Source organism: Rhizobium sp. X9 (assembly GCF_018873185.1).
Classification (GTDB): Bacteria; Pseudomonadota; Alphaproteobacteria; order Rhizobiales; family Rhizobiaceae; genus Agrobacterium; species Agrobacterium oryzihabitans.
Genome location: NZ_CP071311.1, coordinates 169,189 through 226,053, shown reverse-complemented (window position 1 = coordinate 226,053; position 56,865 = coordinate 169,189). Strand labels below are relative to the sequence as shown.

At 60.0% G+C, this 56,865-nt stretch carries 54 protein-coding genes and 1 tRNA gene (2 of these 55 cut by a window edge); 20 read left to right on the top strand and 35 right to left on the bottom strand.

Annotation, left to right across the window (positions count from 1 at the left end):
- Both JZY08_RS01130 and mscL read right to left on the bottom strand, forming a co-directional pair.
- On the bottom strand, positions 1-150 hold the start of the coding sequence (locus JZY08_RS01130) for a pyridoxal phosphate-dependent aminotransferase (RefSeq protein WP_216330695.1). 1,017 nt of this gene lie to the left of the window's left edge; only the first 150 of its 1,167 coding nucleotides appear in the window; its start codon is at positions 148-150; the stop codon falls past the left edge of the window.
- A 153-nt stretch (positions 151-303) separates the two neighbouring features.
- Positions 304-732: a large conductance mechanosensitive channel protein MscL gene (gene mscL, locus JZY08_RS01125; RefSeq protein WP_003493799.1), complete on the bottom strand. Its 429-nt coding sequence runs from the start codon at positions 730-732 to the stop codon at positions 304-306.
- 283 nt (positions 733-1,015) lie between these two features.
- Here mscL and JZY08_RS01120 point away from each other — a divergent pair, with 283 nt between their 5' ends.
- Positions 1,016-4,525: a hybrid sensor histidine kinase/response regulator gene (locus JZY08_RS01120; RefSeq protein WP_216330694.1), complete on the top strand. Its 3,510-nt coding sequence runs from the start codon at positions 1,016-1,018 to the stop codon at positions 4,523-4,525.
- Positions 4,526-4,820: 295 nt separating this feature from the next.
- Here JZY08_RS01120 and JZY08_RS01115 read toward each other — a convergent pair whose 3' ends face one another.
- The 13 genes from JZY08_RS01115 to JZY08_RS01055 all read right to left on the bottom strand — a co-directional run bounded on the left by JZY08_RS01115 (position 4,821) and on the right by JZY08_RS01055 (position 18,337).
- A complete protein-coding gene (locus tag JZY08_RS01115; RefSeq protein ID WP_216330693.1) occupies positions 4,821-6,668 on the bottom strand; it encodes a methyl-accepting chemotaxis protein in 1,848 nt (615 codons plus the stop codon).
- A 157-nt stretch (positions 6,669-6,825) separates the two neighbouring features.
- Positions 6,826-7,527 (bottom strand): helix-turn-helix transcriptional regulator, encoded by a 702-nt coding sequence (locus JZY08_RS01110; protein ID WP_003493793.1) that lies wholly within the window; start codon positions 7,525-7,527, stop codon positions 6,826-6,828.
- Between the two features lie 52 nt (positions 7,528-7,579).
- Positions 7,580-8,311: a helix-turn-helix transcriptional regulator gene (locus tag JZY08_RS01105; RefSeq protein WP_035241582.1), complete on the bottom strand. Its 732-nt coding sequence runs from the start codon at positions 8,309-8,311 to the stop codon at positions 7,580-7,582.
- Between the two features lie 370 nt (positions 8,312-8,681).
- Positions 8,682-10,364: a flagellar basal-body MS-ring/collar protein FliF gene (gene fliF, locus JZY08_RS01100; protein WP_216330692.1), complete on the bottom strand. Its 1,683-nt coding sequence runs from the start codon at positions 10,362-10,364 to the stop codon at positions 8,682-8,684.
- A gap of 129 nt (positions 10,365-10,493) precedes the next feature.
- On the bottom strand, positions 10,494-10,877 hold the full coding sequence (locus JZY08_RS01095) for a hypothetical protein (RefSeq protein ID WP_082183700.1): 384 nt from the start codon (positions 10,875-10,877) through the stop codon (positions 10,494-10,496).
- Between the two features lie 14 nt (positions 10,878-10,891).
- On the bottom strand, positions 10,892-11,437 hold the full coding sequence (gene cheD, locus JZY08_RS01090; RefSeq protein WP_082183698.1) for a chemoreceptor glutamine deamidase CheD: 546 nt from the start codon (positions 11,435-11,437) through the stop codon (positions 10,892-10,894).
- Complete coding sequence (gene cheY2, locus JZY08_RS01085; protein ID WP_003493781.1) at positions 11,434-11,823, bottom strand: chemotaxis response regulator CheY2; 390 nt, start codon at positions 11,821-11,823, stop codon at positions 11,434-11,436. Before cheY2 ends, cheD begins: the two co-directional genes overlap by 4 nt.
- Complete coding sequence (gene cheB, locus JZY08_RS01080) at positions 11,823-12,878, bottom strand: protein-glutamate O-methylesterase CheB (protein ID WP_082183696.1); 1,056 nt, start codon at positions 12,876-12,878, stop codon at positions 11,823-11,825. The genes cheY2 and cheB overlap by 1 nt, the downstream gene beginning before the upstream one ends.
- On the bottom strand, positions 12,875-13,783 hold the full coding sequence (gene cheR, locus JZY08_RS01075) for a protein-glutamate O-methyltransferase CheR (RefSeq protein ID WP_082183695.1): 909 nt from the start codon (positions 13,781-13,783) through the stop codon (positions 12,875-12,877). Before cheR ends, cheB begins: the two co-directional genes overlap by 4 nt.
- Before the next feature lie 13 nt (positions 13,784-13,796).
- On the bottom strand, positions 13,797-16,064 hold the full coding sequence (locus JZY08_RS01070) for a chemotaxis protein CheA (RefSeq protein ID WP_216330691.1): 2,268 nt from the start codon (positions 16,062-16,064) through the stop codon (positions 13,797-13,799).
- A 16-nt stretch (positions 16,065-16,080) separates the two neighbouring features.
- Entirely contained in the window at positions 16,081-16,446 is a 366-nt protein-coding gene (gene cheY1, locus JZY08_RS01065; RefSeq protein ID WP_003493773.1) for a chemotaxis response regulator CheY1, read from the bottom strand.
- Positions 16,443-16,742 carry an STAS domain-containing protein gene (locus JZY08_RS01060; RefSeq protein WP_216330690.1) on the bottom strand — a complete coding sequence of 100 codons (300 nt, stop codon included), beginning with the start codon at positions 16,740-16,742 and terminating at the stop codon, positions 16,443-16,445. The genes cheY1 and JZY08_RS01060 overlap by 4 nt, the downstream gene beginning before the upstream one ends.
- Positions 16,742-18,337, bottom strand: a complete 1,596-nt coding sequence (locus JZY08_RS01055; RefSeq protein WP_253204034.1) for a globin-coupled sensor protein — start codon at positions 18,335-18,337, stop codon at positions 16,742-16,744. Before JZY08_RS01055 ends, JZY08_RS01060 begins: the two co-directional genes overlap by 1 nt.
- A 516-nt stretch (positions 18,338-18,853) precedes the next feature.
- Here JZY08_RS01055 and JZY08_RS01050 point away from each other — a divergent pair.
- From JZY08_RS01050 to mnhG, 7 genes are all read left to right on the top strand, one after another.
- Positions 18,854-19,231 carry a hypothetical protein gene (locus JZY08_RS01050; protein WP_216331480.1) on the top strand — a complete coding sequence of 126 codons (378 nt, stop codon included), beginning with the start codon at positions 18,854-18,856 and terminating at the stop codon, positions 19,229-19,231.
- 106 nt (positions 19,232-19,337) lie between these two features.
- Positions 19,338-22,256, top strand: coding sequence for a monovalent cation/H+ antiporter subunit A (locus JZY08_RS01045; protein ID WP_137037071.1), 2,919 nt, complete (start codon positions 19,338-19,340; stop codon positions 22,254-22,256).
- Entirely contained in the window at positions 22,256-22,591 is a 336-nt protein-coding gene (locus JZY08_RS01040; RefSeq protein ID WP_216330689.1) for a Na+/H+ antiporter subunit C, read from the top strand. Before JZY08_RS01045 ends, JZY08_RS01040 begins: the two co-directional genes overlap by 1 nt.
- Complete coding sequence (locus JZY08_RS01035) at positions 22,588-24,234, top strand: monovalent cation/H+ antiporter subunit D (RefSeq protein ID WP_216330688.1); 1,647 nt, start codon at positions 22,588-22,590, stop codon at positions 24,232-24,234. The genes JZY08_RS01040 and JZY08_RS01035 overlap by 4 nt, the downstream gene beginning before the upstream one ends.
- Positions 24,231-24,719, top strand: a complete 489-nt coding sequence (locus JZY08_RS01030) for a Na+/H+ antiporter subunit E (protein WP_216330687.1) — start codon at positions 24,231-24,233, stop codon at positions 24,717-24,719. The genes JZY08_RS01035 and JZY08_RS01030 overlap by 4 nt, the downstream gene beginning before the upstream one ends.
- Positions 24,716-24,997, top strand: coding sequence for a K+/H+ antiporter subunit F (locus JZY08_RS01025; protein WP_003493758.1), 282 nt, complete (start codon positions 24,716-24,718; stop codon positions 24,995-24,997). The genes JZY08_RS01030 and JZY08_RS01025 overlap by 4 nt, the downstream gene beginning before the upstream one ends.
- On the top strand, positions 24,994-25,338 hold the full coding sequence (mnhG, locus tag JZY08_RS01020; RefSeq protein WP_003493757.1) for a monovalent cation/H(+) antiporter subunit G: 345 nt from the start codon (positions 24,994-24,996) through the stop codon (positions 25,336-25,338). Before JZY08_RS01025 ends, mnhG begins: the two co-directional genes overlap by 4 nt.
- A gap of 10 nt (positions 25,339-25,348) precedes the next feature.
- Here mnhG and JZY08_RS27500 read toward each other — a convergent pair whose 3' ends face one another.
- From JZY08_RS27500 to JZY08_RS00980, 9 genes are all read right to left on the bottom strand, one after another.
- Complete coding sequence (locus JZY08_RS27500) at positions 25,349-25,723, bottom strand: alpha-ketoglutarate-dependent dioxygenase AlkB (protein ID WP_301183733.1); 375 nt, start codon at positions 25,721-25,723, stop codon at positions 25,349-25,351.
- Complete coding sequence (locus tag JZY08_RS27495; RefSeq protein WP_253204032.1) at positions 25,660-25,935, bottom strand: hypothetical protein; 276 nt, start codon at positions 25,933-25,935, stop codon at positions 25,660-25,662. Before JZY08_RS27495 ends, JZY08_RS27500 begins: the two co-directional genes overlap by 64 nt.
- A 339-nt stretch (positions 25,936-26,274) precedes the next feature.
- Positions 26,275-26,350: transfer RNA gene (locus JZY08_RS01010), tRNA-Phe, on the bottom strand.
- Complete coding sequence (locus JZY08_RS01005) at positions 26,316-26,552, bottom strand: hypothetical protein (RefSeq protein ID WP_216330686.1); 237 nt, start codon at positions 26,550-26,552, stop codon at positions 26,316-26,318. The genes JZY08_RS01010 and JZY08_RS01005 overlap by 35 nt, the downstream gene beginning before the upstream one ends.
- An 89-nt stretch (positions 26,553-26,641) precedes the next feature.
- Positions 26,642-27,064, bottom strand: coding sequence for a hypothetical protein (locus JZY08_RS01000; protein ID WP_216330685.1), 423 nt, complete (start codon positions 27,062-27,064; stop codon positions 26,642-26,644).
- A gap of 315 nt (positions 27,065-27,379) precedes the next feature.
- Positions 27,380-29,596 (bottom strand): 3-hydroxyacyl-CoA dehydrogenase NAD-binding domain-containing protein, encoded by a 2,217-nt coding sequence (locus JZY08_RS00995; protein ID WP_216330684.1) that lies wholly within the window; start codon positions 29,594-29,596, stop codon positions 27,380-27,382.
- Positions 29,597-29,743: 147 nt separating this feature from the next.
- A complete protein-coding gene (locus JZY08_RS00990; protein ID WP_174056039.1) occupies positions 29,744-30,952 on the bottom strand; it encodes an acetyl-CoA C-acetyltransferase in 1,209 nt (402 codons plus the stop codon).
- Positions 30,953-30,988: 36 nt separating this feature from the next.
- Positions 30,989-32,785, bottom strand: coding sequence for an acyl-CoA dehydrogenase C-terminal domain-containing protein (locus tag JZY08_RS00985; protein WP_216330683.1), 1,797 nt, complete (start codon positions 32,783-32,785; stop codon positions 30,989-30,991).
- An 80-nt stretch (positions 32,786-32,865) separates the two neighbouring features.
- Positions 32,866-33,039, bottom strand: coding sequence for a hypothetical protein (locus JZY08_RS00980; protein WP_216330682.1), 174 nt, complete (start codon positions 33,037-33,039; stop codon positions 32,866-32,868).
- 124 nt (positions 33,040-33,163) lie between these two features.
- Between JZY08_RS00980 and podJ the strand changes: the two genes are divergently transcribed.
- The 4 genes from podJ to JZY08_RS00960 all read left to right on the top strand — a co-directional run bounded on the left by podJ (position 33,164) and on the right by JZY08_RS00960 (position 39,525).
- Positions 33,164-36,913 carry a cell division protein PodJ gene (podJ, locus tag JZY08_RS00975; RefSeq protein ID WP_216331479.1) on the top strand — a complete coding sequence of 1,250 codons (3,750 nt, stop codon included), beginning with the start codon at positions 33,164-33,166 and terminating at the stop codon, positions 36,911-36,913.
- 264 nt (positions 36,914-37,177) lie between these two features.
- Positions 37,178-38,104 (top strand): sulfite exporter TauE/SafE family protein, encoded by a 927-nt coding sequence (locus JZY08_RS00970; protein WP_003522786.1) that lies wholly within the window; start codon positions 37,178-37,180, stop codon positions 38,102-38,104.
- Positions 38,101-38,928, top strand: coding sequence for a TIGR02186 family protein (locus JZY08_RS00965; RefSeq protein ID WP_216330681.1), 828 nt, complete (start codon positions 38,101-38,103; stop codon positions 38,926-38,928). The genes JZY08_RS00970 and JZY08_RS00965 overlap by 4 nt, the downstream gene beginning before the upstream one ends.
- 159 nt (positions 38,929-39,087) lie before the next feature.
- Positions 39,088-39,525 (top strand): universal stress protein, encoded by a 438-nt coding sequence (locus JZY08_RS00960; protein WP_006313302.1) that lies wholly within the window; start codon positions 39,088-39,090, stop codon positions 39,523-39,525.
- A gap of 24 nt (positions 39,526-39,549) precedes the next feature.
- Here JZY08_RS00960 and pdeM read toward each other — a convergent pair whose 3' ends face one another.
- A complete protein-coding gene (gene pdeM / locus JZY08_RS00955; RefSeq protein ID WP_216330680.1) occupies positions 39,550-40,278 on the bottom strand; it encodes a ligase-associated DNA damage response endonuclease PdeM in 729 nt (242 codons plus the stop codon).
- Between the two features lie 70 nt (positions 40,279-40,348).
- Complete coding sequence (locus tag JZY08_RS00950) at positions 40,349-42,868, bottom strand: ligase-associated DNA damage response DEXH box helicase (protein WP_216330679.1); 2,520 nt, start codon at positions 42,866-42,868, stop codon at positions 40,349-40,351.
- 121 nt (positions 42,869-42,989) lie between these two features.
- Here JZY08_RS00950 and JZY08_RS00945 point away from each other — a divergent pair, with 121 nt between their 5' ends.
- On the top strand, positions 42,990-43,493 hold the full coding sequence (locus tag JZY08_RS00945) for an Rrf2 family transcriptional regulator (protein WP_216330678.1): 504 nt from the start codon (positions 42,990-42,992) through the stop codon (positions 43,491-43,493).
- A gap of 109 nt (positions 43,494-43,602) precedes the next feature.
- Positions 43,603-44,064: a carboxymuconolactone decarboxylase family protein gene (locus JZY08_RS00940; RefSeq protein WP_216330677.1), complete on the top strand. Its 462-nt coding sequence runs from the start codon at positions 43,603-43,605 to the stop codon at positions 44,062-44,064.
- Between the two features lie 26 nt (positions 44,065-44,090).
- Here JZY08_RS00940 and JZY08_RS00935 read toward each other — a convergent pair whose 3' ends face one another.
- The 3 genes from JZY08_RS00935 to JZY08_RS00925 form a co-directional block, all read right to left on the bottom strand.
- On the bottom strand, positions 44,091-44,732 hold the full coding sequence (locus JZY08_RS00935; protein WP_080833370.1) for a YitT family protein: 642 nt from the start codon (positions 44,730-44,732) through the stop codon (positions 44,091-44,093).
- A 73-nt stretch (positions 44,733-44,805) separates the two neighbouring features.
- Positions 44,806-45,417 (bottom strand): YitT family protein, encoded by a 612-nt coding sequence (locus JZY08_RS00930; protein ID WP_003493741.1) that lies wholly within the window; start codon positions 45,415-45,417, stop codon positions 44,806-44,808.
- 135 nt (positions 45,418-45,552) lie between these two features.
- Positions 45,553-46,494, bottom strand: coding sequence for a class I SAM-dependent methyltransferase (locus tag JZY08_RS00925; RefSeq protein ID WP_216330676.1), 942 nt, complete (start codon positions 46,492-46,494; stop codon positions 45,553-45,555).
- Positions 46,495-46,662: 168 nt separating this feature from the next.
- On the opposite strand from JZY08_RS00925, the gene JZY08_RS00920 reads away from it, so the two are divergent.
- Positions 46,663-46,929, top strand: coding sequence for a DUF6460 domain-containing protein (locus JZY08_RS00920; protein ID WP_003493739.1), 267 nt, complete (start codon positions 46,663-46,665; stop codon positions 46,927-46,929).
- A gap of 1 nt (position 46,930) precedes the next feature.
- Positions 46,931-47,428, top strand: a complete 498-nt coding sequence (locus JZY08_RS00915) for a CAP domain-containing protein (protein WP_082183681.1) — start codon at positions 46,931-46,933, stop codon at positions 47,426-47,428.
- A 132-nt stretch (positions 47,429-47,560) separates the two neighbouring features.
- Here JZY08_RS00915 and JZY08_RS00910 read toward each other — a convergent pair whose 3' ends face one another.
- From JZY08_RS00910 to JZY08_RS00900, 3 genes are all read right to left on the bottom strand, one after another.
- Positions 47,561-48,490: an IS110 family transposase gene (locus JZY08_RS00910; RefSeq protein WP_216330675.1), complete on the bottom strand. Its 930-nt coding sequence runs from the start codon at positions 48,488-48,490 to the stop codon at positions 47,561-47,563.
- Positions 48,491-48,732: 242 nt separating this feature from the next.
- A complete protein-coding gene (locus JZY08_RS00905; protein WP_216330674.1) occupies positions 48,733-49,824 on the bottom strand; it encodes a quinone-dependent dihydroorotate dehydrogenase in 1,092 nt (363 codons plus the stop codon).
- Positions 49,824-50,177 (bottom strand): DUF952 domain-containing protein, encoded by a 354-nt coding sequence (locus JZY08_RS00900; protein ID WP_137037056.1) that lies wholly within the window; start codon positions 50,175-50,177, stop codon positions 49,824-49,826. Before JZY08_RS00900 ends, JZY08_RS00905 begins: the two co-directional genes overlap by 1 nt.
- A gap of 254 nt (positions 50,178-50,431) precedes the next feature.
- Between JZY08_RS00900 and JZY08_RS00895 the strand changes: the two genes are divergently transcribed.
- Positions 50,432-51,082 (top strand): response regulator transcription factor, encoded by a 651-nt coding sequence (locus tag JZY08_RS00895; RefSeq protein ID WP_003493733.1) that lies wholly within the window; start codon positions 50,432-50,434, stop codon positions 51,080-51,082.
- Positions 51,083-51,195: 113 nt separating this feature from the next.
- Entirely contained in the window at positions 51,196-51,849 is a 654-nt protein-coding gene (locus JZY08_RS00890) for a helix-turn-helix transcriptional regulator (RefSeq protein ID WP_003493732.1), read from the top strand.
- A 65-nt stretch (positions 51,850-51,914) separates the two neighbouring features.
- Here JZY08_RS00890 and JZY08_RS00885 read toward each other — a convergent pair whose 3' ends face one another.
- Both JZY08_RS00885 and uppY read right to left on the bottom strand, forming a co-directional pair.
- The gene (locus JZY08_RS00885) at positions 51,915-52,667 is read right to left on the bottom strand and encodes a polysaccharide deacetylase family protein (protein WP_216330673.1); all 753 of its coding nucleotides are present in this window, start codon (positions 52,665-52,667) and stop codon (positions 51,915-51,917) included.
- 26 nt (positions 52,668-52,693) lie between these two features.
- On the bottom strand, positions 52,694-53,989 hold the full coding sequence (uppY, locus tag JZY08_RS27725; protein WP_003493729.1) for a Wzy-type polysaccharide biosynthesis protein UppY: 1,296 nt from the start codon (positions 53,987-53,989) through the stop codon (positions 52,694-52,696).
- A 292-nt stretch (positions 53,990-54,281) separates the two neighbouring features.
- On the opposite strand from uppY, the gene uppX reads away from it, so the two are divergent.
- Complete coding sequence (uppX, locus tag JZY08_RS00875) at positions 54,282-55,574, top strand: Wzx-type polysaccharide biosynthesis protein UppX (RefSeq protein WP_003493725.1); 1,293 nt, start codon at positions 54,282-54,284, stop codon at positions 55,572-55,574.
- A gap of 12 nt (positions 55,575-55,586) precedes the next feature.
- Here uppX and JZY08_RS00870 read toward each other — a convergent pair whose 3' ends face one another.
- Entirely contained in the window at positions 55,587-56,348 is a 762-nt protein-coding gene (locus tag JZY08_RS00870; protein WP_216331478.1) for a transporter substrate-binding domain-containing protein, read from the bottom strand.
- 170 nt (positions 56,349-56,518) lie between these two features.
- On the opposite strand from JZY08_RS00870, the gene JZY08_RS00865 reads away from it, so the two are divergent.
- On the top strand, positions 56,519-56,865 hold the 5' end (the start) of the coding sequence (locus JZY08_RS00865; RefSeq protein ID WP_216330672.1) for a glycosyltransferase family 2 protein. The gene runs 1,591 nt beyond the window's last position; 347 of the gene's 1,938 nt are visible here — the first part of the coding sequence; the start codon lies at positions 56,519-56,521; the stop codon falls past the right edge of the window.

The window sequence follows — 56,865 nt, the reverse complement described above, 5'->3', positions numbered from 1 at the left end:
CTTGTTGATGAAGTCGGGGCTCGGTAGATCACCTTCCCCGACCCAAAGGGGCAGAAGATTGTCCCGTCCCCGGGCATAATTCACGACCTCGACAATGCCGCTCTCGGGAGCCGCGAGAGAGCGTGCACTCAGACTGTTCAAAATGGACATTAAAGACACTCCGTTTGGTGTCTTCTTATCCCATGGAGCCGCCGATATGCATGATATTCCGTGAGGCGGTCATGGATTTTCTTTATGGATCGATCCCCGGCCGGAGATCGCCGCCCAAACGGGCCGGCAATCAGGCCGGAGATACTTCCGATTTTAACGCGTCTTGAGCAGATCGCGGATTTCGGTGAGGAGCTTGACGTCTTCTGGCGGCGGTGCTGCTTCCGCCTTTTCCTCAGCCTTCTGACGATCAACGGAAGCGCGGAGCTTGTTGACGCCCTTGACCATCAGGAAAATGATCCAGGCCAGAATGAGGAAGTTGATGACAACCGTCAGGAAGTTACCATAAGCGAAAACGGCGCCCTGATCGCGGGCGGCGGCGAGCGAGGGGGCGGTGACGCTGGAACTCAGCGGCAGGAAGTAGTTCGAGAAGTCGAAGCCGCCGAAAATCGCGCCGACGATCGGCATGATGAGATCGTTGACGACGGAATCGACGATCTTGCTGAAAGCCGCTCCGATGATCACACCCACGGCCAGATCCATGACATTGCCGCGGGCAATGAAGGTTTTAAATTCATTAAGCATTCAGTTGTCCCTCTCTCCTGCTTCGCGAGCTGAAGCTATGTGACTGTCCCTACACGCTCAACCATATAGCTTCCTTACCCCATTTGGAATTCGTCAAGATTGCATTTATTAGCTTTTTTGTACGCCAGCACCCTGTTTCTGCGCATTTTCCGGGCATAAAACCGCTACACGCTTTTAGTGGGAAATGCTCTCATCTTGAACTTTATGATCAGACCGCACTCATTCTCAACGGCCCGGAATTCGCCTATGCTCCTCTTCGGGAATTCTGGCATGGGGAGGATGCGTGCTTCCTGGGTGGATCATATTCGGTTCGGCCTTCGCTTATGTCCTGCTGCTGTTTGCGGTTGCAAGCTACGGGGACAGGAACAGCCGCAAAAGAAACGCCCCGAAAAAAGGGCGACCGTTCGTCTATGCGCTTAGCCTGGCGATCTACTGTACCTCATGGACCTATTTCGGCGGCGTCGGGCTTGCCGCCGACAGGGGGCTGGAATTCCTTGGCATCTATACCGGGCCGATCCTCGCCTTCACCATCGGCATGCCGATCATTCGCCGTATCGTTGAGCTGGCCAAAACGGAAAAGCTGACATCGGTTGCGGATTTCATCGCCGCCCGCTACGGCAAAAACTCCACCGTGGCGATGATCGTCGCCATCATCGCGCTCGTCGGCGCCATTCCCTATATCGCCCTGCAATTGAAAGCCGTTTCCAACTCGGTGGCGACGATGGTCGATCCCGGCGATTACGGCATTGGCAGCGGCAATCTCTATTTCCTCGATCTGCCGCTGGTCGTCACCATCGTCATGGCGGGCTTCGCCGTCATGTTCGGCACCCGCCACACCGATGCCACCGAACATCAGGACGGCCTCATTCTGGCGATTTCGATGGAATCGCTCGTCAAGCTGGTCGCCATGTGCACGGTCGGCTTTTACGTCCTGTTCGTTCTCTTCGACGGTCCCTCGCATCTGTGGCAGCTCGCCTCCGGCAATGAACAGGCCATGAAGGCCATATCCTACCATACGCCCATCAGCCGCTGGATCGTGATGACGCTGCTTTCCGGCTTCGCCATCATTCTTCTGCCGCGCCAGTTCCACGTCACCGTGGTGGAAAACCGCACGCCGGAAGAGCTGCGCATGGCGGGCTTCCTGCTGCCGCTCTACCTCATTGCCATCAACATCTTCGTTCTGCCGATCGCGCTGGCCGGCATTCTGACGCTCGGCGCAAATGGCGATGCCGATCTTTACGTCTTGCAGCTGCCGCTCGCCCACCAGATGCCGGTCGTGTCGCTGATCACCTTCATCGGCGGATTTTCGGCGGCGACCGCGATGGTGATCGTCGCCTCGGTTGCGCTGTCGATCATGATCTCCAACGACATCGTCATGCCGATCTTCCTGCGGCAGAAACTGTTGAACCGTTCACCGCACCGGGACAACTTCGCCAAAACGCTTTTGAACATCCGCAGGACGGCGATCTTTGCGGTGATGCTTCTCGGATACGGTTATTACCGCGCCGCCGACAGCGCCACGGGACTCGCCTCCATCGGCCTTCTGGCCTTCGCCGCCATCGCCCAGATGGCCCCTGCCCTCTTCGGCGGCCTGTTCTGGCGGCGGGCCAATGCGCGCGGCGCGATTGCGGGTCTCAGCTCGGGCTTTTTTGTATGGGCCTATCTGCTGTTTTTGCCAAGCTTCGGCGGGCCTGACAATTCCGAGGTCGCGGCGAACATTCTCGGCTTCCTGTTTTCCGGAAGTACGGTCTTCAACGGTCCGGAGGCAGACCCATTCGTGAATGCGGTCATTCTCAGCCTGCTCGTCAACAGTCTGGCCTTTGTGCTGGGCTCGCTCTCGCGCAATCCACGGCCGGTGGAGCGCATCCAGTCCGGCATCTTCGTCAAGCGCCATTCGAAATCGCAATTTGCCACGCGCGGCTGGAAAACCCGCGTCAGCGTCGGCGATCTCAAAAGCGCGATCGCCCGTTATCTCGGCGAAGAGCGCATGCTGCGCTCCCTGGCGACCTATGAAAAGACGGCGGGCAGGAAGCTCAATGACGACCAACCGGCGGATATGGCGCTCATCCATTTTTCCGAACAATTGCTCGGCAGCGCCATCGGCTCCTCCTCCGCCCGTCTTGTGCTGTCCATCATTCTCCAGAAGGCGGAGGATACCAGCGCAGACACGGCCTGGCTGCTGGATCAGGCAAGCGAAGCCCTGCAATATAATCAGGACATGCTGCAGACCGCTCTTGCGCAGATGGATCAGGGCATCGCCGTCTTCGACAGTTCGCAGCAGCTGACGATCTGGAACCGGCGCTTCCGCACCCTTCTGGATTTGCCCGAGCAGTTCGGTCAGGTGGGCGTGCCGCTCACGGATATCGTCGCCATGCTGCAGGAACGCGGTGACATGCCGGCCGGCGATACGAATGAGCTTATTACCAGCTTCCTCACCATGGACCTGCCCTTCTCGCTGGTGCTTGGCGGCGGCGAGCGCATCATCGAGGTGCGCTCCAACACCATGCCTGACAAGGGCATCGTCGCCACCTTCACCGACATCACGCAGAGGGTGGCGAGCGACCAGGCGCTGAAACAGGCCAATGAAACGCTGGAGCAGCGCGTGGCGGAACGCACCGTGGAGCTTACCCGCGTCAACCGCGAACTGGCGGAGGCGAGAGCATCTGCCGATGAGGCAAATATCGGCAAGACACGCTTTTTTGCCGCCGCCGGTCACGATATCCTCCAGCCGCTGAATGCAGCGCGCCTCTATTCCTCCTCGCTTGTCGAACGACTTGGTGCATCGGGGGAAAGCGATCTCGTGCAGAATATCGATTCAGCGCTGGAATCGGTCGAGACCATTCTCGGCGCGGTGCTCGATATTTCCCGCCTCGACACGGGTTCGATGAAGGCGCGCATGACCTCGGTGCCGCTGAATGAGCTGCTGAAACGCATCGAGACCGACTTCGCGCCCATGGCGCAGGAGAAGAACCTCGATCTGGTGGTCATGCCCACGTCGCTGACGGTGCGCTCGGATCCCAATCTTCTGCGCCGGCTGATACAGAACCTGGTCTCCAACGCCATCAAATATACGTTGAAGGGCAAAGTTATTGTCGGCGCGCGCCGCAGGGGCGGCGAGGTTGTCATTCAGGTCACCGATTCCGGCATCGGCATTCCAGCATCGAAATTCCGTACGGTCTTCAAGGAATTCGCCCGTCTGGACGAAGGTGCGAAAACGGCGTCCGGTCTCGGGCTCGGCCTTTCCATCGTCGATCGGCTGTCGCGCATGCTGCACCATCCGGTGCAGCTCATTTCAACGCCCGGAAAGGGCACGACATTCCGCATCCATCTGCCGCGCGAGGCGGACCGGATCGCACCCGCGAAAGCCGGTGGTGCAATCGTCAATCCGGCGGCGAGCGATCGCCTTCACGGTATCAGGGTCCTGTGCATCGACAACGAGCCGAAAATCCTTGAGGGCATGACCCTCCTGCTCTCGGGCTGGGGCTGCGAGGTGTTACCCGCAGGCTCCGTTGCGGCACTGGAGGAACCCTTCCTGAGCCTGACCGCAGCACCTGACGTTATCGTCGCCGACTACCATCTGGACGATGGCGACGGCATCAGCGCCATCCGCTTCATCAGGACTTTTTACGGCAAGGCGATCCCTGCCCTGCTTTTGACGGCAGACCGCAGCCCGGAAGTGCGAAGCGATGCGGAGAAATACGGGATTTCCGTCCAGCACAAGCCGGTCAAGCCGGCGGCCCTGCGCGCCTATATCAACCAGATATCCAGCACGGCCCGCGCTGCGGCGGAATGAAAAACTCCCGGACCTTGCGATCCGGGAGGTGTCGGTTTTCTAGAGTACGTCCAGTTTAAACGGAATCCACGGTACACGACACAAAGGTTTGTCTGTCGCAGCCCCACCCTCCTCATTCCTGTGCCTGTCACAGGAATCCAGTCAACGCGCGTCTGCGCGTTGGGAAAAGTCTTTTTATCCCAAGGACTTGGGCTGGCTGGATCCCTGTGACAAGCACAGGGATGAGGGGCGAAGAGAACGCCGCGGACGGAAGCGAGCTTCGAGCCTGCCGCACTGTATGCTCCGAATGCACCCGTCAGGCCGCGCGGCTCAATCGATCCCTGCCAGTCGCAGAGCCCTGCTCCATCTGGAACCGCTGAACCAGATCGAGCAGCGCCTCCACCTCGCCGGACAGTACCCTGCTCGCTGCGCTTGACTGTTCGGCAAGGGCTGCGTTCTGCTGGGTCATCTGATCCATCTGGTTGACGGAGCTGTTGACGTTGTGGAGTGCCGAGGACTGATCCTGCGTTGCCGTCGCAATGGTTTCAACGTGCTGGCTGACGGTGACGATCTGCCGGCTGATGGCGGAAAGTACGGTGCCTGCCTCCTGAACCAGCTTCGATCCCGAGTTGACCTCCTGTGTCGACTGGTTGATGAGCTGCTTGATCTCACGCGCCGCATCCGCAGAGCGCTGTGCAAGCTCGCGCACCTCCTGCGCCACGACCGCAAAACCCTTGCCCGCTTCACCCGCACGCGCCGCCTCGATGCCGGCATTCAGCGCGAGAAGGTTGGTCTGGAAGGCGATGTCGTCAATGACCTCGATAATCTGCTCGATCTTGCGTGAGGCGTCTTCAATGCGGCCCATGGCGTCAACGGCATTGCTGACGACCGAACCGGAACTGTCGGCGCTCTGCTTGGTAACGCGAACGGCCTCATTGGCCTCCCGCGCACGCTCGGCCGAGGATCTGACAGTCACCGTGATCTCGTCAACGGCGGCGGCGGTCTCTTCCAGCGAGGCGGCCTGGTTTTCAGTGCGCTTCGACAGATCGACCGACGATTGCTCGATTTCAAAGCCGCTGTGCTGGATGATGAGCGTGCGCTCGCGGATTTGGCCCAGCGCATCGCGCAGGTTGAGAAGGGATTCGTTGAAATCCGTGCGCAGCCGGTCCAGACGGCCGGCAAACGGCGTTTCGATCGTGCGGCTCAGATCACCGCGCGAAAGCCTGCCAAGGCCGGAGGCGATCTCCCCGACCGCAAATTCGATCTGGCCGTCCAGCTCCTGCTTCTCGGTATCGTTGCGGTGACGTTCCGATTCCGCCATAGAGCGTTCCTCGGCACTTTTCCCCTCGATCGCGAGCTTCTCAAGCGCATTCTCGCGGAATATCACAAGAGCACGGGCAATGTTGCCGAACTCGTTGCTGTTCGTCGCATAGGGGATCGGCGTATCGAGATTGCCATCCGAAAGAGACTTCACCGCATCGGCAAGCCTGCTCAACGGCTGCAGGGTGCGCCTGATAACGAAATAAGCGAGCAGCCCCACACCGACCATGGCGAGGCCACCGCAGATCAGCATCAAGTCGCGCAGCCCGTATATCTGGGCTTCATAGACTTCCATCGGAACGCCGACGAAAAGGATGCCGACGGTTGCTCCGGTCTTGTTAACGACCGGCATGTAACCGGTCATGTAATTGACGCCGAAAAGCGTGGCCGGGCCGAAATAGGCTTCACCCTTGGTGACTTTTTCGAAAGCAGGATGATCGGTAGCGAGCTTCGTGCCTGCTGCCCTTTCACCTTTTTCATTTTTCAGATTGGTGGTGACACGGACGTATTCGCCGGCCTTGGTTTCAAAGACGGTGGCGATGCCGCCGTTTCCAGCCGCCGTGCGGTCGACAAGGTCGTTATCGCGCAAGGTTCCGATGCTGGCGCGGCCGACGCTCTTCAGCTCGCCGTCGCCCATGTCGAGGGCGACGCCGCCGACCTTCATCTCGTAGAGGATAGCCATGCCGCGCATTGCACTCTGCGTATCGCGCAATGCGGTCGCGATAATATTGTCTTTCAACCGCATATAGGTGGAAACACCGACTGCTGCGACACTCAGCATGATCAGACCAAGCGTGAGCGCGACGACTTTACCCGTAACGGACCTAAAGAGCCGGTTGTGCATGAAACAGTTCCCCAAAGCCAAACCTGTGACAGTTCTAGTTGGCAACTGTTAAAAAACGCGAAATGACCGGGGAAATAAGGCGTTCCGCAGCAGGGATCCTACCCTCGGCCTGCGCGAGGCGAGCCGGACAAGGAGGACGGGGGAGGCCCGTCCGCGATCAATGGATGTAACCGAGACGGATCGCCTTTGCGATCGCCTGAATGCGGTTGACGGAATCGAGCTTGATCGTCGCCGAACCGAGATAGGCATTGACGGTGTGAACGGAAAGCCCGAGCTTGACCGCGATCTCTTCGCTGATACGACCATCACCGGCCAGTTGCAGGCAGGCGATTTCCCTCTCGCTCAAGGCTTCCGAAGGTGCCGCCTTGCGCTCGTCCAGCGCCAGCATGTCGACCATGATCTCGCAGCATTTAATGTGCTGCTCGATGACGACTTCATTGTCGAGAACGAGATTGCTGCCGCAGAAAACGATGTAGCCGTTGCCGATGGTTCCGAGCCGCACCGGCAGGGCCAGGCCCGCATAGGGCAATGTGTCATTCTCGATCCGGCGCAGCAGCGCCGGCACGTCGGGAAGATCGGCAAAGCCGCCGGCGTTCTTGTTGCGCCAGATGACCGGCAGCAATGAGGTCTCGATATGATCGAGAAGAATGTCGCCGACAGCGCGGATGAACTGCGTGCTCTGTTCTGCGGCATTCATGCCCCAGTTTTCCAGCTCGCAGGTCATCTTCTTCTTGTTGGGGAAACCGGAAGCGGCGGCCTTCGTCACCACGAAATTTCGTGCGCCGACCACCTTCTGCATGGCGACGAGTTTCGGAAACAGGTCCGACCGGGTTGTCACGACCGGGCTGCGGTGAAACATCCCCGTTTGACCAAAGCCCTCATTGTCCTTCGTCTGTACCATCGTTCGATGCCTATACAAGGTTGTTGCGCACGGCGTAGGCGATTGCCTCCGAGCGGGTTTTCGTCGCTGTTTTACGCATCACGCTTGTAATGTAATTATTGATCGTATTGCGAGAAATGCCAAGGATCATCGCAATTTCGTCACTGGTCTTGCCTTCGGCGATCCAGAACAGGCACTCAAGCTCACGTTCGGTAAGATCGATATCCCGCACCGCTTTTGCTTCGCTGGCGATGCCGAAACTGACGCAATACCCTGTCAGCAGGGCGATTTCGCGCAAACGTTCAGGTAACGGTACCGCATTTTCAGGAAACAGCAATAGCAGCGAAAGCCGGATACGGCCCACGCAGAAGGACAGGGCCGAATATTGCCGGTCGATGCCGTAGGGAACGGAAACGTCGTCGGGAAGGAAAAGCAATTTCGGTCGCAGAAGCGAAAGGCATTTTTCCATTTCGCTTGATCTGTTCTGGCTGTTCGTCAGTTCAACACCGAGCCTGCGCACCAGATCGAAGGGCCAGTCGGACGTGACGATAAATTTCAGCCCGGTTTCTTCGAGAAGATCATCCCGCGCCAGCAGATAATGCGAGGCGCCGGCGTAGGTTACGAGCAGATCCAGCGCGCCTGAAACGTTACCGGCAGCGGCCGTAGCAGCGACGTTTTTGGCAAGCTGGTCGCGCGGCAAGGGCTTACCCATGCCCTCCATAGGCTTGGCAGACAGCCTGCGGATATCAACATCGACTTTCAATCGCCTACGCCCTCTTGCTCCCAGCGGGAGATTATACATCGGGATGGAATCATTCCATTCGAGAAGCTTACCAAAACGGGATGGCGCACCCCCGGAGACCGAATCACTTCATTTTATGGAACCGACCGGAATTTGCCATTACCTGACAACAGCCTTTCCACGTATTTCCCTGCTCGTCTATTGCTAAAAAAACATACTGAAAAGCTGGCCAATCCATAAACGGCATTCTCAACCTATTCCCAGCAAACTGTATCGTTGCTGAATTTTTTGTAAACAGTGTCCTGAAACGAGAATGCAATCGCGCGCCTGGCAGCATATCAAAAAGCCCCTAAATGCGCAAAAGGCCGGGTAAACCCGGCCTTTCCCAATATCACGCGGCTTTTTCCACCGCCCATTTGCGAAGAATCTTGGCTGCTCTTTCCTCGCTGATTTCCACCATGCGGGAGAGCCTGCGCTCGGGTCCTTCGCGAACGCGGCGGTTGAAGGTGCCTTCGCTGTCGCCGCCAGCCAGAAGGTCGTCGGTGCTGTCGAAGCCGAAATCCGCCCCGAAACCTTCCATGAGACCACCTGCGCCGGCATCCATGCCCGGGGAGAAATCAGGCAGTTCGAGACCTGCGGCCTCCTGGCTGAGCTGGCCTGCCGCTGCACCGTTGCCGGCAACCGAGCGGACCAGGGGACGTACACCGAGCCAGATGACGAGGAAGGCGACGGCGACGAAGGCGAGCGAGTTGATGATGCCTGCCGAATTGCGGCTCAGCACTTCCATGATGCCCGGTCCGCTTGCGGCTTCATCGAGCAGCTGCGTTTCGAGGAAGTCCATGGCCGTCAGCGTGACCATATCGCCGCGATCGGAAGAAATGCCCGCAGCCGAGGTTACGATCTTCTGCATTTCCGCAAGATAGGCATCGATCTTGGCCTGATCGGCGGGTTCACCGACCATCTTGGCAATGCGACCCTTGTTGACGACCACGGCGACCGAAAGCTTCTCGACGGTATAACCGTTCTTGACGGTGGCGACCGTCTTGGAATTGATCTCGTAGTTGGTCTGTTCTTCTTTCTTCGCGGACTGGTCGGAAGACTGTGGACCACCGGCACCGCCCTGCGGCGCTGCCTGCGGCACGTTCTGCTCCACGGTCGCTGCCGTGTCGGGCTGCGTTTCCTGGGACTTCTGGTCTTCCTTCACCGTGCGGACGGAGCGCTCGACGCGCGATTCCGGATCGTAGACGGTTTCCTGAATCTGGCGGCTGTCGGTATTGAGCTGCGCAGTCACGCTCGAGCGGAAATTGTCCATGCCGAGGAAAGGCGCCAGCGCCTTGTCGATATTGGTGGTGATTTCCTGCTGAACATTCTGCGCCAGTGTCAGCGAACGATTCATGGCGGCATTGGTGACATCGTCGCCGGAAGCCAGAAGCTGGCCGGTCGAATCGAGCAGCGTCACGTCATCGACTTCAAGGCCGGGAACGGCCGAGGCGACGAGGTGACGGATGGAGGCAGACGCCTTGCGCCCGGCTGTGGCACTGGCGCGGATCATGACCGATGCGGTGGGCTTCTGTTCGCCACGGCGGAAATTGCCGACATCCGGCATGACGATATGGACGCGTGCGGCCGCAATCCCGTCAATCTGTTGGATGGAGCGGCTGATCTCACCTTCAAGGGCGCGAACCCGCGTCACTTCCTGCATGAAGGAGGTCAGGCCGAGAGAACCGACATTGTCGAAAAGCTCATAACCGGCATTGGCGCTGTCGGGCAGGCCGCGCTCGGCCAGCAGCAGACGTGCCTTGCTGGTAAGCCCGACGGGAACCTGAAGGCTCGAACCTTCGGTTCCGACCTGAAAGTCCAGCCCCGATTCGGCAAGCGCAATGCTGATCTTGTTGAGGTCGCTCTTTTCAAGTCCCACATAGAGAGTCTCGTAGGTGGGACGGTTCACATAGAGTGCCGCTGCAAGGATAACGGCCATGGACAGAACGCCCACGCCGCCCAGCATCAGAAGCCGTGTCTGACCGAGAGCCGCGACATTCTTCAAGACCTGAGGGATTTGATTTAACAGATTCATTCTGTTCCGCACCGTCATTCATAGAGTCCGAGACCTTTTGGCCCCGTGGTGACAATAGGGTGCGAAGCTTGCGCGAGCGTTGCCTTTCTCCGTTATCCGCGAAGGAGGGATGAGTGGCTGCTGGAGCGTCTAGAACAGATCGAAGTCGCCGGAGGCCTTGTCGAGCGGCTGGGAATGGCCGTGGCGGAAGGCCGCGCCCAGCGCCTTCTGCATCTCAGCAAGCTTGACGAGGCTGAGTGCGGTCGAGACGTCCACGATCCACTCACCGGGGATAGAGCCCGTGATGGTATCGATGAACTCGGCAAGGCCGCGGGTCTTTTGAACGGCAAGGTCGATGCCCTGCAGCAGTTTGACGCCGTCACCGGACAACTGGCCGCTGGTCGCTTCCAGCAATTGCGGCTCGATGCGTTCGATGAGATAGGCGACGTCGTGCAGCTCCGATACCACGCGCATGAGAACATCCGGCAGGGCTTCTTCGAACGGAGTGGTGCCGGTGTGGTCTGCAATCTGCATTGGAAACTCCGTGACTAGAAAAATTCGATGTCGTTGGCGACGGGTTTGGGCGCCGGCACCGGACGCGTTTCCATCGCAACCGTCTTCTGGGTTTCCGCGCCGCTCAGCGGATGCTGTCGCGCACGACCGGAGACCGGCCAGAACTCGATCTTGCGGCCATGCTCCCCGCCCGTGGAGGAGCTTATGACCGGAATGCCTTCATCCTTCAGAAACTGCATGGCGAAGATGGCATTCTGCTCGCCGACGTTGGAGAAGCTGGCGATCGTCTTTGCGCCGCCGAAAACCTTCGCCTCCAGCCGGTCGCGGCGGGCGCCCTTCTTCAGAAGGCCGTTGATCAGCAATTCCATGAGATGCACGCCATAACGCGTCGCATCTCCACCGGTCACATTGCCCGTTCCCGGCAGCAGGAAGTGGTTCATGCCTCCGAGGCCGGCAACGGGGTCTCTCAGACAGGCGGCCACGCACGAACCAAGTATCGTCGTCAGAACCACGTCGGGATCGCTGACAACCTTATACTCGCCCTGAATGATATGTACGCGCTTGGCCGCAGTTTCAATCATTTCAGCGATCCGAAAACCGCCTCGATGGCTGCACGCATCTTGTCGATGGTGAAGGGCTTGGCGAGCACGTTGTTGGCGCCGAGCTGGGCTGCCTTCTGCACCAGCGCGCGGTCACCCTGCGCGGTGAGGATGATGAAGGCGGCCTTCTTGGTGGTCGGGTTGGCCCGCACGGCGTGCAGGAAACCAAGACCGTCCATCTTCGGCATGTTGAAGTCGGAGATGACGAGATGATGGGGCTGCTGCTCCATGATCTTCAATCCCTGCTCGCCATCGCCAGCGGCAGTGATCTGCTTGAAGCCAAGCTGTGTCAGCGCATCGCTGAGGAGCAGCCGGCTGGTCACCTGATCGTCAACGATCAGAACTTTGATCTTTTCTGCGAGAGACATTAGTCAGCACCTTCTTTACGGGCAGTGGTTAGTTTCAGGATTTCTTCGCCGATGGAGGCCAACGGCAATTGCTGTTCCACGGCGCCAAGCTCATAGGCCACACGCGGCATGCCGTAGACGACACATGTTTTTTCGTTCTGGCCGACCGTGCGTGCGCCGGCATGGCGCATTTTCAGCAGCCCGGCCGCACCATCGCGGCCCATGCCGGTGAGAATGACGCCGACGGCGTTGCGGCCGGCAAGCTCGGCCACCGAATCGAACAGCACATCGACGGAGGGGCGATGGCCATTGACCGGATCGCGCTCGACCAGGCGGCAGCAGGGGGCGGCGCGATTGGCGATCTGCAGATGACGTTCGCCGCCCGGCGCAAGGTAGATCTTGCCGGTCTGGAGGCGTGCACCGTCCGTCGCCTCTTCCACGACGGGTGCGCAGATGCGGTTCAGCCTTTCCGCGAAACTCTTCGTGAAGGTCGGCGGCATGTGCTGGGTGATGACGGTCGGCGGGCAATTGGCCGGAAACTTCTGGAGCACGGCGATCAACGCCTCGACACCGCCCGTGGAGGAGCCGATGGCCACGACCTTGCGGCCGGCGCGGTAATCGCTGACCGGGGTCGGCTGCGGGGCGGCAACGGTTTCGGGGCGCGCCGCGCGATAGGCCGCGTGCTGCGAGCGGGCAGCCGCCTTTACCTTGTCGGCAAGGTCACCGAAGGGGCGGGCATCGCCCGGAGCCGGCTTGCCGACGCAGTCAAAGGCGCCGATTTCAAGGGCTGCGAGCGAGGCATCCGCGCCGCGATGCGTCAAGGACGAGACCATGATGACCGGCATTGGCCGCAGTCGCATGATCTTTTCGAGAAACTCGAGACCGTTCATCTCCGGCATCTCGATATCGAGCGTCACAACATCGGGATTGAGCTGCTTGATGGCGGCGCGCGCCTCCATGGCGTTGCCGGCCTGGCCCACCACCTCGACCTCCGGATCAGCCTTGAGGACGGCCGAAATCAGGCCGCGCATTGTTGGGGAATCATCGACGACGAGTACCCGTGCGAGTGCGCTCATGCCTTCCTCCCGGATGCGTGACCAATGAAGCGGTAGGTGGTGATGCCCGTATTATCGAACAGGTTCTTGGCATCACCGGACACGCGTTCGGAATGCCCGATATAAAGATGGCCGCCTTCCGGCAGCAGCCCGGCGAAGCGTGACCAGATTCGCATCTGGGTCGGCTCGTCGAAATAGATGACGACGTTGCGGCAGAAGATAACGTCGAAATTGCCCTTGAAGGGCCATTGCGTCATCAGGTTCAGTTCGTTGAACGTGATGAGGCGCTTGACCTTGTCGTCGATGCGGAACTTGCGGCGACCGCCGGCATCGACTTCCGTGAACCATTGCTTGCGCATGGCGGGGGAGACGGTTTCCAGCGCATTGTCGTCGTAAATGCCGGCGCGGGCCTGCGCCAGTATCTTCGGATCGATATCCGTCGCCAGGATCTTGAAATCGTAATCCGCCGCATTCGGAAACATGGCGAGCACGGTGAGCGCGATCGAATAGGGCTCCTGCCCGTCGGAACAGGCCGCAGACCAGATACGGACGCGCCCGCCGGATTTCGCCCGCGCGATGAGGCCCGGCAGGACCTCGTCGCGCAGATGTTCGAAATGGTGGTTCTCCCGGAAGAAGCGGGTGAAATTCGTCGTCAGGTGAGACAGCATTTCACGCCGCGCCTGCGCGCCCTCGGGCGAGGACACCAAAGCGCAATATTCGCGGAAGCCCGACAGGCCGAGATTGCGGATGTGCTTGGACAGGCGGGAATAGACCAGCGACGCCTTGGTGTCGTTGAGATAAATGCCCGCATCCGCGTAGATCATCGCAGCGATCTCCGACAGATCGCGCCTCGACAGCGGATATTCGCCGCTGGCAAGGACGTCGTCGGGAGACTGGCGCTGGTCGCTGAGATTAAGTGCTGCCATGGATGTTCCGCTTTCAACCTGTCGCCGCAAGCGACATTTCCTGCTTCAGGGGCTGTCCGCGCGAGGCGCTGACGATGGCATCGACATCCAGGATGAGCGCAACGCGTCCGTCACCCAGAATGGTGGCGGCGGCAATGCCCGGAACATGGGTATAGTTGGCTTCCAACGACTTGATGACAACCTGGCGCTGACCCTGGATCGCATCAACCATCAGGGCACGCTGGCCGCCGCCTTCCGATTCCACCAGAAGGGCGACGCCTTCGACCGGATCGGCCTGGGTCGGGCGGAAGTTCAAAACGCGTCCGACATCGACCAGCGGGCAGAAGGAGTTGCGGATGGAGATCAGCCGCTGGTTGGCGCCGAAGGAGTGAATGTTCTTCGCTTCCGGCTGCAGGGTTTCCACGATTGCCGTCAACGGAACGACAAGTGTCTGCCCGGCCACCGTCACCACCATGCCGTCGAGAACGGCAAGCGTCAGCGGCAGGCTCATGGTGAAGGTTGAACCATGGCCGGGGCGCGAGGAAATGTTGATGCGGCCGCCAAGCGCCTGAATGGAACGCTTGACCACATCCATGCCGACGCCACGGCCGGAAATGTCGGAAATCTTGTCCGCCGTGGAGAAGCCCGGAGCGAAGATCAGATTGTCGATTTCTTCATCGGTCAGGTTCGCATCGGCGGCGATGAGATCGTTGTCGATCGCCTTCTGGCGAACGCGCTCACGGTTGATGCCCGCGCCATCGTCCTGAAGCTCGATCAGGATACGGCCCGACCGGTGCTTGGCCGAAAGCTTGATGGTGCCTTCCGGGTTCTTGCCCGCCGCTTCGCGTTTTTCCGGCGTCTCGATGCCGTGATCGACGGCGTTGCGGATCATATGCGTCAGGGGTTCGGCCAGCTTGTCGATGACCGTCTTGTCGACTTCCGTGTTCTCGCCTTCGGTAACGAGGCGGATTTGCTTGCCGATCATGTCGGCGACTTCGCGGACGATACGCGACATGCGCTGGAAGACCGGCTTCACCGGCTGCGCGCGGATCGCCATGACGCTGTCCTGGATTTCGCGCGTCAGTTGCTGGAGTTCGTCGAGACCCATATTGACGGCGGACGTGCCGCTGGCATCGTTTTCGATGACGCTCTGCGACAGCATCGCCTGATTGATGACAAGCTCACCGACGAGGTTGATGAGGCGATCGACACGGTCGAGATCGACACGGATGGTCTGGCCGGCACTTGCATTGGCCGCTGCATTGGCGTTCGCCTGCACGGCGGCGGGGGCTGCTGCCGCCTCGCGCTTTTCGATGGCGGCGTTGACGCTCTGGGCGATCTGGGTGGTTGCGACGGCCGCCTCGACGGCTGCGGCAACGAAAGGTTCTTCCACCGCGACGGCTTCGACGGCAGGTTCTTCGTCCGGCCCGCTATCGAGAGCCGAGAGATCGAACGGAACCGGGATCATCGGAAGCTCTTCCTCATCCGCGGCAGCATCCGACACAACGGGGGTGATTTCGAGGTCGCAATCCCATTCGGCGAATTCGAAGACGCTGCGGATACCTTCCTCGCCCTTGTCGGTCGTGATCGAAACCGTCCAGGAGAGATAGGAGGCTTCCGGATCGAGCTTGTCGAGCGAAGGCAGCGCTGACATGTCGCAATTGATGCTCATCTCGCCGATGCGCGAAAGATCGCGCAGGAGAAGGGCAGCCTCGTTGCCTTTCGAATAAAGCGATGCATGCGGCTTGAACGCGATCTGGAAGGACGGTGCTTCCATCAACGGCGTGGTTTCGTCGGCAAAGTCCGAGAAGGAGAATGGGATTGGCTCGAAACCGCTCTCGTCCGTCGGCTTGGGCGCGACGGGTTCAGGCATCTTCGCAGCAGCTGGCGCTGCTACTGCTGCGGAAACCTGGATGGTTTCCCCGTTTGCCAGCGCTTCCAGTTCCTTGACGAGGCCACGGGTGCGGCTTTCATCGACGCTGCCGCCGTCTCTCGCTGCATTGGTCAGGTCCGCCAGCACGTCGGCGGAGCGCAGCATGACTTTCAGGACGTCCTGTGTCGGCTCCAGCTTGTTGGAACGGACGCAGTCGAGGGTCGTTTCAAAAACGTGGGCGAAGGCCACGAGATCATCGAGACCGAAGGCACCCGCCCCGCCCTTGATGGAATGAACGGCACGGAAAACGGCATTGACGGTTTCCGGATCACGGTCGCCGTCATTCAATTTAAGAAGCCCCGATTCCAGTTCAGCGAGCTGCTCCTCGCATTCCTGGAAAAAGATTTCCTTGATTTCGTTCATATCCATCGTGAAATGTCCCGTATCAGGCGGTTACGCGTTCAATGGCATCTATGAGTTTTGCAGGGTCGAACGGCTTGACGATCCAGCCTGTCGCACCGGCCTGACGGGCGCGGTTCTTCTTCTCTGCATCGCTTTCGGTCGTCAGGACGAGGATCGGTATGGCGCGGTATTTTTCATTGCGCCGCACACCCTCGATGAAGCCGAAACCGTCGAGACGGGGCATGTTGATATCAGTCACGATGACATCGGGGTTACTCTGCTCGAGTACTTCGAGACCTTCGATGCCGTCTTCGGCCTGAATGGTTTCAAAACCGGCATTGTTGAGCGTGACCAGGAGCATGTTCCTGATCGTCCGGGAATCATCCACGGTCAGAACTTTTTTCTTCACTTTTGCATCTCCTTCAGGAGCAAATGATCGATATCGACGCCTATCAGTTTCATGGTCTTGTCGAATGCATCGGACACCTTGGCAAAACCGAACCGCTTGCCATCCTCTTCCCAGGATTTCGCGCCGGCCATGAGGACCTGGACGCAAAGTGCTCCGATACGCTCAACCTCCGACGCATCGACCGACAACGGTGCTCCCCTCAGCGTCATCAGCTTGCCGTGCAGCGCCGATGCCTCGTTGAGATCCAGCACCGGTGACAGTTTCAGCGTCGCCTCAGCTGCTTTTCTGGCTGCCATTACATGACTCCTTGGCGTCTGAATTGTTGGTAATCCTGGCCGTAATCCGTGCGGTTATCCTCACGGGCCATAAATGATGTGTCCTGCCGCGCCGCGCCGGGCGTCGCGCTTGGCTGTCCCTGGCGGGCAATGCGGAATTCGCGAATGGTGCGGCCGAGTTCCAGAATGACGGTCTGAAGCGTGTCGGCCTCGGATGCACTTGCGCCGATATCGGCGACGATCCGGCTCGCATGCCTTTCCTGCTCGCCGATGTCGGCGGCGACCGATTGCAGTTCGCCGGCCTGCTGAGCGGTATGCCGGGAGACTTCGGCGATCATCTCGTTGATACCCGACACCTGCCGGACGACCCCGCCGATTGCTTCCTGCGTGCGGTTCACCATGCGCACGCCGCCCTCGACCTGTGTCTTCGTGGTGCCGACAAGGCTCTTGATCTCTCTTGCCGCATCGGCGGAACGCTGGGCGAGCGCCCGGACTTCCTGCGCGACGACGGCAAAACCGCGTCCGCTGTCCCCGGCGCGCGCCGCCTCGATGCCTGCATTGAGGGCGAGAAGGTTCGTCTGAAAAGCAATCTCGTCGATCGTGCCGATGATCCTGCCGATCTGTTCGGCGGATTGCTCGATATCGGACATGGCGTCGATTGCTTCGCCGATCGCCTTGCCGCTTTCGACTGCCGACTCACGGGCACGGGTAACGGCCGTTTCCGCCGCCGATATGCGCGCGCCGTTTTCAGCCACGGTCCCGATCATCGCCTGGATGGCGCGGGAGGTTTCGGCAAGGGCTGCGGCCTGCTGGCTGGAACGTTCCGCCATGGCACGACCAATCTCGGCAAAGCGTGCGCTCAGCGCCTCGGCCTCGCCGATGCTGGTTTGCGCCGATATCAGCGAGGTGCCGATCGTTTCGAGCGCCGCATTAAAGGAGACAGCAACATCCGCGTAAGCCTCAGGCACGTTGCCACCGATGCGGGCCTGCAAGTTCCCTGCGGCAAAGGCTGTCAGCGCCTCGCCCAGCAGGCTTGCCGCTTCGGAGCGGTCGCTGTCGCGCTGTTCCGCCAGTTCCCGGCCATGGCGCAGGCGCAATTCATTAAAGCGCAGCGACACGGCGATCTCGGTATCGACCATCACCAGACGGACGACGTTCTTCACGACTTCCGCCAGCTCGCGGCTTTTCCTGCGATTGCCGGGAAGGATGGAACGCGGCGCGTGCTCGGTCACCAGCCCGCCGAGCAGATGTTCCAGAACGATCGCGTGGCTGGCAATCTGCCAGCGCGGGTCGAGGCCCATGCGGCTGGCATTGTCGGAAAGAACCTTTACCCGCTCGGCATAAAGCGCATCGAAGCGCGCATCGGTCAAAACGCTCCAATGCGAGGATTGCAGATCGTGCAGGCGGTTGAGCTGGTTTTCGCTTTCGAAAGACGGCGAACAGTCCGGCATGGACTGGAAACGGTTCATCACGTCACGCAGGCCCGCCTTGACGTAGGGTTCCAGCATGCCGCGATAATTGCGCAGGAAATCGGATTGCGTCTCATCAAGGCCGGCAAAGCGCAGCCGCCCCGCCAGGCTTCCGCCTGCCGATCTGCGCGCTTGATCTGATGGCAAGTCCTGCCCCAACCGACGTCCCCAATAACATGACGGCCGGTAAAACCCGGCCAATTGGCCAAGGTTCAGAACGCCAGCACCCTAAGGGGGATTTTTGAACGAACATACCCATCGCGGACGATGCGGCATCGACGCTTGCCTGACCTTCTTGAACCAAGAAACGAAATACCGGATCGGCACCGGTACGGCAGTGCGGCGTCATGCCTGGAAGGGGAGAGAACCCCATTCCGCCGTGGAAATACCATCAATCTTTATGGTTAATTCCTTGCTTGAAAGTTAAGAAACATAAGCATCGGCGTCAAACGGTAAAATTTGTAAAAGCTTTTAGCCATTGTCGCCCTCACTTTGCCGCAAACGGGCAAAAACGAAAAGGAATCGGACGCTGCGGGCGGTTTTTCCGGCCTGTGCGCTGGACAAGCGTGTCCGCCTTCCCCTAAAACAAATCAACGGGATATTCGCTCAGCGGTGATGCTTTAAAGAGACCTTTACGATCAAGGAGATGCCAACTTGTTATGGATGGAGAAATGCCGCTTTTCAGGCCGCCATCCGCAAGTGTTGATCGGCCTCGTGGTCGCAAGCCTGCTCGTCATGATCGGCTTTCAGGCGCCTTCCGGCGTCAAGACGATCTCGAAGGCCAGCCGTCTGGAACGTTTGCAGACGGTGGATCTCGGCCGATCCCCTTCTCTTCGCGACAAAGAATGCACAAGCGGCAGTGATTTCGGCTGCAAGGCCGGCGACGCCGGTTCGGGCTTTCGCCTCGGCGATTTCGCCTCATCCACCCTGCGGATAACGCCAGAAGCCAGGCCGGCGGTCACACCTGTTGCCGTCGTGCCACAAGCTTTCCGAGACTTTGCGAACGTGGTTCCAAGAGCGCCCCCGCATATTATCTATTAGTCATTCCGGCGGTCCTCATCATTCGGTTCATCATGAACCTTGAGGGATCGGAGTCGTCGGAAACCCGCCGTAGGCTCCAATTCCAGAGAGAAAACCGCCGCCGCATATGACACTTGCAACCATTCTTCCATTTATTGTCGCATTGCCGTTCGTCGGCGCTCTCCTGACGGCTTTCATGCCGCGCGATGGTGCGGCGGCCGGTCCGGCCTCTGTCGCCGGCGCTGTCGCCCTCTTCGGTCTTGTCGCCAGCATGTTTCTTTATTCGACCGTCAGTGGCGGCGGGGCGCTGAAATATGATGTGGAATGGCTGCCGCAGCTAGGGCTTAATTTCACCCTTCGGCTGGACGGATTTGCCTGGATCTTCGCGATCCTCATTACCGGCATCGGCCTGCTCGTGGTCCTCTACGCCCGGTACTACATGTCCGCAGAAGACCCGATCCCGCGTTTCTTCGCCTTTCTGCTCGCCTTCATGGGCTCGATGCTGGGCGTCGTCCTCTCCGGCAACGTCATCCTGCTGTCGATCTTCTGGGAAATGACGAGCATCTTCTCATTCCTGCTGATCGGCTACTGGCACCAGAACGCCGGTGCGCGCGACGGGGCGCGCATGGCGTTGACCGTGACCGGTATCGGTGGCTTCAGCTTGCTGGCCGGACTGCTCATCCTCGGCCACATGGCGGGCAGCTACGATCTCGACAAGATCATCGAGGCCGGTGCCGATATCCGCGCCCATTCTCTCTATCTGCCGGCACTTATCCTCATTCTCGGCGGTGCGCTGACGAAGAGCGCGCAGTTTCCGTTCCATTTCTGGCTGCCCAACGCCATGGCAGCGCCAACGCCCGTTTCCGCCTATCTGCATTCGGCAACCATGGTGAAAGCAGGCGTCTTCCTGCTCGCGCGGTTCTGGCCCGTGCTGGCGGGCACGCCGGAATGGTTCTGGCTGGTAGGCGTGGCCGGCGTCATCACACTGCTGCTCGGCGCTTATTTCGCCATGTTCCAGCAGGACCTGAAAGGTTTGCTCGCCTATTCCACCATCAGCCACCTCGGGCTCATTACCACGCTGCTCAGCCTCGGCAGCCCGCTTGCGGCGGTTGCGGCGATCTTCCACATGGTCAACCACGCCACTTTCAAGGCATCGCTTTTCATGGCGGCGGGCATCATCGACCATGAAACCGGCACCCGCGACATGCGGCGACTGAGCGGGCTCTATACCTATATGCCGGCAACCGCCACGCTTGCCATGGCGGCGAGTGCGGCCATGGCCGGCGTGCCGCTGTTCAACGGCTTCCTCTCCAAGGAAATGTTCTTTGCCGAGGCCGTCGAGACCCATGCCGACTCGCTTCTGGACCGGGCCCTGCCCTATGTCGCGACGCTGTCGGGCGCATTCGCCGTCGCCTATTCGCTGCGCTTCATTCACACGGTCTTCTTCGGCCCCAAGCCCGTTGACCTGCCGAACCCCAATCCGCACGAGCCGCCGCGCTGGATGCGTTTCCCGATCGAGTTCCTGGTTTTCGCCTGTCTCATCGTCGGCATCGTTCCGAGCCTGTCGATCGGCCCGTTCCTGCATTCGGCCGTGCTTTCCGTTCTCGGTCCGCAGACGCCCGTTTACAGCCTGTCGATCTGGCACGGTTTCAACCTGCCGCTCATCATGAGTATCGCGGCACTTATCGGCGGCGTTACCATCTATGTCCTGCTCGGCGGTTATTTCTCGCGTTGCGACGACGGTCCGCCGGTCTTCCGGCATTTGCGGGGACAGCGCATCTTCGAGCGCATTCTCGTCACCGTGTCCTGGAAGTGGGCGCGGTGGCTGGAAAGCAGGCTCGGCACGCGGCGTCTGCAGCCGCAGCTGAGACTCCTCATCCTCGTGGCGCTTCTTGCCGGTTTCTCACCCCTGTTCCTTTCGGAATTCTCCCTGTCGCTGCCGCGCGTAACAACCTTCGATCCGATCTTTGCCATTCTCTGGCTGATCGGCATGATCGCCGCGATGGGCGCCGCCTGGCAGGCGAAATATCATCGCCTCGCCGCCCTCGTCATGCTTGGTGTCTCGGGTCTGGTTACCTGCCTTACCTTCGTCTGGCTATCCGCGCCCGATCTCGCAATCACCCAGCTGCTGGTCGAAATCGTCACCACGGTTCTCATCCTGCTCGGTCTCAGATGGCTGCCGAAACGCTTCGAGAAGGTCGACAGCAGCGACGAGTTGCCGGCGCAGCTTCGCCGCGCGCGTGACTTCCTGCTGGCCGCCGCAAGCGGCATCGGCATGTCGGTCATCGCCTATGCGGTCATGACCCTGCCCGTTCCGAACGCCATCGCGACCTATTTCCTTGAGCGCGCCTATTCGGAAGGCGGCGGCACCAATGTCGTCAACGTCATCCTCGTCGATTTCCGTGGCTTCGACACCTTCGGGGAAATCGCGGTGCTGGCCATCGTGGCGCTGACCGTCTTTGCGCTGCTTCGCCGTTTCCGTCCCGCGCATGAAAGCATCGGGGTGCCGGAACAACAGCAGATGCAAAACGCCTTCGATGCCGAGCGCCCGGATCGTAGCAAAGGCGATACGGTCCGCGATTATCTCTATGTGCCATCGATCGTGATGCAGTGGATGTTCCCTGTTATCATCACCTTCTCGATCTTCCTGTTCATGCGCGGCCACGACATGCCGGGCGGCGGGTTTGCGGCGGGTATTACCATGGCGATCGCCTTCCTGCTGCAGTATCTCGCCGGTGGCGCGCGCTGGGCGGAGGATCGCATCCGCATCCTGCCACTGCGCTGGATGGGCTTTGGCCTCTTGATGGCGGCGTCAACGGGTATCGGTTCCTGGTACTTCGGCTACCCGTTCCTGACCTCCTATTTCCAGTATACGGAGATACCCTATATCGGCAAAATGCCGACGGCATCGGCCCTGCTGTTCGACCTCGGCGTCTTCTCGCTGGTCGTCGGCTCCACCGTTCTTATTCTCATAGCACTGGCACACCAATCGTTGCGTAACTACCGCGTTCGCACGCCTGAAGCCGCAAAAGCGGAGGACGTGTAATGGAACTCATTCTTGCAATCGGCATCGGCATCATGACCGGCTCCGGCGTGTGGCTTATCCTGCGCCCGCGCACCTATCAGGTCATCGTCGGGCTTTCACTGCTGTCCTATGCCGTCAACCTCTTCATCTTCGGTGTCGGCGGCATCAAGACCAATGCGCCGCCGGTTCTGGTCGATGGCGTTGACAGTTCGACGCTGGCGGACCCTGTGCCGCAGGCCCTGGTGCTGACGGCAATCGTCATCGGCTTTGCGACGACGGCGCTGTTCCTCGTCGTGCTGCTTGCCGCGCGAGGCCTGACCGGCACCGACCATGTGGACGGGAGGGAGACGAAATGATGTCGTTCCCCTTCCACATCGTCATCGCCCCCATTCTGGTGCCGCTGATCACCGCTGCCCTTCTGCTGTTCTTCGATGAGCGCCAGCGTGTCGCGAAAGCCGCCATCAGCCTTGCCTCGACCGTCATATTGCTCGGCGTCGCCATCCTGCTGTTCCGTGAGGTGAACTCGACGGTCAATACAGAGATTGCGGCGGTGGTTTCGAGCGGTGTCTATCTGCTCGGCAACTGGCCGGCGCCCTTCGGCATCGTGCTCGTTGCCGACCGCCTCTCCGGGCTGATGGTGCTTCTGACGGCACTGCTTGCAATCCCGTCGCTGATCTATTCGATGGCGAAATGGCACAAGGCAGGCGCCCATTTCCATTCGCTGTTCCAGATGATGCTGATGGGCGTCAATGGCGCGTTTCTGACCGGCGACCTCTTCAACCTCTTCGTTTTCTTCGAAGTCATGCTGGCGGCTTCCTATGGCCTTTTGCTGCACGGTTCCGGCCAGCAGCGCGTCAAGGCCGGACTGCATTACATCGCCATCAACCTTGTCGCGGCGCTGTTCTTCCTCATCGGCGTCAGCCTCATCTATGGCGTCACCGGCACGCTGAACATGGGTGACCTTGCCCACCGTATCGAAGGCCTCAACCCGGACCAGCGCATGCTGCTGGAAACCGGTGCTGCGGTTCTCGGCATCGCCTTTCTGGTCAAGGCCGGCATGTGGCCGCTCAATTTCTGGCTGCCTTCCGCCTATGGCGCGGCTTCGGCCCCGGTTGGCGGGCTGTTTGCGATCATGAGCAAGGTCGGCATTTACGTCATCGCCCGCCTGTCCTTCCTGCTTTTCGGACAGACGGCCGGCGAATCCGCCGGTTTCGGCCATGATGCCCTGCTGGTCGGCGGTATCGCCACCATCATCTTCGGGGCCATCGGCGTTCTGGCATCGCAGGCGCTCGGACGGCTGGCCGGGTTTTCGGTTCTGGTATCGTCGGGAACGCTTCTCGCCGCCATGGGCACAGGCAACCCGACGGTGGCGGCCGGCGCGCTCTATTATCTCGTCAGCTCCACGCTCACCATCAGCGCCTTCTTCATGCTGATCGAACTCGTCGAACGCGGGCAGGATGCGGGCGCGAACGTTCTTGCCGTCACCATGGAAGCCTATGGCGAGGGCGAAGATGAGGAGGAGGAAGAGGAAGTCGGCGTGACCATGCCCGGCACCATGGCGGTGCTCGGCGCTTGTTTTGCAGCCTGCGGCATTCTTTTGGCCGGCCTGCCGCCGCTCTCGGGCTTCATCGCCAAATTCTCCATGCTGACCGCCATTCTCAACCCTTCCGGGCTCGGCGCCAATGACAGCGTCTCCACGCTTTCCTGGTGGCTTGTCTTCCTGATCGTCTTTGCCGGTTTCGCCTCGCTGATCTCGATGACGCGTGCGGGTATCCGCACCTTCTGGGCCTCCATTGAAGGCACGGTGCCGCGCGTTCTCGTCATCGAAATCGCGCCGATCATGCTGCTGCTCGGCCTGACACTTGCCATGACCGTGCAGGCCGGGCCGGTGATGCGCTACATGCAGGAGACGGCACGTATTCTCGATCTGCCGGCGAGCTACATTCAGGGCGTCATTTCCGCACCGAGGGCGGGAAGCAATCCGGAGGCGCAGCCATGATGAGCCGTGTTCTGCCCTACCCGCTGCTGACGGTCTCGCTGATCTTCTTCTGGATGACGATCAACAGTTTTTCGCCGGGACATCTGCTGCTCGGCACCTGTGTGGCCCTCATCGCCTCCTGGGCGATGGCGTCGCTCAGGCCCGCGAAACCGCGCATCCGCAACTGGCACAAGCTCGTCAAGCTGATTGCCATCGTGCTTTACGACATCATCCGGTCTAATATTTCGGTCGTGAGGATCATTCTGTTCCAGCGCGAAAGAGACCGCAAATCCGGTTTCCTTGCCGTCCCGCTCGAGATTCGCGATCCGATGGGGCTTGCCGTTCTGGCAACGATCCTCACCTCTACACCCGGAAGCGCCTGGCTCGAATATAATTCCAGCCAGGGCACGCTTCTCCTTCACGTTCTCGATGACGTCGATGAGGCGGCATGGATAAGCCTCATCAAAAACCGATATGAAAAACTGCTGATGGAGATATTCGAATGAGTTCGATTATCCTTTTCTGGTCCTTTTCGCTTGCGCAGCTGATGCTGGCCATCGCCATGACGATCTCCGTCTACCGCATCGCCATAGGCCCGCGGGCCCAGGACCGGGTGCTGGGCATTGATACGCTCTACGTCAACGCCATGCTGCTTCTCCTGACCTTCGGCCTGCGCACCGGCAACGACATCTATTTCGAGGCCTCGCTGCTCATCGCAATCCTCGGCTTCGTCTCCACCGTTGCCCTTTCAAAATTCATGATGCGTGGCGAGGTGATCGAATGAGCAATGCCGCAGAATTCCCGCTCTGGGCCGCCATTGCCGTGGCGTTCTTCGTACTTCTCGGCGCCTCGCTGACGCTGATCGGCACGATTGGCTTTGCCAAGCTCAACAGCTTCTATGAGCGCCTGCATGCGCCCACACTCGGCACCAGCTGGGGCACCGGCGGCATCGTCATGGCCTCGATCATCTATTTCTCCGTCTCCGGCGACCGCTTCGCCTTCCACGAGATCTTCATCGGCATCTTCGTAACGGTAACGACGCCGGTGTCGCTGATGCTGCTAGGGCGTGCGGCGCTTTACCGGGACCGGGCGGAGCAGAATTCGGATAACCGGGAGCATCTGTAATTCGATTGGGTTAAGGCCGTCTCGGAATAATGACCTTGCGAAAAGTGAGGGAGATTCTTCTACTTCGGAGCACCTTAATTCCATTCACGATATCCGACTTACCGGCCGGAATTTCATGGGTCCAGCCGTAGCGACCTGAATCTCTTAGCAAGACACCGGAGCGAGGCTGAAGCAAAACGCCGCACATGGCTGGTCCGCGCAAATCGCGAAAAACCATCTCACATGCGGATAGAAGGCTTATCGACACGATCGTATCGTCAAAACAGGGAACACAATCGACGTGTGCGCTGATGCCCTGCCCCGGAAGATATTCGTTCGCAATCACCTGATCGGGCAAATCCCGGCAATAGCCTGCAACAACCGCTCCGCGAAGACGCCGAGCCAAGGCGGCAACGGCCCGAGATACACATCTGCAGTAACAGCGCGCGCTTTATAGTCGTACCGATAACCGAAATGCTGCACGCGGCGTTTCAGCTCCGTGCTCCACACACCCGCATCCAGTCTGCGGGCGACGGCGGCCTCCTCGTTTGGATAGAGAAAGCCGTCAAAATAGACAATACCGGGGGGTAGAAAAGATGGATTTACAGCATGATCCATTTGCGGACTGCTCTCTCTGTAAGTTGAAAAACGTATGTTACAAACTCGTCATTCTCATCTAGCGCGCAGATGCCATCACTCTTAGTTTTTACGTGTGAGTAGCCAGGAAAGTCAGAGAAGCGAAATGGATGAGCAACTGGAATTGCAAAATTATTGCGTTCAGCCACTGGGGGCTATTTACGACGGTAATTGCGACTTTACCAAAGTCTGAAAGATGATCTGCAGCGCTCTTCCCTACAAAACAGGGTCCGACTACAAAATAGATACAGCGGAATCTTATTGTACCGCTTTCGTTAAACCGAAACAGAATGCTGCATAAATTTTATCTGGGAAAATTAATGGTGCCCGGAGGCGGATTTGAACCACCGACACGCGGATTTTCAATCCGCTGCTCTACCAACTGAGCTATCCGGGCACTTCAGGTCCTTGAAGAACCTCCGCTTTTGGCGGGCGGGGCTGTTTGGTGCCCCGAAAGTGAGCGGGGTTATAACATCTTGTTCGGACATGGCAAGCGCCATCGCGAAGTTTTTTGACAGTTTTTTCACGGCGCCTGTGGATGGCTGGAATGCCGGCTCGGCGCAGGACAAATCGCGCGCCGAAATCCCGGTATTCGTCATCCGCTGATCCGCATTTCCCCTCAGCAATTCACCTGATCTTTTTTGGGGCAATGACGGGCAGCTTCTGCGGTGACGTACGACGCCCGGCTTTAAGACCCTTCCCTGTGTCGTGCGGCAAGGCCAAGCGCGAAAGGCACAACGGCCACCAGCGCCGCCATGACAGGCGAGGAAGCGAAGATGCGGCTGGCGAGCGAGGTGACGGCAACGGAGCGCACCACCATCATCAGGCGCGAATTCTCGTGGTCCTTCTCGTGCCTGATATTTGCGGGTCTATGACGAACCGGATGGGAAGCCGCCTCCAGCTTTTTCACGTCGCGGCGGATCTTTTCCAGCTGTTTGCGCAGATCATCCAGTTCCGCGCGTATTGACGGATCCACCGTTGCGGAAACACGCGCCTGTCCGGCGGCGGGTTTTCCGGCCTTTTTCTCCGCAGCTTCTTCATCAAGCTCAGCCAGGTGGTCGTCGAGGTCCGATGGCTTGTCGAAACCATGGGATCGCAGTGATGTCTTCATTGCAGTCTCCTGAAGCGTCCTGAATTGCGGCAGCGGGCGCAGATCGCCCGATCACGCCTTTTCAACGCCCCAGCCGGGCAAAGGATGCACATAAAGCGGCAGCATCGGGACAGAGGCCGATAAAAAAGGCCCCGAAGGGCCTCAGGCTGACGACAGAAGTGTAAAATCTCTCCTGCATCATCCTCGCCCTTGAGGCGGGGGTCCTCAACCCGTTGGAATAATGGATCCTCGGGTCGAGCCCGAGGATGACGTTGAGCCTGGAGAGACGCAAAACGGGACCCCGAAGGGTCCCGTTCGTTGATCTGCCGAGAAGGCTTATGCCGCCTTGGCGGCGCTGGCATAGGGATCGAAACGACCGTAGAAGGTCTCGCCCTTGGCGGCCATGTCCTTCAGAAGCGGCGTCGGCTTGAAGCGTGGGCCATAGCTCTCGCTCAGCTTCTCGGCGAGCGCCACGAAAGTCTTCACGCCCATGCCGTCGATGTAGGAGAGCGCACCGCCGGTGTAGGGCGCAAAACCGAAACCGAGGATGGAGCCGACATCGGCCTCACGCGGATCGGTGACGATGCCTTCTTCCACCGTGCGGGCGGCTTCCAGAGCGACCGTGACGAGGAAGCGCTGTTTCAGCACTTCCATATCCACATCCTCAGGCTTCTGCTGCGGATAGAGATTTTTCAGGCCGGGCCAGAGGGACTTCTTGGCGGGCTTTGGCGGGTAGTCGTAAAAGCCCTTGGCGTTCTTGCGGCCGAAGCGGCCCTCGCCTTCCACCAGCGTCTTCACCAGTTCCATATGGCGCGGGTCGACGGCCTTTTCGCCGAGATCGGCGACGGTCGCTTTCAGGATCTTGTAGGAAAGATCGATCGCCACTTCGTCATTCAGCGCAAGCGGGCCGACCGGCATGCCGGCGAATTTGGCGGCATTTTCGATCATGGCGGGCGGTACGCCCTCGATCAACATGTCGTAGCTTTCCGCCATGTAGCGCAGCACGCAGCGATTGACGAAGAAGCCGCGCGTATCGTTGACGACGATCGGCGTCTTCTTGATCTTGGCCACGTAATCCAGCGCAACGGCCAGCGCCTTGTCGCCGGTTTCCTTGCCGAGGATCACTTCCGTCAGCATCATCTTCTCGACCGGCGAGAAGAAGTGGATGCCGATGAAATCCGCCGGGCGCTTGGAGTTCTTCGCAAGGCCAGTGATTGGCAAGGTGGAGGTGTTGGAGGCGAAGATCGCTCCCTCAGGCAGCACGGCCTCCACGGCCTCGATGACGGCCTTTTTCACATCCCGGTCTTCGAAGACGGCCTCGATGACGAGATCTGCGTCAGAAAGCGCCGCATAGTCCGCCGTGGGAGTGACGAGGTCGAGCAGGGCCTTGCCTTCATCCTGCGTTAGCCTGCCCTTGCCGATGGCCGCCTTGACGCTTTCCTCGCAATGGCCCTTGCCCTTGTCGGCCGCTTCCTGATCGCGATCGACCAGCACAACGGGGATGCCGGCGGCGGCGGTGACATAAGCGACGGCAGCGCCCATGAAGCCCGCGCCGACGACGCCGACCTTTTTGAACTCGGTCTTCGACTGGCCGGCCGGGCGGCGCGCGCCCTTGCCGAGTTCCTGCATGGAAACGAACAGCGAGCGGATCATGCCGAAGGCTTCCTTCGAGCGAAGGATTTCCGTGAAATAACGCTGCTCCACCTTCAGCGCCGTATCGAAGGGCAATTGCAGGCCTTCATAGACGCATTTGAGGATGGCAAGCGCTGCCGGATAGTTGCCGGCACTTTCACGGCGCAGGATCGCCGGAGCGGCCGGCCAGAGCTGGGCGGCCGCAGGCGTCCAGATGCCGCCGCCGGGAGCCTTGAAGCCCTTTTCATCCCAAGGAGCGACCGGCTTCAGGCCATCCTTGATCATCTGCTTTGCGGTGGCGACCAGCTGATCCGGCTCCACAACCTGGTGCACCAGACCCATGGCCTTGGCGCGTGCGCCGGTCAGCGATTGGCCCGTCGTCATCATCTGCAATGCCGATTGCGCATCGGTCAGGCGCGGCACACGCTGGGTGCCGCCGGCACCAGGGAAGATGCCGACCTTGACTTCCGGCAGGGCGATCTTGAGGCTTTTGGCGCTGGAGGCCACGCGGCCGTGGCAGGCGAGCGAGAGTTCGAAAGCGCCGCCCATGCAGGTGCCGTTGATGGCGGAAACCCAGGGCTTGCCGTTGGTCTCGATCTTGCGGAACAGGCCAGTCATCCGGCCAACCAGTTCGAACAGCTTTGCAGCCGCCTGATCCGGGTTCTTCGTCTTCTCGTCATTGTAGAAGGAGAACATCGACTTGATCATCGAAAGATCGGCGCCGCCGGAAAAGGTGCTCTTGCCTGACGTGAAGACGACGCCCTTGACGGCGCTATCGGCGACAGTCGCGTCAACAATGGCGTTCAGCTCATCCATCACTTCTGACGTGAAGACGTTCATGGATTTTTCCGGCATGTCCCAGGTGACGAGGGCAATGCCGTCTGCGTCCGTCTCGATGGTGAAATTGGTGTAAGTGCTCATTTGGGATTCCTCTTCCCTGAATCTTCATGGCCGCTTCGCTTTCTCCGTCATCCTCGGGCTTGACCCGAGGATCCAAGCACCGGGGATAGATCCTCGGGTCAAGCCCGAGGATGACGGAGGAACCGTTGCGGTATCAGCCGAAGCCTCTCAAACCCGCTCGATAACCGTCGCCGTGCCCATGCCCGCGCCGATGCAAAGCGTCACGAGCGCGGTGTTCAGATCGCGCCGCTCCAGCTCATCCAGCACCGTGCCGAGGATCATCGCGCCGGTTGCGCCCAGCGGATGACCCATGGCGATGGCGCCGCCATTGACGTTCATCCGGTCGTGGTCGATGTCGAAGGCCTGCATGTAACGCAGGACCACGGCGGCAAAGGCTTCGTTGAGTTCGAAAAGATCGATATCGGCAAGCGACATTCCGGTCTTTTTCAGGAGCTTCTCGGTCACATCCACCGGGCCGGTGAGCATCAGCGCCGGATCGGAGCCGATATTGGCGAATGCCTTGATGCGGGCGCGGGGCTTAATGCCCATCGCCTCGCCGCCCGCCTTCGAGCCAACCAGCACGGCCGCAGCACCGTCAACGATGCCGGACGAATTGCCGGCGTGATGGACGTAATTGATCCGCTCCACTTCCGGGTGCGCCATGATGCCGACGGCTTCGAAGCCGCCCATTTCACCCGGCATCTGGAAGGACGGATTGAGCGAGGCAAGCGCCTGCATGTCCGTGCCGGGGCGCATGTGCTCGTCACGGTCGAGGATCGTCAGGCCGTTTGAGTCCTTCACCGGAATGACCGACTTGTTGAAATAGCCCTTTTCCCAGGCATGCGCCGCACGCTTCTGGCTTTCGACGGCATAGGCGTCGACATCGTCACGGGAGAAACCATACTTGGTGGCGATGAGATCGGCCGACACGCCCTGCGGCATGAAGAAGGCCGGGAAGTTGACCGAAGGGTCCATGTACCAGGCGCCACCCGACATGCCCATGCCGACGCGCGACATGCTTTCGACGCCGCCGGCGATGACGATATCGTCCGAACCAGCCTTGACCTTGCCGGCCGCGAAGTTGATGGCATCGAGACCCGAGGCGCAGAAGCGCGAGATCTGCATGCCCGGCGCCCTGTTGGAATAACCGGCCTCGAAGGCGGCCGCCTTCGGGATCACCGCACCGGCATCCATGACGGGATCGACGCAGCCCATGATGATGTCATCGACAGCGGATGTGTCCAGCCCGTTGCGGTCGCGGATGGCTTCCAGCGTCTTGGCGGCAAGGCGAACGGAAGGCACCTCATGCAAGCTGCCATCCTTCTTGCCGCGTCCGCGCGGGGTGCGGACATGGTCGTAGATAAATACGTCGGTCATAACTCTCTCCCTGTGGCGTCAGAAACGCCAGCCTCATCAAAATGCTTCCGCAGCCAGTTCCATCATGGTGTCCGCGCCGGTTTCGATGCGGGCCTTGCGCAGCGCCGTTTCCGGCATGATGCGCTCCATGTAAAACTTCGCCGTGACAAGCTTGGTCTTGAGGTAATCCTCGTCCGAAGTGCTGCCTGCTGCAAGCGCTTCGCTGGCGGCTTTCGCCATGCGCGCCTGCATGTAGCCCAGCACCACGATGCCGAAGAGATGCATATAGTCGGTCGAGCCGGCACCGGCATTGTCGGGTTTGGCCATGGCGTTCTGCATGAACCACATGGTTGCGGCCTGCAGGTCGTTCAAGCCCTTCTTCAGACCCTTGGTGTAGAGGCTGAGCTTTTCGTCGGCGCGGTTTTCCTCGCAGAAATCGCCGATTTCCTTGAACAGCGCCATCACGGCGCGGCCGCCATTCATGCCGAGCTTGCGGCCCACCAGATCAAGCGCCTGAATGCCGTTGGCACCCTCATAGATCATGGTGATACGCGCATCGCGGACATATTGGCTCATGCCATGTTCCTCGATGTAGCCGTGGCCGCCGAAGACCTGCTGCGCCATCACGGCGTGATCGAAGCCCTTGTCGGTCAGCACACCCTTGAGGATCGGCGTGACGAGGCCGAGCAGGTCGTCCGCCGCCTGGCGCTGCTTTTCATCGGCGGCGCGGTGGGCGATGTCGGATTGCAGCGCGGTCCACAGAAGGAAGGCGCGGCCGGCCTCGTTATAGGCCTTGATGGTCATCAGCGTGCGGCGGATATCCGGGTGCACGATGATCGGATCGGCCTTCCTGTCGGGGAATTTCGCACCCGAAAGCGAGCGGCCCTGAATGCGGTCACGGGCATATTCCACCGCGTTCTGGTAGGCGATCTCGCCAACGGAAAGACCCTGCAGGCCAACGCCGAGGCGCGCCTCGTTCATCATCACGAACATGGCGGAGAGACCCTTGTTCTCCGCACCGAGCAGATAACCCGTCGCGTCATCATAGTTCATGACGCAGGTGGCGTTGCCGTGAATGCCCATCTTGTGCTCGATCGCACCGCAGGTAACGCCATTGCGCTCGCCGAGCGTACCATCTTCCTTGACGAGGAACTTCGGCACGATGAACAGCGAAATACCCTTGGTACCTTCCGGCGCGCCCTCGATACGGGCAATCACCAGATGGATGATATTATCAGTCATGGAATGTTCGCCGGCGGAGATGAATATCTTCTGGCCGGAAATCCTGTAGCTGCCGTCGCCCTGCGGAACCGCCTTCGTGCGCAGCAGGCCGAGATCGGTGCCGCAATGGGGTTCGGTCAGGTTCATGGTGCCGGACCATGTGCCTTCGACCATTTTCGGCAGATAGGTCTGCTTCTGTTCCTGCGTTCCATGCACCAAGACGGCGGCGATGGCGCCCTGCGTCAGGCCGGGATACATCATCAGCGACAGGTTGGCGGACGACATATATTCGCCGATCGCGGCATGAAGCGTATAGGGCAGACCCTGACCGCCGAATTCCTGCGGAACGGCAAGACCGATCCAGCCGCCCTCGCAATAGGCGTCATAGGCCTCCTTGAAACCTTCAGGCACGGAAACCGAACCGTCATCGGCGCGCTTGCAACCCTGCTGATCGCCGGAAAGGTTGAGCGGGAAAAGCCGCTCTTCGGCAAGCTTGGCGGCTTCTCCGGTGATGGCCTCGATCATATCAGGGGTTGCATCTTCGAAGCCGGGCAGGTTGTTATACCGCTCCAGGCCGAGAACGTCGTTCAGGATAAAAAGCGTATCTTTGACTGGGGCCTTGTAAACAGGCATTACCGATGTTCCTCCGCATCGTGAAAGCCGGAGCCGATCCGGCAAATATGGGATGACAATATTTGACGTGCGCGTAAACGTCAAATAAATTCCGGTTGAATATCGCCTGCCCTTTCCGCCGAATGGATGGTCAGCCCGCGCGCGGGAGTACCGCGCGCCACAAAAGTTAAAAAATTCCCACCATAGTTAACCACTTCTTTACCACGTTTCGTGAATTCTCCCGACAGAGGTAACTGCTTCGTCCATCGGCGCATTTTCCTCCAAGGGGGCAAATACCGGCTCTAGAATTGCTGCATGTTGCGGCGACGGCATGTCCAGACAGGCAACCGTCGCGACAAACAACCGGGCACGCCGGACGGAAGCGAAGCGAGCGAGAAGATGAACGGATTGCGATCGAAAACCCAACAGCCAGGCGACAGATCGTCTCTTGATGCTCTCAATCGCACCATTGAAGGTCTTGAAGCCCGTATTGAAGGGCTGATGAGCCAGAAGTTCCCGCGCGAGCCGCGCACGGCGACCCCGGCGCCGGAACCGAAAACCGAGGCTTACGCCGCGCCGCGCGAACCACGCGCCACGGTTACGCCGCCGCAGCTCGACCCCGTCAACGAAATCCGCCAGCGCCAGCGCCTGCTCGAATCAAGCTTCCAGCGGCCGCAGGAACCCGTTGCACGCCCGGAACGAACCATTACCAGGCCGCTTGCGCCGGAGTATCGCCCAAACGAGGCGGCTGCCGCCGCACCGCGTGCACGCTCCATTCCGCCTTATCAGGAGCAGCAGCGTAACGACGCGGCCTTGCAGGAGATCGCACAGGCCCTCGTCAACCTGCGGCACGAGCTGAAGCACGACATTTCCGAAGGCGTGGCGCGCGAGGCGCAGGGGCTGCGTGCGGAGATCCGCAACATTCGCGCCATCGCGGAAGACCAGCAATTCATCGGCGATCTGCGCGACGATATCGCACGGCTTGCCGGCAGCATCGACCAGCTCGGCAACCTGGCATCGCCTGACGCCTATGGGCTGCGCAACGAATTCGAGGACCTGCGCCTGACGATCGACCAGCTTGCGCGTGAAGACAGCGTGCACCGGATCGAAAGCCGCTGGAACAATGTGGAAGATACGCTGCGCGGTTTCGACGCCACCTCGCTGCAGGATGAGATCGTTTCGCTCGCCTATCGTCTGGATGACATCAAGACCCAGCTCGGCGGCATGAGCAACAATCCGGCCGTGCGCGTGCTTGAAGAAAAGCTGATCGCCATTGCGAGCGCCGTGGAGCAGCTCGGCAAACATATACAGCCAAACGAGGCGGCCTTTACCGAACAGTTTTCCGGGCTGGATCAGCGTCTGGACGAAATCAGCCGCGCGATTGCCGCAACCGGCGCCCGCTCGAATGCCCAGGCCACGGATAATGCGCTGGCGCAGCGGCTGGAAACCCGCCTGAACGGCCTTGCCGAACAGCTTGATGACATCAACCGTCTTGCCGCCGCCAAGCCTGAGCCGGCGCTGGACCTGACCGCCCGTCTCGAAACGCTGGCCGGCAAGATCGATGAGCTCAGCACCGCCCGCGACGCCGCGCAGCTGCATGAGCGGCTGGACCAGCTTTCCCTGCTACTGGAGCGCTCGCAGCGCCCTTCGCAGCAGGCGGAACTGACCTCCTTCCTCAGCGACATTTCCCGCAAGATCGACGCGCTGGATCACGGCGCCGTCAATGATGGCCTGGCCGAACGGCTCGATACGCTGTCGCGGCGGATCGAGGACCTCGATTATCGTTACAGCCAGCCGCAGCCCGCATCGGGCTTCAGCGAAAGCGCCTTCTCCCGTCTGGAAGAGCGGCTCGGCAATATTGCCGCGCGTCTCGACGAGACCGCCCATGCCGCGCCCGCCGACAGCCACGCGCTAGCAAGCCTCGAAAACCAGATCGCCCATCTCTCGACGCTGATCAGCCAGCCGGTGCACGCACAGGCGAGCCTGCCCCCGGAACTCGATGCCCGCATGGCGGCGATCGAGGACTATATGGCGTCGAACGACGAATATATCATCGAAGCGGCGCGGCAGGCGGCCGAAGCCGTTCTGGACGCCTATACCCGCAACAACCTGTCCGCCGGCGCCAATCTCGCCGACATGACGATGCTGACCGATCTCGCGACCGATCTTCGCAGCCTTGAAGCCCTGAGCCGCAACACCGAAGAGCGCACGCATCGCACCTTCGAGGCGCTGCACGAGACGCTGGTGCAGATCGCCGGCCGGCTCGACAGTCTCGACAATCGCGAGGCTGTTCCCGCCTATCGTGAAGAGGCCGCGCCCCGCAACGTTGCGCAGCATATGGTTGCTCCCGCCCGCGAAGATGTGCCCATGCCGGCAGCAGTCTTCCCGGAGGAAGGTTATATTGCCGAGGAGCAGGCCATTCTCGACGCCGACGAGAAGGATGCGGATGCGATGACCGTCGTGCCGCCTGCTGCGGCAAAGCCGGCAAGGGCCGAAAAGAAGAGCCTGCTTGCCGGCCTGACGAAACGGTTCAGGAGCAGCACGGCGAAAGCGGCCAAAACCGCTGAAGAGCCGATATCCGCCACCTCCACCCGCACGCAGGTGGAGCCCGCGCCTTCGCTCGACCCGATTGACGTTCTGCCAGCCGGCCAGGAAAACGAGCTTCTGGAGCCGGGTTCGGGCGCGCCTGATATCAAGAAGATACTGGAACGGGTGCGCGCCAGCCAGGTTGCCGCCAGCGGCAAGGCCGCCGATGCCGAAGGGCGGACGGATTTCATTGCCGCCGCCCGCCGCGCGGCTCAGGCCGCCGCCATGGAAACGTCACCGGAGAAACTTGAAACCGGCAAGAAGAGCCGCAAGGCCGACGCCTCTGCGCTGTCGCGCTATCGTCGCCCGCTGCTGCTCGGTATCGGCGCCATTCTTCTCGCCATGATGGCCATGCCGCTCGTCAAGACGATGATCGGCGGCGCGGAAGCCCCGACACCACTCATCGAACAGAAAATGGACAATGCTCCGGTCTCCGCACTGCCCGAGACCGGCGACAACGCCGTGACAATCCCGTCCGATCTCGTCATCGATCCGCAGCAGCAGGCATCCGCCGACAGCATCGAAAACGCAGCACCGCCGCAGAATACCATTGATCCCCGCACCATCGGCGGCGCACCGCTTGCCGACGAGCCGCCGATCGCGGACGCACCGGTCGTGGATACGGCGACGCCTGACACGGTTGCAAAGAGCGAGCCGCAGGCACCGGCGCCAGCAGCTGCGACGGCTACCCCCGCGCAGGACGCGATTACGGTTCCCGCCGGCATCGAGCCCGCATCGCTTGCCGAGGCGGCCGCCAAGGGCGAAACACAGGCGCTGTTCGAGATTGCAGCACGCTACACCGACGGTCGTGGTGTGACCGCCGATCGCGCGGAAGCCGCCAAATGGTACAAGCTGGCGGCGGATCGCGGCCTTGCTCCCGCGCAATATCGTCTCGCCAACCTTTACGAGAAGGCAAACGGTGTCGAGCGTAACCTTTCCGAAGCCAAGCGCTATTACACACTGGCCGCAGATCAGGGTAATGCCGGCGCGATGCACAATCTCGCCGTCCTGCTCGCCTCCGACGCAGCCGGCCAACCGGATTTCACTGCCGCCGCACAGTGGTTCATCAAGGCTTCCGAACTCGGTGTCCGTGACAGCCAGTTCAACCTCGCCATTCTCTACGCCCGCGGAAGCGGCGTGAAGCAGGATATCGAGGAATCCTACAAGTGGTTCGCGATTGCAGCCAAGGATGGCGACGCCGACGCTGCCCAGAAGCGCGACGAGGTTGCAGGAGCGATGAACCCGCAACAGCTTCAGAGCGCTCAGGCCAAAGTGGAAGCATGGAAGGTCAAGCCGCTTTCGGAAGACGCCAACAGCGTCAACCCGCCCGAGGAATGGGCCGGCAAGCAGGGCGTCAAGACCGCTTCCGTTGACATGGAAAAGGCGATCCGCAACATTCAGGCAATCCTGAACAAGAACGGTTTCGATGCCGGCCAGCCTGACGGCAAGCTTGGCAAGAATACCGTCACCGCAATCAAGGACTTCCAGAAATCCGTGGGCCAGACGCCCGACGGGCGCATTACCAACGAACTGGTGACCGCGCTGCTGGCCCGCAACAAATAACCGTTCCGCAACGGTTGGAGCGGCCGCACCGGCCGCTTCCCTTCAGTTTGGCGTCGGAATGTGGCGCAGCCCCCACGCCTGGTCTCTATCTTTCCAAATTATCAACGTATTTACCGTTGAATGTTGACACGTCAGACCCTCGCGGGCATGACGAATGAAGGCTGGGCATGCCCGGTCTTTTCAGACAGAAAGTATAATCGCGGCGCGGCCCCCCTCACCCGGACAAGCCCTGCCGCCCGGAACCATTTGCCCGAGGTCCGAGCCGTGACTGTCTATCTGCCGATCGCAGAACTGTCGGTGAATATTTTCATCATTCTCGGCATGGGCGCGGCTGTCGGTTTTCTTTCCGGCATGTTCGGCGTGGGCGGCGGCTTTCTGATCACCCCGCTTCTGATTTTTTACAATATTCCGCCCGTGGTGGCTGTTGCGACCGGCGCGAACCAGGTGGTGGCCTCCTCCGTTTCCGGCTCCATCACGCATTTCCGGCGCGGGACGCTGGACGTCAAGCTCGGCAGTGTTTTGCTTGTCGGCGGTCTGGTCGGCGCCACGGTCGGCGTGTGGATATTCTCCTTTCTGCGCAGCATCGGCCAGCTCGATCTCATTGTCTCGCTGCTCTACGTCATCCTGCTCGGCACCGTTGGCGGGCTGATGCTGAAGGAAAGCATTTCCGCGCTGCGCCGCGCCGCCCGCAACGAAACCGTAACGCTGCGCCGCCCGGGCCATCACAACTGGGTTCATCGCCTGCCGCTGAAAATGCGGTTCAAGAAATCGAAGATCTATCTCAGCATCATTCCCATCGTGACGCTTGGTTTCGGCATCGGCATTCTCACCTCCATCATGGGTGTCGGCGGCGGCTTCATCATGGTGCCGGCGATGATCTATCTCCTCCGCATTCCGACCAGCGTGGTTGTCGGCACCTCGCTGTTCCAGATCATTTTCGTGACCGCCTATACGACCGTGGTCCAGGCCGCGACGAACTATTCCGTCGATGTGGTGCTGGCCTTCATCCTGATGGTGGCCGGCGTCATCGGCGCGCAATATGGCGTGCGCGTGGGGCAGAAACTGCGCGGCGAACAGTTGCGCGCGCTTCTGGCGCTTCTGGTTCTCGCGGTCGCCCTTCGCCTTGCGGTATCGCTGGTGGTGCGCCCGGAAGACCTGTTTTCGGTTGCCGTCGGAGGGTTAGGCTATTGACCCGCCATCTGTCGTTTGCCGCACTTTTTCTGGCGCCATTCCTTGCCTTTGGGAGCATGGCGTCGGCGCAGACGCCGCCGCTTGCCTTGCCGCCCGGTCCGCAGCAGCGATCCCTGCTGGAAAACATCGAAATCGGCGCTTCAACGACAGAAATTCCCATCGCCTCGGATTTTCGCGGCGCGGATTTCACCCTCTTCGGCGCGCTGAACAATACCGACCAATTGCTGCTCGCCATCGGGCAATATGATATCGTCGTAACGCTCGAAGGGCCGAGCGACTATATGACCGTGCGCAAGAAGGAGCGGGTGGCGGGCATCTGGATCAATACCAGCGCCATCACCTTCACACCCCTGCCGGAATCCTATTCCATGGCCAGCACGCGCGATATCAGTGCCGTTGCCTCTCCCGGCACCTTGCGGGCCATGGGGCTTGGCGTCGATCATCTGTCGCTGAAAAGCGCGGTCTTCTCCGGCGTGCCTGACAATGTCTTCGATTTTCAGGAGGCCTATCGTCGGCTCAAGCTTTCAAGCGGCATCTATCGCAACGATACGACCGGGGTGAGGCTGGAACGCACCGGCCTGTTCTGGGCGACACTGCGCCTGCCCGCCAACGTGCCGAACGGCGTGCACACCGCCCGTGCCTATCTGTTCAAGAGCGGCAAGTTCATCGCCCAGCGCGAGCTGAAACTGCGCGTCGTCAAGACCGGCATGGAACAGGCGATCACCGATGCGGCGCATCAGACGCCGCTTGCCTATGGCGCGCTATGCGTTCTGCTGGCCGTCGTCACCGGCTGGGGCGCCAGCATCATCTTCCGCAAGGACTGAGCGTTTTCAATCGCGCAAAAGAGAGCGTCTGCCGCCCGCGCGGGCAAAGATAGCATTCGCTTCCTTCCGGGGTTTGCTGTAAAATTCAAGATGTTACAACCGCGCACGCAGCTAATGGCGGCAAGTGCGGTTGTGACCGGGATGAAAAGGAGAAATGTCATGTTCAAGCACATTCTCATTCCCACCGATGGCTCGCCGCTGGCGCAGATCGCAATCGACCAAGGGTTCGCTCTCGCCAGAGAGGCAGGCGCAAAGGTGACCGTCGTGACGGTATCCGAACCCTTTCACGTGATTGCCAGCGATGTCGAGGACATTGCCGCCATTGCCGAAGAGGAATTCCACCGTTGCGAGGAGGCAGAGCATCTTCTGAGAGACACGCAGGCGCACGCCGCAGCCATGGGGCTTGATTGCGAGGCCCTGCTGGCGCGGGCGGGGCGGCCGGACGAGGCGATCATCGAAATCGCCGACAGAACCGGCTGCGACCTCATCGCCATGGCTTCACACCGTCGCAGAAGCTTCATCGAGATGCTTCTCGGCAGTGTCACGGCCAAGGTGCTGAAAAACTCGAAGATACCGGTGCTGGTCTACCGTCAATAGGCGGCCGAAGCGGAGTGATTGCGCTCAGCCGAGCAGATTTGAAAACCGCACCGAATAGATGCGGTCCCGTCCCATCAGATGCGCCACGAGTTCAGCGTGATCGAAAAGGCCGCGCATCGCCTTGTGGCGCAAATCCAGCCCGCCGCTCATAACCCCGAAGGCCGGCATCAAAAGCCGTGAACCATCCGTAGCAAAACAGGGCCGCCGCACCGTCTTTTCGCGACGGCGAACCGTGGCGGAGGGATGCAGGTGGCCGGCGATTTCGCCGGAGGCATCACCCGGTTTCGGCTCATGGCGGAAAACGAGATTGCCGTAAAACATCTCGTCCACCGAAGATCCCGGCAGATCGACCGTACCATCAGGATCGTGATTGCCGTTGATCCATATCCATTCCCGGCCGCGGGCCATCTCGCGGATGATTTCACGCAGCACGGGCGGCAGATGCTCGGACCCCACGCGGTCGTGGAAATTGTCGCCAAGGCTGACGACGATCTTCGGGTCGTAGCGGCTGACGAGGGAGGACAGGATTTTGAGGGTAGCGATGGTGTCATAAGGCGGCAGCATGCGCCCGCGCCGGGCAAAGGCCGCCCCTTTTTCCAGATGCAGGTCGGACACCACGAGCAGCGACAGGTCAGGCAGGTAAAGCCCGCCGAGCGGATCGCACCAGGCCGCGACACCGTTAACGGCGGTTTCGCTGCCGAGGCATTCGAAACCATTTGAAAATCTGTCGCTCAATGTGAGACGGCTCAGCACTTCTCGTTGTTCCTTCACCGGGTCCGCATATCGGATGGCCCGAAAGTCGTTTGCATCTGTCCGCCGGCTCCTAGGACATCGCTTCCGCGATCAGTTCGTCTGCGGCTTCGGCCAGCACATTGTCCATCGCCTCGCCCGCCACCGTCTCGCGGCCGATTTCCAGCATGACCGGAACGGCAAGCGGCGAGACATGTTCCAGCGCGCGATGGGTGGTGTGACCCTTGATTCGCTTGAGCATATCGCCAAGACGGCCGATGTCCAAAAGTCCCGCCGCGGCATCGCGCCGCGTCGCTTCCAGCAGGATATGGTCCGGCTCATGGCTGCGAAGAACGTCATAAATAAGATCGGCGGAGACCGTGACCTGTCTGCCGGTCTTTTCCTTGCCGGGATGGCGGCGCTCGATCAGCCCGGAAATGACGGCGCAATTGCGGAAGGTGCGCTTCAGCATGAAGGATTCGTCCAGCCACGCCTCCAGATCGTCGCCCAACATATCCTCGTCCAGCAGGTCGGCAAGCGACAGGCGGCGGGATTTCAGCCGGCTGCCGATATCCTCCATGGCCCAGATGGCGAGCGAATAATCGGTGGCGACGAAACCCATCGGCTTTGCGCCCGCCCGTTCCAGCCGCCGGGTCAGAAGCATGCCGAGCGTCTGGTGCGCCAGCCGCCCCTCGAAGGGATACATGACCATGAAGAAGCGCTTGCGGAAGGGGAAGGTCTCGACCAGCAGCTCGTCGCGCTTGGGAATGATCGACTTTTCCTTCTGGATCGCCAGCCAGTCGCGCACCTGATCCGGCAGGGCATGCCAGCGCGCCGGGTATGCCAGCATGGAGCGCACCTGATCCGCTAGGTAGGTGGAGAGCGGAAACTTGCCGCCGGCATAAGAGGGTATCTTCGGGTCCATGGAGAAGGCCTGGGAGACCAGGCATTCATTCTCCCTGATGCCTTCGAAGCGCAGCACCTTGCCGGCGAAGAGGAAGGTATCGCCCTGCACCAGCTGTTCGAGGAAATATTCCTCGACCTTGCCGAGCGACATGCCGCCGCGCCCGACCGTGCCCTTGGCATTGCGCTTGACCATGCGGACATTGAGTTCCGCCGCCTCGACGATGGTGCCGAGGTTCAGGCGATATTGCTGCGCGACCGCCGGATTGGAGACGCGCCAGCGACCGTCCTTCATCTGGCGGATGCGGGCGTAACGCTCATAGGTGCGCAGCGCATAACCGCCGGTGGCGGTGAAATCCACCACCCGGTCAAATGTGGCGCGCGGCAGATCGGCATAGGGCGAGGCGCTGGTTACTTCGCGATAGAGATCATCCGCATCGAAGGGCTCGGCGCAGGCCATGCCGAGTATGTGCTGGGCGAGAACATCGAGCGCGCCCTCGGCAATCGGCGGCGTGTCCTGCGCGCCGATATAGTTCGCATCCAGTGCAGCGCGGCACTCCATCACCTCGAAGCGATTGGCGGGAACGAGGATCGCCTTTGACGGCTCGTCCATGCGGTGATTGGCGCGGCCGATGCGCTGGGCAAGGCGGCTTGCGCCCTTCGGCGCGCCGACATGCACGACGAGGTCGACATCGCCCCAATCTATGCCGAGATCGAGCGTGGAGGTGGCGACGACGGCGCGCAATTTGTTTTCCGCCATGGCCGCTTCCACCCTGCGGCGCTGGCCGGCATCCAGCGAACCGTGATGGAGTGCAATCGGCAGATTGTCGTCATTGATTGTCCAGAGTTCCTGGAAAATCAGCTCCGCCTGCGAGCGGGTGTTGACGAAGATCAGCGTCGTCTGGTGGTCCTTCAGCGCGGCGTACAAATCCTTCATGGCGTAACGTGCCGAATGGCCGGACCACGGGATGCGCTCTTCCGTGCTCAGGATGGAGATATCAGGCTTTGCCCCGCCTTCGACGGTGATGAGGCCGGCGGGCGGCTCAGCCTGTCCCTGCGGCGCGAGATAACGGCGCAAATCCATCGGCTCCGCCACCGTGGCCGAAAGGCCGATAAAGCGCACGTCCGGAGCGTGCCGGCGCACCCGGGCGAGCGCCAGCGCCAACAGATGGCCGCGTTTGGAGGTGACGAGCGAATGCAGCTCGTCGAGCACCACATATTTCAGGTCACGGAAAAAGCGCTCGGCCTCCTTGTTGGCGAGCAGCAGCGAGACCTGTTCCGGCGTCGTCAGCAGAATATCCGGCGGTTTGACCTTCTGGCGCTGGCGTTTTCCCTGCGGCGTATCGCCGGTGCGCGTCTCGATGGAAATCGGCAGGCCCATTTCGGAGACAGGCCTAGTGAGGTTGCGTTCGATATCCACCGCCAACGCCTTGAGCGGCGAGATATAGAGCGTGTGCACGCCGACGAAGCCGGAGCCCGCCGGCACCTTGCCGCGTTCCGCCAGAGCGGTGAGCGAGGCCATGAAGCCGCCCAGCGTCTTGCCGGCGCCCGTGGGCGCGATTAGCAGCATGTTCTCGCCGCCGCGCGCCCGCGCCATCAGCTCCAATTGATGAGCGCGCGGAGACCACCCCTTTTCGGCAAACCATTTCTGGAATGGAAGGGGCAAAGCGCCGACATGCGTGCCGGAAATGGGAGACTCGGTGTGTTTCACGTCTTCAAGGTAGTGAAAAAGCTGCAAAAAAGAAGGGCGGAACGTGGTCGCTTGACAGAAAGCATAATCGCGGATAATTTTTATCCATGATACTGAAACGAACCGCACAGGGACAAGTCGGATGAAACTCGGCGACGGCGTGGAACAGGCCATTCACAGCGTGGGCATGCTGGCGGGACTTTCCGAAGGCGGCGTGCTGTCGGCGGCGGCGCTGGCGGAATTCCACGGTGTTTCCACCAGCTATCTGCTGAAGCATCTCCAGTCGCTGTCCAGTGCGGGGATTGTCGCTACCGTGCCGGGGCCGAAGGGCGGTTACCGTCTGGCTAGGGCGACCGACAGGATCACCCTTCTCGATATCGTGCTGGCTGTCGAAGGGCCGCAGCCTGCCTTCCGCTGCGCGGAAATCCGCCAGCGCGGGCCAACCCCCTTGCCGGGGCGTTATTTCACCAAGCCCTGCGGCATCAATGCCGCGATGCTGAAAGCGGAGAAGGCCTATCGGGCCGAACTCGCCAAAACCACCATCGCCGATATTCTGGACGATCTCGCCGCCAATGATGATGGCGGGATTGCCGCGCGTGGCTGCGCCTTTCTGGAGCTGAACGAGCGCAAGACGATGACGCGCTGAGACCCGAAAACAGGCCCCCCAAAAAAAGATCGACCTGCACCGGAGAGCTTCGCCGCTTTCCGGACCGATGACGCATGACTTCAAACAGACCCAACCAATGGAGAGACCCATGAAAACCCGTATCAACTATGCCAAAGCATCGCCCGAAGCCTTCAAGGCCGTCGTGGCTCTGGAAAATTATGTTCAGGGCAGCGGGCTCGAGCGCCGCTTCGTTCACCTCATCAAGCTGCGCGCCTCGATCATCAACGGCTGTGCCTTCTGTGTGGATATGCATGTGAAGGAAAGCCGCCATGACGGGCTCTCCGAACAATGGATCAACCTGATGAGCGTGTGGCGGGAATCCCCCGTTTATACCCAGCAGGAACGGGCGCTGCTCGGCTGGGTGGACGCGGTGACGAAGATTGCCGAAACCGGCGCCCCGGATGATGCCTTCGAGACGCTGAAGGCGCATTTTTCCGATGAGGATATCGTGAAGATCACGGTCGCCATCGGCGCCATCAACACCTGGAACCGCATCGCCGTCGGTTTCCGCTCGCAGCATCCGGTCGATGCGGCTGCGAAGGCGGCGTGACCTCTTAAACCCAAAATGGGCAGCCGCTACATGGCGATGTAGCGGTCGTTTCTGTGATTGATGGCAAGCGTGAGGTTCATGACCAGCGCGCCGAGGATGGAGCAGATGATGACGAAAGGTGTTGCCACGAAGAACGAGCAGGCCAGCACCATGCCGTCAAAGGCGAGCTGCACGAGGCCCGCGCGCCAGCCGAAACGATCCTGAAGATAAAGCGCGAGGATACCAAAACCGCCGAGACTGGTGCGATGACGGAACAGCGCCAGCATGCCAGCCGCGACGGTCAATCCGCCAAAGAGAGCCGCAGCAACCGGATTGATGCTCTGAAAGGCGAAAAAGCCGGGCATATATTCCGACAGCAGCGCCGTCATGGCGATGGCGCAGAAGGTCTTGACCGTGAAGGCAAGACCGAGGCGGCGGAAGGCGAGATAATAAAACGGAAGGTTGACGAGGAAGAACACCACGCCGAAGCTGAAGCCGGTGGAATAATGCGCCAGAAAGGCAAGGCCGACGGTGCCACCGGTGAGCAGGCCCGCGGCAGAAAGCAGTGTCACACCGAGCGAGACGAGCATGCTGCCGGCCAGAACGCCCTGGGCATCCTCCAGCATCGAATGACGATCGGGCGCGGAAGCCCAGATATTCAAGCGCCTGCGTGCAGTCGTATCGCCCATGCCTGTTCCCCTGATTTTCCGGCCTCTGTCGAGCTATTGCGCAAAAGCGCGATGGATTTCAAGCGTGCTTCGCTCACCGCACAACGATGTATCTGTCCGAGCGGTGATTGATGGCGAGAAACATGTTGAGCACGAAAGCCCCGACAATCGAATAGACGACGGTGGCCGGATCGATGACGAGGAAGGCGCAGAGCATCACGAAGGCATCGAAGGCCAGCTGGATCAGACCGGCGCGGATGCCGAAGCGGTCCTGAATATAGATGGCCAGAATGCCGATACCGCCCAGGCTGGCGCGGTGGCGATAAAGCGCCAGCAACCCGTAACCGAGAAGCAGGCCGCCGAGCAGGGCCGCCCAGAGCGGGTTAATGCTGTCAATGACCATCCAGCGCGCTTCCACTTCCGTCAGCACCGAAACGAGACCGATGGCAATGAAGGTCTTGAAGGAAAAGGCAAGACCGAGGCGGCGGAAGGAAAGATAGTAGAACGGCAGATTGACGAGAAAGAACAGGAGGCCGAAGCTGATGCCGAAGGCATAATGAATGAGGAAGGCGACGCCGGCTGTGCCGCCGGTCAGAAGGCCGACCTTGTTCAGCAGATAAAAGCCGAGCGCCGACACGATGGCACCGGTGACGATGCCCTGCACGTCTTCCACCGGCGCATGTTTCGCCGGGTCCGAACTCCACATGCTGTAAACGCTTCTCGTTCTGCTCACGCTTTTTTCCCTCAGGTTCCGGCGTATTTTGCACTGCAAAAAACAGCCGATCAAGATGGATGCGTAAGGAAGGCTGACCTATCGTGAAAAAGGCAAGAAACGAGATGTTCAGGCTTTGGCGCGTGCAAGAAAAAGAATGCCGGAAAGGGGTTTTCCGGCATCCTTGCGAATGGTGGTTTTGCGGATTTCGATGAGAGAAAAGCCCGTCCGCTCCAGAAGGCCGGTCACGTAGCTTTTCGAATGCGCGTAACGAAGAGATTCCCGCAGAACGAAACCCTCCTCGTCCCCCGCATCCTCCACCGAAAAGGCAAAGAAACCGGAGGGCGCAAGCAGGGCTGAAACGAGCGGCATGACGGTTTCGAGACTGCCGAGATACATCATCACATCGGCGGCGGCGACAAGGCCGGCGCGGTGTTCCACTCTTTCCGGGCTGAACAGCCCCGAGGTGGCGGCGTCCAGCGAAAGATCGGCCTGGCCGAGATGGTCGTAAAGACCTTTTTCCTCGGCCTTGGCAAGCATGTTCTGGGAGATATCGAAACCTTCCAGCCGCTTCGCCAGGGAGCGGATTTCGATGCCGAGAAGGCCTGTGCCGCAGCCAATATCGACAATCGTGTCGAAGACGCCGCCATCCGCCGCCCTGCCGATCAGCTCCGCCAGTTTCTGCGGTACGCTGTAATCCAGTTTCTCGACGAGCGACGTTTCGAAACGGTCGGCGTAATCGTCGAACAGCCCTTCCACATAACGGCTCGGCGGCTGCTCGGGTGTTTCCGCGGCACCGAGAACCGCGAGTTTCAGTTCGGCTGCGAACAGCCCTTCCGTATCCAGCTCGGCGACTTTCTCGTAAGCCGCCACGGCTTTTGCAGTCTCCTGCGCCTTTTCGTGATATTCCCCGAAGCGAAACCAGCCCGCCGTCCACCGTGGCGCAAGTTCAAGCGCCTGTTCCATGAGTTCGGCGGCGGCGGGATAATCACCGCTCTCCGCCAACATGCGGGCATAGTCCGCCCGGCGGTCGGCAATGACGTCACCGGAAGAAAACTGGTTTGGGGCCATTCAAGATTCCTGAGAAGATGTTGGCTGTCATTTATCAAGCCATAAAAAAACTCAAGTCCTATTTCATGGCGCACGCGTGGAATTGGCTGATATGACGCGATATAGTGCGCGCAAACTTGCATCGAAGCGGCGCGCTGCATATGTCAGGACAAAACAGGAGACTTGCTGATGGCCGGTGAGGTCAACAAAATGCTGGGTGATACGGTGGCCCGTACCGTGGTGAAGCTGCTGGTGGTTTCATTGCTCGTCGGCTTTCTGATGGCGATCTTCGGATTGACGCCCTGGAACATCATCTATGGCGCGCGCGATTTCGTGGTCGACCTGTGGCGCAGCGGTTTCCATGCGCTGGGCGCAATCGGCGACTATCTGATCCTCGGCGCTACGATCGTCATTCCCGTTTTCATCATCCTGCGTCTCCTGAGCTATCGCCGCTGACATGACCGACACATCATTCCAGACGCTCACCCGGCGCGGCTTCGTGCTGATTTCCGCCGGCTCCGTGCTTTCCGCCTGCGTTTCCGTGCCCACCAACAAGGGCATGCCGTCCGGCACCCGCGATGAGACCGCGGCAGCGCTTCCGATGGTCAACGAGTTGCGCCGCTCGAAGGGCCTTTCGCCACTCGCCATCAATGGCGCAGCCAGCGGTGCTGCCGCTTATCAGGCCGGCCGCATGGTCAAGGCGCAGAAAATGGCGCATCTGATCGGCCTGACCGACAGTTTCCTCATCCGCATGAAGGACGGCAATGTGCCGCTACCGGCGGCGGAAAACGTGGCCGCAGGTCAGGACAGCGTGGAGCGTGTCGTCAAGGCCTGGATCGGCTCTAAACATCATCTCGAAAACATGCTTGGGCCCTATAATGGCCTCGGCGTCGCGGTTGCCTATGATGCCGCCAGCCGCAACCGGCCCTATTGGGCGATGGTGCTCTGCGCGTGAGAGTGGGTGGGGACTAGGCTACCCTCGCGACCCTCATTCCTGTGCTCGTCACAGGAATCCAGCCGACGCGCGTCTGCGCGGCGATAAGAGTCCTTTCAGCCCAAGGACTTGGGCTGGCTGGCAACTGTATTGTCAGGTTTTAGCAAAGACGGTTTTATCCCTGAGGATTGCGTTTGCGGCGACGAGGATTTTGCGGGCGATGGCAATGATCATGACCTTGAACGGTTTGCCCTTGGTCTGCATGGTTTGCGCCGTGCGGGCGAAGGCGGTCTTCAGCCTGTAAGCCACCAACGCCGCCATGTAGAGGGCATCGCGCACGCGCTTTCGTCCGCCGCGAATATGGCGCTGGCCGCGTTTGATGCCGCTGTCGGCATTGAAGGGAGCAAGTCCCGCCAATGCGGCCATGGCTTTGGAAGAGCTGCCGCCCAGTTCCGGCATATGCGCCATCAGCGTGAATGCGGTGACTGGCCCGACGCCCGGAATGGAACGGAGCCTGGTGCTTTGTTCGTTCAGTTCCGCGTTTTCCCGGACATGGGCGTGACAGGCTTTTTCGATCGCCTCGATCTCGCCGTCCAGCCAGATGAGATGGCGCTCCAGACTATCGTGCTCCATGGGCTCTGCGCTGGAAAGGCGAAGCCGCTCCTGCTGGCGCATGGCAACGAGCTGATCGCGCCTTGTATGGAAGCTGGCAAGCGCCTGCCGGGCCGGATCGGGTGGTGTGCTGGTTGCGGGGCCAAGCGTTTCGCCCATGTGTGCCAGCAGGCGGGCATCGATGGCGTCGGTCTTGGCCAGGCGGCCGGTGGCTCTTGCGAAGTCGCGCGCCCGGGCGGGGTTGACCCGGCAATACGGACGCTGTTGCCGATCGAGAGCCGCGCACAGCTGCCTGTCATAACGCCCGGTCGCCTCCAGAATGACCGTCGCCTCCTGCCCCTCCAGGCCTTGCAGCCATGCATGAATGGCGGCAGCGGTGTTGTCGATGCGGATATGCCGGGATGTCCGGCCGTCGAAAAGATCAAGATGCGCCTTGGCGACGTCGCATCCAATGAAAACAGGGTGTATCATGGCAAGCCTCATCCTGTGCTTCGAGGTCCGCGCTCACGGCCTCAATCAACTGTTCAGGTTGGGATATCAAAGGCGGACGGAGGACCAGAGCCAGCAAGCGGTCTCAAACGACCAGGATCCCGACGGCCTTCCGTCCGCTACCATTCTAGCACAGACGCAATACACAGGATTCCTGTGACAAGCACAGGGATGAGGGAGGAGAGCCCCTGAGGACGCGCTGCCTGACCGTCCAAGGTCTGCGCTCAGCCCAGCTTGCGGTCGGCCCAGCGGTCCACCGCGCTGTCGCGCAAGTCGCGGATCGACTCCACGCCTTCGCGGGCGACCAGCTTCGACAGGCCCTTGACGATTGACGACGGCAGGCCGGGGCCTTCATAGACCATGCAGGAATAGAGCTGAACCAGATCGGCCCCTGCCCTTACCTTTTCCAATGCCGTTTCCGGCGAAGAAACCCCACCCACGCCGATGATGGGCAGATTGCCGCCCACGCGACGGCGCATCTTGGCGAGAACCGTGGTCGAAAGCTCGAATAGCGGTTTGCCGGACAACCCGCCGGCCTCACCCTTGTGCGGACCGGGCCGCAGGCCTTCGCGCGAAAGAGTGGTGTTCGATACGATCAGGCCATCGAGATCATGGGCCAAGGCCTCTTCTGCAACATCATCCAGCCCTTCCTCGGTCAGATCGGGCGCGATCTTGAGGAAGATCGGAATGCGTTTGCCAAAGCGTTCTGCCTCCACTTTCCGGCGTTCCAGCACGGCGGCGAGAAGTGCTGCGAGGCTTTCCCGCGCCTGCAGGTCGCGCAGGCCCGGCGTATTGGGCGAGGAGATATTGACGGTGAAATAGGATGCAATCGAATAAAAGGCTTCGATGCCCTGCACATAATCCGCGATGCGGTCTTCGCTATCCTTGTTGGCGCCGATATTGACGCCGACAATGCCGCGCAGCTGCGCCTGCTTCAGACGTTCCAGTGCTGCGGCGTGGCCTTCATTGTTGAAACCGAGACGGTTGATGACGCCTTCATCCTCAACCAGACGGAAGATGCGCGGTTTGGGATTGCCGGATTGCGCCTTGGGCGTGACGGTGCCGATTTCGGTAAAGCCAAAACCGAGCCGCAGAAGTGGTCCCGGCACTTCCGCATTCTTGTCGTAACCCGCAGCCATGCCAAGCGGATTGGGAAAAACGAGGCCTGCCACGGTCTGCTGCAGACGCGGATCGTGCGGCACCATGCAGGTCGGAAGGAAGCCGCTTTTCAGCGCCGCCACGGAGAGGCCATGCGCCTTTTCCGGATCGACCAGAAACAGACCCCTGCGGCCGATCGAGGAAAATAATCCGCTCATCACAAAATCTCCGGAAACTGGTGCTGGCCATCATGGCCAAGTGAAAGCGGCGTTTCCCAAAGCACGGCGGTCAGGGGAAGAGACGCATAAAGATGGGGGAAAAGATCGCCGCCTCTCGAGGGTTCATAGACCAGCTTGTCGCCAAGCGCTCCCCCGTCGACCGCGATAAGAAGCAGGTCAACCTGGCCGGAAAAGTGCCGTGCGGCGGTCTCGGCCACCTGCTTTGCCGTCGAAAAATGAATGAAGCCGTCGGTCAGATCGATGGCGGCGCCTTCGAAGACGCCCTTCGCTTTGGCCGCATTCCACAACGTCTCCGGCACGATTTTATAGATGATCGCGGGCGTTTCTTGCATGGGGCTCTCCGAAGGCTTTCCAAGGCTTTTCAGTCTGGGCGGTTTGCCGCAAAGCGGGTCGATTGTCCACAGTTTCCACTGCATTTTTATTGCTGAAGCCGTCAAAGGCCGCCTGTCCACAAGCTTTTTCTTGTAATGCGCAACCGATTGGAGCAACCTTTGAGCGGAGGAGCCGGTAGCGTTTCGACCGCCGGCAAATGGGAGTGCATCAGACCAGCGAAAGAACCGCATAACGCCCTTGGGAGGGGGCCAGAATGTCGGAACTTGTCATTATCATAGCAGACGACCACCCGCTTTTTCGCGGCGCCCTCAAACAGGCCGTATCCGGTCTTGACGGGCAGCAGACCATCATAGAAGCCGGGGATTTCGAGGCCGCCCGAAGTGCCGCGACGGCGCGTAACGACGCCGATCTGATGCTTCTCGACCTCGCCATGCCGGGCGTCAGCGGGTTTTCAGGCCTGATGGCGCTCCGGGCAGAATTTTCCAGCCTGCCGATCGTCATCGTTTCGGCAACGGACGATGCGACCACCGTTCGGCGCTCCATCGAACTCGGCGCTTCCGGTTTCATTTCCAAATCCTCCGGCATCGACGATATTCGCGATGGTATTCGCGCCGTTCTGGAAGGGGACGTCTGGATACCGGCGAGCAGCCACGGTGACAAGGAAAACGACCCGGATGTGGCTGATCTCATAGGCCGGCTCAGAACGCTGACGCCGCAGCAAAGCCGGGTTCTGGGCATGCTGGCCGAAGGATTGCTGAACAAGCAGATCGCCTATGAGCTGAATGTTTCGGAAGCCACCATCAAGGCGCATGTCTCCGCGATCCTGCTGAAACTCAAGGTCGACAGCCGCACGCAGGCGGTGATCCAGCTCGCCAAGATAAACACATCGGCCATGGTGGCGTGATCAAGGATTTTATTCCTTTCCTTTCTTTACTCCGGGCCGGATATGGTCTAGATTCCGGGAAGTAAATGACAGGAGCTTTTCCGCTTTCGGCTCCACCTGCGGGCTTTCTTACCATGCTGTCACATGAGACGATCTGGGGCGCCATCGATACGCTTGCCAAACGCCATGAGCTGACGCCCTCGGCATTGGCGAAGCGCGCCGGTCTCGATCCGACCTCATTCAACAAATCGAAGCGCTTCGGCCCGGATGGCCGCAAACGCTGGCCTTCGACGGAATCCGTCTCCAAGGTGCTGGAGGCGACGGGGGCAAGCGTCGACCAGTTTTTCGGCTATGCTTTTGGCAAGGCCGCCCAGACGATGCAGCCTTCCGGTGCGGACAATGCCATACCCCTGCTCGGTTTTGCGCAGGCGGGTTCCGGCGGCTTCTTCGATGATGGTGGTTTTCCGGCCGGTCAGGGCTGGGATGTGGTGGAATTCCCCTCTTCTCCCGAACGCAAGCAGGGCGTCTATGCGCTGGAGGTACAGGGCGAAAGCATGATGCCGCTTTACCGCGATGGCGACATCCTGATCGTGGAGCCGGGCGCGCAGGTGCGGCGCGGCGACCGCGTGGTGCTGAAAAGCCGCGACGGCGAAGTGATGGCCAAGGTGCTGGCGCGGCAAAGCCCCAAGAATATCGAGCTTCTTTCCCTCAACCCCGAACATCCGAACCGCAGCTTCGACATGGCCGAGGTGGAATGGATCGCCCGCATCATCTGGGCCAGCCAATAGGCAATGAGCGTGCGGGCCTCCCGCTTATGTCGCTACGCTCTTCGCACCCTGCCGACAATATCCCTTTACAGGCCGAGTGCGCTGACAGCGGCATCGACCGGCATGACCTTCGCACCGCCGGACACCGCCCTGCGGACAAGGCCTTGCAACCTGTCTCCCGGGCAACCGTAAAAGCTCGGCGCAGGCGAGACATCATGCGTGAAAATGATGAGCCAGCCGCCATTTTGCAAAACATCCTCAAGCCAGCGATCGGCAGCGTTGAGATAGTTCTGATCGGGCCGCAATTCCACCGCAGCCAGATTATAGGGATCGATGCTGCCCCGGTTGATGCCGGCCGTGATGCCACGGGCCGTCCTGAACCTGCGCCGCAACAATGGTTGCATGAGGGGTGAGGCCATGCCGAAGGGAACGGAAAAATTCCGTTTATGCCCATTTTGGTTGAATGATCCGAGCACGCTTTCGTTGCGATCGAGATCCTCCTCAAGCCCGCGCCGCGAAAAGCTTGAGAGTTTGCGGTGAGAATAGGTGTGGCAGGCAAGCTCGTGGCCGGCCGCTGCCAGTTCCGAACAGCCCTGCGTGGAGATCATCTCCTGCTGCTCATCGTGCGTGTCGATGAAAACGCCCGCAATGTAAAACGTCCCGCAAACACCCTCGTTTTCCAGTATGCGTGCGCCCTTTGTCCAGGCGGTTGCGGGTACATCGTCGAATGTGAAGGAGACGATCGGTTCGGATGTCTCGATCCGAGCCGCCGGTCCCGGAAAATAGCGTACGAGCCGGTTATTGATCCGGTCCGCAAATGTCCCGATTTTTTGCGCCATGCATAGCCCCCCGGCCTTTCTGCAAATTACTGCCCTTGTTCAAGTATGTCGTAAGCCTGATGCCTCAAACAATAGATTGCGATCAGAAGAGAAGACCAGATAGGCCCAGTTCCAGTAAAGAAATTACTCTCAATACACGAAGAAAGCAGTGCATACACCCAAATTCGGGCAAAAAGCCGCGTCAATCCCGGATCGGTTCCCCTTTCCACCGCTATACGAAAATCATTTGCAGGTATGATGACGAGCCATATGACTATGAGAATAAAGGCCGGCAGGCCGCCATTCAGCAGGCTTTCTACATAGCCATTATGGGCATGGGAGGCCGTGACCGCCCAGGTTTCGGAAATATCGGCCTGCGACAGGAGCGCGCTGCTCGTCCAGAATGCCTGGAAACCCTGCCCGAAAATCGGCGATTGCGCAAAGGTGTCGAAGGACAGACGCCATATGTCCGTTCGGCCGGTAAAGGTGGAATCGATCCCCAGACTTTCGACCAGATTCTGTATGCTCGGAAAATAGGTGGAGCCGACTGCGAGGATGTTGAAGAAGGCCAGAAGGCCGCCGATCATCAGCAATGTGCGACCTGCATGTCTTTCCAGAATCCAGATCAGCGCGATGGTGACTGGCAACAGCATCGCCGCGGTTTTTCCATTGGTTTTCCAGAGGAAGAAACCTGCCAGGAGCGTGATTGCGATACCGCCAACCGTCGACCAGGCATTACGCAGGTAAAGCCCGACCATGAAAAGAATGATCATGGCCGGAGCAGCCGCGTTCTTGTGGTTGAAGATGCCGCGCCAATCGCCCGCAAGCGACGTTTCATCGAGATCGTAGGGCTGATGGATCGAGCGCGAGCTCAGAAAGAGCACCCCGAAATAGCAGAGCGCCAGCAGGATGATGGCGAAGATGGCCATCATCCGGTCAAACTGGCGCCGGTCCCGGGGCATGACGACGAGGACGCTGGTGATGAAACAGAGAAGGGCCGTAAAGATCAGGCGTTGCAGCGAGGTCCCCGGCTGCTCGCCAAGCACCGAGCAGATCACCAGCCAGAAAAACAACAGGAGGATGGGCAGACGCGGCCGCAGCAAAAGTCCTGTCAGCCGGTGGCGCAGGGCAAAAACACCCAAAATCAAAGCAATGACAAGCCCGGTGAGCTGGTTTGCGGCCGCATGCGGCACCGGCGGAGCCGCGAGATTTTCAAATGGGGCAACGGAAATCCAGATATAAAGCATCGTGCCGACGAAAAAAATCGCGTCACGACGGCTGCCCGTAAGCGACATGGCATTGCTTGGCGCAGAAATGGGCTGGGTATCAGCAAAACGCGGCATGGTCGCCTGTACGGAGAACGGATAATCGGATCATCTATGGTCTGCTCTGGGACGAACGACGAAACCCTTTTTTGAAACCAGGCCCTGTCCAAACAACCATAAACAGTCATTATCATCATTATTGTGTAATTGCTTTAACCCTCTCTTACCTCAAAGAAGGCTAAGACAGAAGAAACTGTCATTCATCGGTTCACCGGCATTCAGATTACTGGCCGGACGCCGGCTTTCAGTTCGCCAAATATTACAAAGCAGGGCAGTCATTTTTTGAATGCGTCCGGCAATGTCGGAAAACATGGAGAATGAGGTGTCGTTCAATACGCCGCGGCTCGGCCATCTAGTCAGACTGGGATTGACCTATATGGCGTCCGGCGGGGCTCTGCTGATGTCCAGCGCCGCCCAGCTTTTGACATTCGCCCTGCTTGCCCGTCATCTCGGCGTCGAACAATTCGCGCTCTATGCGTCGATCACGGCCGTCACCAATCTTGGCGTGCAGATCTGCGGCATCGGTTCGCAGGAATCTCTGATCCGCCGCGTCGCGCAGGATCGCAGCATGTTTCCCGTCATGCTCGGCCACAGCTATCTTCTCAGTGCGGCGACAGGCGTGGTACTGACCTTCATCGGCATGGTGACGATCCCGGTGTTTTTCCCGACGTCGGAAACATTGCTGCATACACTCATCACCACCTTCCTGATCCTGATAACGAACCTCGTTCTTCTGAAAGTCATTTCGCTTTCCACGCAGAGCTTCATCGCCCATTCCGACTTCGCTTCAGCCAACAAGCTGGAAGTGATGTTCGCCGTCGCACGCACGATTGCCGCCGTGGTTGCCTGCCTCATCTTCAAGATAGAAACGGTCGAGGCCTGGGCCTTGTGGAACCTTGCCGCCCACGCCATTGCGACGGTGATCTCGGTCAAGGCGATCGGCAGGCTTGGCAAGCCGGTTTTCCGGATCGTTCGCGATGAAATCCGCATCGGCATTCTGTTCTCCACCCAGTTCCTGTTCAAGGCCGTGCGCGGCAATGCCGATATTCTCGTTCTCGGCGCCATTGCCAGCGCCGAGGTCCTGGGCAGCTATTCCATCGCCCGGCGGATTCTCGACAGCTCCTACCTCTCGGTGGAGGCCCTTAACCGCCTGATCTATCCGGGTTCGGCCTCGGCCGCTCTGCAGGGCATCGGAAAGACCATAGAACGTGCCTATAATGTGTTGAAGGCAGCGCTCGTTATCGCAGTCGGCAGCGCGCTCGCAATCTTCATCATCGCGCCTTTCCTGCCGCTGCTGTTCGGCGACGAATATGTCTCGCTGCCCATCATTACCCGTGTCCTTTGCTGGGTTGTTTTACCGATGGCGGTGGCGGCGACGGCGCTTGAAGCACTCGGTGCATCCGGGCGGCAGGATATTCGCGCCAAGATCTGGAACAGCGGCAACCTTATCGGCTCCGTTGTCGTCGCCGTCTTCACCTGGTTCTTCAGCATTTCGGGAACGATCGGCAGCTATTTCCTGGTGGAATCCGCTATTGCCGCGGCCGTCTGGATCGCGCTTCTGCGCCTGCGGCGCAACGATGAAGCCTTTGCACCTGCCAAATAGACGGCGCTTTCTTTAATAAAGCCCATAGGGGAAATAACGCCGGTAGATTTCTTCCAGCCGGCCGTTGCGGGAAAGTGCGGCAAGCGCCTGATCAAAGGCCGGCACAAGCACATTGTCCGGATCGACAGCCATGATGGACAGGCCTTCACCAAGAAATCTGTCGGACATGTAAGGCCCGCCGAAGAGCGCGCAGCAGCCTTCGGACGCGCTTCCTGAAACCCAGAAAGGCAGGCGCAGACCATCGGCGAAAACGGCGTCCACCTTGCCCGTCTTCAACGCGTCGTACATGGGTTCATAGCCCTCGAAACCTTCAGCCGCGGCCTTTGGAAAAAATGCCTTCAGCATCTGCTCGTGCCGCGAACCTGTGACAACGCCTACCTTTTTTCCCGACAGGGCTTCAGCGCCGGAACCGGTGAATTTCCCCGCCTTGTTGACGGCCAGGCGGGCGGGCAATAGCAGATAGGGGCGTGAGAAGGTGAAACTCTTGCGCAGATCGGCGGTGGTGGCGAGACCGGAAATCACCGCTTCCCCCTCCCCCATCTCGAGGGCCGCTTCAAGCTCGTCAAACGGCAGCGCCTGCACCTGACATTTGCTTTCAACCTTCAGCTGGGCACAGATTTCACGCACGAGATCGACATGAAAACCCGCAAGCCGGCCTTCCTGATCGGTAAAATTGAAGGGTGGGAAATCGACCGACATCAGAAACCTGATGCGGGGAACGGAAGAAAGATCGCCGCCCGGAAACCGCTCCTGCGCATCAAACAGCACCGGCATGCGGTTTCCGTCCGACAGACCTTCCGCATGAACTTTGCCAAAAAAGCCAACAAATTGTAAAGCGACAACTAAAGTAAAAACAAGACTTACATTCCGCGTTACATTCGTCATTCTCATCTATACTGTCCGTAGCAGGAATTGGCGCGTTACCATGACAGCGGCGGCGATGCATGGATTATTTTAGGCAGTATACACGAGAATCGTTTAGCACGACGCCGGCGGGACGAAAAATTGCGTTTTCGCTCATTGGTGACAATCCGCTCTGGATGGCTACCGAACAGGACGAGCCCGGACCAACGCGCTTTCTCTCTTCGCTGGGGTTTGGCAAGCCCTATATCAGCACATTCGAAGAACGGGCCCTGAAAAACGGCTCGACCGTGGAAGACGAATTGCTGGCAAGCGGTCTTGTCGATGCGGATGCCTATTACGGCGCCTTTGCCAGATTTTTGCGATTGCCGTTTCTTGCGGAAATCGATCCCGGCCGGGTATCAGACATCAAACATCTGGACGTGCAACT

Excerpts from the sequence above, each read along its gene's own strand:
- mscL (WP_003493799.1), bottom strand. The coding sequence starts at position 732 with ATGCTTAATGAATTTAAAACCTTCATTGCCCGCGGCAATGTCATGGAT.
- JZY08_RS01115 (WP_216330693.1), bottom strand. The coding sequence starts at position 6,668 with ATGCACAACCGGCTCTTTAGGTCCGTTACGGGTAAAGTCGTCGCGCTC.
- JZY08_RS01110 (WP_003493793.1), bottom strand. The coding sequence starts at position 7,527 with ATGTTTCACCGCAGCCCGGTCGTGACAACCCGGTCGGACCTGTTTCCG.
- fliF (WP_216330692.1), bottom strand. The coding sequence starts at position 10,364 with ATGAATCTGTTAAATCAAATCCCTCAGGTCTTGAAGAATGTCGCGGCT.
- JZY08_RS01095 (WP_082183700.1), bottom strand. The coding sequence starts at position 10,877 with ATGCAGATTGCAGACCACACCGGCACCACTCCGTTCGAAGAAGCCCTG.
- cheD (WP_082183698.1), bottom strand. The coding sequence starts at position 11,437 with ATGATTGAAACTGCGGCCAAGCGCGTACATATCATTCAGGGCGAGTAT.
- cheY2 (WP_003493781.1), bottom strand. The coding sequence starts at position 11,823 with ATGTCTCTCGCAGAAAAGATCAAAGTTCTGATCGTTGACGATCAGGTG.
- cheB (WP_082183696.1), bottom strand. The coding sequence starts at position 12,878 with ATGAGCGCACTCGCACGGGTACTCGTCGTCGATGATTCCCCAACAATG.
- cheR (WP_082183695.1), bottom strand. The coding sequence starts at position 13,783 with ATGGCAGCACTTAATCTCAGCGACCAGCGCCAGTCTCCCGACGACGTC.
- JZY08_RS01070 (WP_216330691.1), bottom strand. The coding sequence starts at position 16,064 with ATGGATATGAACGAAATCAAGGAAATCTTTTTCCAGGAATGCGAGGAG.
- JZY08_RS01060 (WP_216330690.1), bottom strand. The coding sequence starts at position 16,742 with ATGGCAGCCAGAAAAGCAGCTGAGGCGACGCTGAAACTGTCACCGGTG.
- JZY08_RS01050 (WP_216331480.1), top strand. The coding sequence starts at position 18,854 with ATGGAGAAATGCCGCTTTTCAGGCCGCCATCCGCAAGTGTTGATCGGC.
- JZY08_RS01045 (WP_137037071.1), top strand. The coding sequence starts at position 19,338 with ATGACACTTGCAACCATTCTTCCATTTATTGTCGCATTGCCGTTCGTC.
- JZY08_RS01040 (WP_216330689.1), top strand. The coding sequence starts at position 22,256 with ATGGAACTCATTCTTGCAATCGGCATCGGCATCATGACCGGCTCCGGC.
- JZY08_RS01035 (WP_216330688.1), top strand. The coding sequence starts at position 22,588 with ATGATGTCGTTCCCCTTCCACATCGTCATCGCCCCCATTCTGGTGCCG.
- JZY08_RS01030 (WP_216330687.1), top strand. The coding sequence starts at position 24,231 with ATGATGAGCCGTGTTCTGCCCTACCCGCTGCTGACGGTCTCGCTGATC.
- JZY08_RS01025 (WP_003493758.1), top strand. The coding sequence starts at position 24,716 with ATGAGTTCGATTATCCTTTTCTGGTCCTTTTCGCTTGCGCAGCTGATG.
- mnhG (WP_003493757.1), top strand. The coding sequence starts at position 24,994 with ATGAGCAATGCCGCAGAATTCCCGCTCTGGGCCGCCATTGCCGTGGCG.
- JZY08_RS27495 (WP_253204032.1), bottom strand. The coding sequence starts at position 25,935 with ATGGATCATGCTGTAAATCCATCTTTTCTACCCCCCGGTATTGTCTAT.
- JZY08_RS01005 (WP_216330686.1), bottom strand. The coding sequence starts at position 26,552 with ATGACGAATACCGGGATTTCGGCGCGCGATTTGTCCTGCGCCGAGCCG.
- JZY08_RS01000 (WP_216330685.1), bottom strand. The coding sequence starts at position 27,064 with ATGAAGACATCACTGCGATCCCATGGTTTCGACAAGCCATCGGACCTC.
- JZY08_RS00995 (WP_216330684.1), bottom strand. The coding sequence starts at position 29,596 with ATGAGCACTTACACCAATTTCACCATCGAGACGGACGCAGACGGCATT.
- JZY08_RS00990 (WP_174056039.1), bottom strand. The coding sequence starts at position 30,952 with ATGACCGACGTATTTATCTACGACCATGTCCGCACCCCGCGCGGACGC.
- JZY08_RS00985 (WP_216330683.1), bottom strand. The coding sequence starts at position 32,785 with ATGCCTGTTTACAAGGCCCCAGTCAAAGATACGCTTTTTATCCTGAAC.
- JZY08_RS00980 (WP_216330682.1), bottom strand. The coding sequence starts at position 33,039 with ATGCGCCGATGGACGAAGCAGTTACCTCTGTCGGGAGAATTCACGAAA.
- podJ (WP_216331479.1), top strand. The coding sequence starts at position 33,164 with ATGAACGGATTGCGATCGAAAACCCAACAGCCAGGCGACAGATCGTCT.
- JZY08_RS00960 (WP_006313302.1), top strand. The coding sequence starts at position 39,088 with ATGTTCAAGCACATTCTCATTCCCACCGATGGCTCGCCGCTGGCGCAG.
- JZY08_RS00945 (WP_216330678.1), top strand. The coding sequence starts at position 42,990 with ATGAAACTCGGCGACGGCGTGGAACAGGCCATTCACAGCGTGGGCATG.
- JZY08_RS00940 (WP_216330677.1), top strand. The coding sequence starts at position 43,603 with ATGAAAACCCGTATCAACTATGCCAAAGCATCGCCCGAAGCCTTCAAG.
- JZY08_RS00935 (WP_080833370.1), bottom strand. The coding sequence starts at position 44,732 with ATGGGCGATACGACTGCACGCAGGCGCTTGAATATCTGGGCTTCCGCG.
- JZY08_RS00930 (WP_003493741.1), bottom strand. The coding sequence starts at position 45,417 with ATGTGGAGTTCGGACCCGGCGAAACATGCGCCGGTGGAAGACGTGCAG.
- JZY08_RS00925 (WP_216330676.1), bottom strand. The coding sequence starts at position 46,494 with ATGGCCCCAAACCAGTTTTCTTCCGGTGACGTCATTGCCGACCGCCGG.
- JZY08_RS00920 (WP_003493739.1), top strand. The coding sequence starts at position 46,663 with ATGGCCGGTGAGGTCAACAAAATGCTGGGTGATACGGTGGCCCGTACC.
- JZY08_RS00915 (WP_082183681.1), top strand. The coding sequence starts at position 46,931 with ATGACCGACACATCATTCCAGACGCTCACCCGGCGCGGCTTCGTGCTG.
- JZY08_RS00910 (WP_216330675.1), bottom strand. The coding sequence starts at position 48,490 with ATGATACACCCTGTTTTCATTGGATGCGACGTCGCCAAGGCGCATCTT.
- JZY08_RS00905 (WP_216330674.1), bottom strand. The coding sequence starts at position 49,824 with ATGAGCGGATTATTTTCCTCGATCGGCCGCAGGGGTCTGTTTCTGGTC.
- JZY08_RS00900 (WP_137037056.1), bottom strand. The coding sequence starts at position 50,177 with ATGCAAGAAACGCCCGCGATCATCTATAAAATCGTGCCGGAGACGTTG.
- JZY08_RS00895 (WP_003493733.1), top strand. The coding sequence starts at position 50,432 with ATGTCGGAACTTGTCATTATCATAGCAGACGACCACCCGCTTTTTCGC.
- JZY08_RS00890 (WP_003493732.1), top strand. The coding sequence starts at position 51,196 with ATGCTGTCACATGAGACGATCTGGGGCGCCATCGATACGCTTGCCAAA.
- JZY08_RS00885 (WP_216330673.1), bottom strand. The coding sequence starts at position 52,667 with ATGGCGCAAAAAATCGGGACATTTGCGGACCGGATCAATAACCGGCTC.
- uppY (WP_003493729.1), bottom strand. The coding sequence starts at position 53,989 with ATGCCGCGTTTTGCTGATACCCAGCCCATTTCTGCGCCAAGCAATGCC.
- uppX (WP_003493725.1), top strand. The coding sequence starts at position 54,282 with ATGGAGAATGAGGTGTCGTTCAATACGCCGCGGCTCGGCCATCTAGTC.
- JZY08_RS00870 (WP_216331478.1), bottom strand. The coding sequence starts at position 56,348 with ATGCCGGTGCTGTTTGATGCGCAGGAGCGGTTTCCGGGCGGCGATCTT.